Below are 40466 nucleotides of genomic sequence, written 5' to 3' on the forward strand. Positions count from 1 at the left end.
CAGGTCGTAGCCCATCATCAGGTGCTCAGGAGCTATTTCGAGGAGGAAGGCGACACCGTCTTCATCCGGCTGCGCGACGCCTCCGACCTCACGCTGTCGTACATGGAGATTCCCGGCCTGAGCCCCGAGCGCGCCGAGCGGCTTCTCATCGAGCGGATCAACCGGCCCTTCGACCTCGCGACCGGCCCGCTCGTCGAGGCGGCGCTCGTCGCCGCGTCGCCCGACACCCACTACCTGATGCTGTGCATCCATCACATCATCACCGACGGCGCCGCCGAGGCGATCCTCATCGAGGACCTCCAGGAGTGCTACGAGGCGTCCCTGCAAGGCCGCGAGCCGCGCTGGCGCGACGATGGCGCCGCCTTCTTCAGGTACCTCGCCCGGACCGAATGGTCGGGCCCCGAGAGCCTGGACTTCTGGGCGAGGCAGCTGGACGGAGCGCCGATGAGGCACTCCCTGCCGCTTGACGGCGACCGCGCGACCCAGTCCGCTCACGACGGCGAATCCCTGTGTTCGGAGCTGTCCGTCAAGGTCACGGCCGTACTCGCCGGCCTCGCACGGCGCCACCGGACGACGATGTTCGTCGTGCTGAACGCCGTCCTCGGACTCTTCTTCTCCTTCCTGTCCGGCGAGGACGACCTCGTCGTCGGCGCCCCCTACGACTGCCGGGAGACGGAGGCCGACAGCGCGGCGATGGGGATGTACGTCAACACGGTTCCCTTCCGGCACCGTATCGACTGGGCGCAGACGCTCGATTCGCTGATCGTGGCGGAGTGGGAGTACTACCGGGAGGCGTTCGCGCACCGGCACGTGCCCTTCGACCGACTCGTCGAGCATGTCAACCCGGAGCGGGTCTCGGGCATGAACCCGATCCTCCAGATCGTGCTCGCGCTCCACCCGGAAGGGCGCAGCGTGTTCCCCTTCCACGACTGCCAGGCACGTCCGATCAAAGCGGCGGCGGTCGAATCGAAGTTCGATCTCCTGTTCAACTCCAAGGTGATCGACGACCGTCTCACGATCTACTGGGAATACAAGAAGAGCCTGTTCTCGGCGCAGCGCATGCAGACGATGGCGGAGCTCTTCGGATCCTTCGTCGAGACCGCGGTCGGCAATCCGGCCGTGCCGCTCGGCCGGCTGGATTTCGGTGGACGCGCCGGCGGCGAGCCTTCCCTGGCCTTGATGACCGGCCCGGCGGTACCCCTGACGGACCACAGCTATCTCGATGCCTTCGCCCGCGCAGCCGTCGCCACTCCGCAACGGCACGCGGTCCGCGGCACCCCCGGGGGCGCCGTCGACTACCGCAGCCTGGACGCGCGGTCGGACGCCATGGCCGCCCTGCTGCGCGACAAGGGCGTACGCAAGGGCGACCTGGTGGCGGTGTGCCTGAAGCGGTCCGCCGAGTTCCTGGTGACGATGCTCGCGGTGAACAAGGCGGGGGCCGCGTACGTCCCGATGGATTCGGAATATCTGCGGCGGAACCAGTCAGCTCTCCTGAGTGAGCACCGCATCGCCTTCGCCGTCGTCGAGGACGACGATGCGCATGCGCATCCACAGGCCGTCACCGTGATACGGCGGCGGGAGATTCCGTCGACCGGCACCTCTACTCCCACAGCGCGGGCAGAGCTTCAGCACGCGGATCTGTGCTACGTCATCTTCACCTCCGGTTCCACCGGAAAGCCCAAGGGCGTCGCGGTGACCCACGGATCGGTGGTGAACTATCTCGCCCACTGCACCGCCACGTACCTCGACCGCGATCCGCAGGTCGCGGTCCTGTCCAGCCCGCACTCGTTCGACGCGACCGTCACCACCACCCTGTTCGCCCTCACCGCGGGCCTGACACTCCAGGTGGTCGAGGAGGACAACGAAATCAGCGAGCTGCGACAACTGCTCATGCGACACCAAGGCGACCGGCTCCTGCTGAAGCTGACTCCCTCACACCTGGTGGCGTTGTCGAACCTAGGGGTCACGCAGCAGCCGTCGGACGCCAGGCACGTCTTCGTCATCGGCGGCGAAGACCTCAAGGCCGCTGTCGTGGCGCCCTGGTACCGGGCCTTCGCGAAGAGCCAGTTCTTCAACGAGTACGGTCCGACCGAAGCCACGGTCGGATGCGTCGTCCACGAGATCACCGACCCGGACACCCGGACCGGCTCCGTCCCGATCGGGACTCCGATCTGCAACACGACGATAGCCGTGGTGCACCGGGACATGGCCTGCGTCCCCTACCAGCGCGGCGAGATCGTCATCATGGGCGCCGCGCTGGCCCGTGGCTACCTGGACAGCGGCCAGACGGCAGCCGCCTTCCGGGCCGTCCCCTCGATGGACGGCGCCGTCGGCTACCACACCGGCGACCAGGCATCGCTCATCGGGCCGGCGTTCCGCTATCACGGCCGCAGCGACGGCAACATCAAGATCCGGGGGTTCCGAGTCAGCCTGGCCGAGATCGAGGCGGTGATCGGCGGCGTCGAGGGGGTCGTCGACTGCGCCTGCGCGATATCCGAGGACGGCCAACGGCTCTCTGCCTACGTCGTGCCGGCGGCGTCGGCGCCACGGACATGGGAGAACGAAACCGAGCTGCGCAACGCCCTCCGGCAGCTTCTGCCGAGATACATGGTGCCGGACACCATCACGCTGCTCGCGGAACTGCCGCTGACCGCTCACGGAAAGGTCGACCTTCCCAGACTCACCGCTCCCCGGCAGGCACCGGCCCAGCAGGACGACGGCGCGGAGCAGCCAGATGAGATCATGAGCAGACTGAGCGCGATCTGGCGGAAGGTCCTGGGGGTCTCCGGCGAACTGCCGACGGATTCCTCGTTCTTCTCGCTGGGCGGGAATTCGCTCCTGGTGACGTTGCTCTTGATGCGGATGAACGAGGAGTTCGACACCGGCGTGACGCTCGACGTGCTCTATCGCCACGCGACGCTCAGCGAACAGTGCGCGCTCCTCACCCCCGACCCGGCAACCGCGGCCGCACATGACGTTCTTCCGGCGACGGCGCCGAGCGACCACGGCGAGGTCGGACTGACCGCTGCTCAGCGCCGGTTCTACTTCATGGAGAAACTGGGATCCGGGACGGATCACGCGATCTCACTGTGCTTCCACATCGACGAGGGCGTCGATGTCGATCACCTCAGGACTGCCCTGATCGCGCTGATGGACAGGCATCCCATCCTCAAGTCCCGGGTATCGCAACGATCCGGACTCCCGGTGCTCATGGCCGGTGAGGCCACGGCCAGTCAGGACTGCGTCGTGGTCGTCGCGTGCGGCGACCACGAGGAGTCACTGAAACGGATCCTGGCGCGGCGAAGCAGCGCGGTGAATCTCTTCACCGATCCGCTGTGCAAGGCATTCGTCCACGACAGGCAGGACGGCTCCGCCGATCTGCAGATCATCGTGCACCACATCATCTTCGACGACTGGTCGGAGAAGATCCTCCTGGAGGACCTGACGCGCCTGTACGCGGAGATCTCGGCCGGTAAGACACCTGAGGCAGGCCGCCCGGTGCCTTTCCAGCAGTATGCCGCCGGGCCGGCCGGTGACAGCGACACGGTCAAGGCCAACACCCAGTGGTGGATCGAGGCACTGAAAGGCGCTCCGACGACACACAACCTGCCGAGGACAAAGCGTCGAACCGCTGCCGGCGAGCCCGCCGGAGTACTGCAACTGGTCATCGAGGGGGAGACTCTCGACCGCCTGGACGGTGAGTGCCGGCGGCTGGGTGTCACCCGGTTCAACGCCCTGCACAGCGCCCTGGCGCTCGCCATGTGCACGGTGAGTTCCCAGAGGGAAACGGTCATCGGTGTGCCGGTCACCAACAGGGACGATGCGACCTACCGGGACACCATCGGGCTGTTCATGGAGACGCTCCCACTCAGGACGAGCGTCGGCGACGGTGACAACTCGTTCAGCGAGATCGTTCAAGACAGCCACGCGAGGTTCGCGGACGCTCTCGGGCGAACAGACTTCCGCGTCGAAGAGGTGATGAACGCCCGCGCGGCCGAGCAGGCCGGCAACAGCAGGGCTCTTTACGAGATCATGCTGACGCTCCACAACGAGGGCGGCACCACCATCGACTTCGCGGGCATCCAGGCACAGCGCATCCTGATGCCGCGCCAGGAGGCGAAGCTCGACCTGATCGTCGACGTCAAGCTCGTGGGCGAGCGGCTGCACACGTACTGGGAATACGACACCGCGGTGTTGTCGGCGGCGACGGTGCAGGGCCTCCTCGACGAATTCGGCAACTGGCTCATCTGGGGCCTGACACGACCGGACGAGCCTGTCCGGGCACGAGGCACCCTGCGGAAAGAACAGTGACGTGAAAAAATTCCCTGTCCCCGACCCCGGCGTACCGGACAACCGCTCGGCGGCCCGCTATCTGCTGTGGCTTGCCAGACGGCAATGGCAGCCGGTGGCACTGGGCACCGTGTGGGGCGTGATCTGGCTGGTCTCGCTCTCCTTGATGCCCGCGGTGCTCGGCCGGGCCATCGGTTCGGGCATCGCGAGCAAGGACAGCAGCGAACTGGTTCGCTGGAGCCTTGTGGCGTTGCTTCTGACCCTGCTGACCGCAGGCGCGGGCATCGGGCGGCACCGCAGTGCGATGGCCAACCTCTACGCCTCCGAGTTCCGCACGGTCCAGCTGGTCACCCGGCACGTCACGAAACTCGGGGCGACCCTGCCTAAGGTGGTCGCCAACGGCGAGGTCGTGACCATCGGCAGCGCTGACATCGCTTCGATCGGCGGAGTCTTCCAGCACCTCCCGGTCACCATGGGCGCTGCCGGCGCCATCATCGTGGTGGGGGTGCTCATGTTCAGCGCTTCCATCCCGCTCGGCCTGACCGTCTTCGTCGGCACGCCGGTCCTGATGGCCGTCACCGCCTTTCTGACGAAGATCCTGCAACAGCGGCAATCCAGCTTCCGTGCCCTGCAGTCGCAGCTGACCTCCATCGCCGTCGACATCGCGGCGGGCTTGAGGGTGCTTCGTGGCATCGGCGGAGAAAAGGCCTTCGAACAGCGCTACCGGAGAAAGTCGCAGAGCCTGCGCGAGGCGGGGGTCCAGGTGGCCCGCGTCCAGTCGCTGTTCGACGCCATGCAAGTGCTCGCGCCCGGTGTGTTCGCCGTCGGAGTGACGTGGCTCGCGGCCACCCTGGCGATCAAGCAGGAGATCTCCGTGGGCGAGATGATCGCCTTCTACGGCTACGCCACCTTTCTCACCCTGCCGCTGTCGATCATCGCCGCGGCGGCGAGCGCGACGACGAGCGCGTATGTCGCGTCCGGGAGAGTGGCGAGCTTCCTGCGCCTCGAGCCCGAGTTCGGCGTGGCGACACAGCCGTCCGACGGCGACGTCGACCTGCCGTCCGTGGTGCCGCCCGCAGCCATGGCGGCCACGGCTGAGCTCGCCGACGGCGAGTCGAAGCTGTCGGTTCCGCGCACGGGTGTGCTCGGCGTGGTCTGCTCGGACCCGGCCGAACCCGGCCGGCTCGCACTGCGGTTGGCGCGTTTCGCCGATTCCGGAAGCCCGACACTCGGCGGAGTGCCGCTGGCGGAGCTTCCGCTGCCCTGGCTCCGGCAGCGCGTCGTGCTCGTACGGAACGAGGACGCGCTGTTCGGCGGCCCGCTCAGCGGCGAGCTCACTGCTCCGGGACGCGAGATCGACCGGGCCGAGCTGAAGCGGTCCCTCCACGCGGCCTGTGCCGAGGACATCATCAGGGGCCTGGACGGCGGCCTGGACACGGTGCTCCAGCACGGGGCGAAGAACCTTTCCACCGGCCAGCAGCAGCGGCTCAGGCTGGCCAGGGCCCTGGCCGCCGAACCCGAGACCTTGATCTTGATCGACCCGACGAGCGCCGTGGACGCGCTGACCGAGGCACGGATCGGTGAGCGGCTCGTGCGGCATCGGGCGGGCCGCTCCACGGTGGTCTTCACGTCCAGTGCCCTGATGCTGGCCCAGGCCGACTCGGTCTGCATGGTGGAGGACGGCGTGGTCACGGCCGTCGGCAGGCACCGGGAGCTTCTCGCCGACTCCCCTGCCTATGCGGCCGTCGTGAGCCGCGGAGAGGCGTGATCCCTGTGCCCCCCAAGATTCTTCCCGTCTCCGATCCCGCAGCCGCCCGCAGGTACGGGTGGCACACGATGCGCCGTCACCCGAAGCTGCTGGCAGGCACCCTGGGACTGAACGCGGCCGCGGCCGCGGCCGGGCTGGTCGGCCCTCGGCTGCTCGGCGAGTTGGTGCAGGACGTGGCCGGTGGGACGACCGCCGGGCACGTGAGCAGGGTCGTCATCGTGCTGCTGTTCTTCGTCCTGGTGCAGGCATGGCTCATTCGTGGCGCGACGGTGCAGGGCGGCAAGCTCAGCCAGGCCGTCCTGGCCGAAATGCGAGAGAAATTCATCGAACGAGTGCTCGCGTTGCCGCTGTCCACGGCGGAGAGCGCCGGTTCCGGCGATCTGATCTCCCGGGCCTCGCGCGGCGTCGACGAGATGCAACGGACCGCTCAGTACGCGCTGCCGGCGATCCTGACCGCCGGCTTCACGTTCCTGCTGAGCGTCGTCGGCATGCTCGCGGTCTCTCCAGGGCTGACGCTGGTGATCCTGGTCGCGCTGCCGCCGGTCGTACTCGTCACCCGCTGGTATCTGAGCCGGTCGACGGATGCCTACCGCGCGTACAAGACGGCGGCGGCCGGCATGACCGAGGAACTGGCCGCCTCGACGGACGGCGCGGCGACGATCGAGGCCCTGGGACTGGCGAAGCGGCGCGTCGAGGCCGGCGACGCGTCGGTCGCGGCCACCTACGCCGCCGACATCGGCACCCTGCGGCTGCGGACGGTCTTCCTGCCGACCGCGGAGATCGGATACCGGCTGCCGACGGTCGCGGCCCTGCTGCTGGGTGGCTACTTCTACAGCAAGGGCTGGGCCAGCCTCAGCGCCGTCACCGCTGTCGTGCTGTACACGCAGCAGATGTCGGAGCCCATCTCGCAGGCGCGGGACTGGCTCACCGAGGTGCAGACCGCCACGACCTCACTGCAGCGGCTGCTGGGGGTGACGGAGGTCCCGCCGGACCGACAGGTCCGCGAGCACACGGTGGACAGCAGGCAGGGTCTCACCGTCGAGAAGGTCACCTTCGGCTACGGCGACGGCCCGGAGGTTCTGCACGGCATCGACATCACGGTCCGCAAAGGCGAACGGCTGGCGGTAGTGGGACCGTCCGGTGCCGGCAAATCCACCTTGGGCCGCCTGATGGCCGGGATCCACGGCCCCCGTTCGGGCTCGGTCCGGCTTGGCGACGCCCCCCTCGTCGAGCTTCCCCTGGAGCAGCTGCGCAGTGAGGTGGCTCTGGTCAGCCACGAACAGTACGTTCTGGGAGGCACACTCCGGGAAAACCTGGCATTGGCGGTCAGGGCCGGTGACTCCGCCGGCGACGAGGCGATCTGGTCAGCGCTGAAGGCGGTGGAGGCGAGGGAGTGGGTGCAGGCCCTGCCGGACGGACTCGACACGACCATCGGGTCCGGCGGCACAAGCCTGAGCCCGGCTCAGTCCCAGCAACTGGCCATCGCCCGGCTGATCGTCGCCGACCCGAAGGTCCTCGTCCTGGACGAGGCGACCTCGCTGCTGGACCCGAGCTCGGCACGCGACCTGGAGCGGTCGCTGAACGCCCTGCTGGCGGGCCGGACCGTGATCACCATCGCGCACCGCCTGCACACCGCCTACGACGCCGACCGCATCGCGGTCATCGAAGACGGCCGGGTCGTGGAGCTCGGCTCGCATACGGAGCTGCTCGCGAACGACGGCTACTACGCGCGGCTGTGGTCGTCGTGGCACGGCCGGCCGACGGACACGAAGACCGGCATGGAAGGTGAGCGATGCTCATAGTTCCCTACACCGTCGGCCCGGCGAGCCCCCTGCAGATCGCCGAGGCCTGCGACGGGCGGACGGACTTCGTGTTCCTCGTCCATGAACAAGACGCGCAAGCGGCTCCACTCGTGCCGATGCTGGAAGAACTGGCTCCAGTGGTGTCGCACGGCGGGAACCCATCGCGCGTGGTGGAGAGGCTCGCGCCGCTGAAGCCCCGTGGAGTGGTGACGTTCGCCGAATCGACGATGCGGCTCGCGGCGGCCGTCGCCGAAGCCTTCGGCCTTCCGCACAACAGCCAGGCGACCTGCGAGCTGCTCACGAGCAAGCTGAGGCAGCGGGAGCGTCTGAACGCCGCCGGCGTGGGCCGTGTCAGTACCTTCGCCTTCCGCCTCGATGACCCGGAATCAGTGTCCTTGCCGGCCCCGGCCGACTACCCCGCGGTCATCAAGCCGGAGGAAGGTGCGGCGAGCCGGAACACGGTGTTCGTCGAATCGGAGGACGAGCTGCCGGCCCGGCTCCACGAGCTTCCGCCCGGCCAGACCTATGTCTTCGAGGAATACATACGCGGCGCCGACATCTACGGCGCCGACTGGCTCGCCGACTACCTCTCCGTCGAGTCCGCCGTAACCGGGGGAGTGATCAGGCACCTCGGGGTGAGTGCGCGGCTGCCGTTGGCGGCGCCGTTGAGGGAAGGCGGCCTCGTCTTCCCGATGCTCCCGGAGGAGAAGACGGCGGCATCGGTCATCGATCTGGCCGAGCGTGCCATCACAGCCACGGGGATCACGACCGGTCTGGTGCACACCGAGATCAAGATGTCCCCTGACGGGCCGCAGATCATCGAGGTGAACGGGCGGTTGGGCGGCACCATGTCGCGCCTGATCCCGCGTGCTCTGGGGCTGGACCCGGTGCGCCTCGCCGTGGACATCGCCCTGGGAGTCCCGCTGCCGCGGGACTTCGGCGAGCCGAGCCGGCTGGCGATGCTCGTCTATGTGCAGGCGCCCATGGAGGCCACGGTGGTGGAGGCGACTCCCTCCGCAGCTCGTCTCCGCGCGCTTCCCGGTGTCTTCGGGGTGGACTTCTTCGCCAAGCGCGGCCGGCCCGTCGACTGGCGAAGCGGGTCGCTGGGACGCATCTGCGATGTGTGGATCGACGCCGTGTCACCGGAGCAGCTACGGGAGCGGTACCGGGCCGTCCTCGATGTTCTCGACAGCGGCATCACGTGGAGTGGCGCAAAGGTACCGACTCGGGGCGAGAAACGAGTGGAATGAGGAGACGATCATGGTGGACTGTCTGATAATCGGGCACAACGACGGGCACTTCCCGAGCGATGTCGAAATGGTGGAGCGAATGGGCGTCGAGTCGGGAGCCTTTCGCGATCTCGCCCTGAGCTACGTGCAATGGGACGGTACACCGATGCGCGCGCTGGACATCTTCAACCGCCTGAACGTCCCTGACTCCCACGGTGACAGGAGGCGGTACCACAATTTTGAGATGCTGTGGCCGGCCATCGCATATCTCGGCTCCTTCCTGAACCGGCACGGATTTTCGTTCGACTATGTCAACCTCTTCCAGCAGGAGAAGGAGGAGCTTCGGCAGAAACTGGCGGACAAGCCACTCACGGTGGCGGTGACGACGACGCTGTACGTCACGGCCGGCCCGGTCATGGAAGTGGTGAGGACCGTCCGGGAGCACTCGCCGGAGACGACCATCGTGGTCGGCGGGCCGTTCGTCCAGAACTATCGCAAGCAGCTGGAGAAGAAGGACCTCAGCGCCCTCTTCTCCATGATCGGTGCGGACATCTACGTGGACAGCAACGAGGGCGAGCTCACCCTGGCCCGGGTGTTGTCCGAACTGCGCGAGGGCCGGCAGCCGCGGGGCGTGCCGAACGCGATCTACCGCGACGGCGACGAATTCGTCTTCAACGCCACGGAACTCGAGTCGAACCCCCTCGACGAGAACCCGGTCGACTACGGCGCGTTCTCATCGCTCGGGAACTTCGTCTCGCTGCGCACCGCGAAGTCGTGTCCGTATTCGTGCGCGTTCTGCGGCTTCCCCGCGCGCGCCGGCAAGTACGTGTACCTCTCGCCCCAGCAGGTAGAGGCCGACCTGGATCGGATCAAGGAGTCCGGTTCGGTGACGAACCTGACCTTCCTCGACGACACGTTCAACGTCCCCAAAGGCCGCTTCAAGAAGCTCCTGCGCATGATGATCGACAAGCAGTACGGATTCCGATGGAACTGCTTCTACCGGAGCGATCACGGAGACCAGGAGGTCATCGATCTCATGGCGGAGGCCGGGTGCGAGGGGGTCTTCCTCGGCATCGAGTCGGGCTCGGACAAGATGCTGGAGGCGATGAACAAGACCGCGCGGCGGGCCGACTACCTCGCAGCCATCCCCGCCCTGAAGAAGAACGGAATCGTCACCCACGCGAATCTCATCGTGGGCTTCCCCGGCGAGACCGAGGAGACCGTCGCCGAGACGCGAAGCCTGCTGGAGGAAGCACGCCCGGACTTCTTCCGAGCGCAACTCTGGTACGCGGATCCGATCACGCCGGTATGGGAAAAGCGTGACGAACTGGGCATTCAAGGATCCATGTTCACCTGGTCGCACAACACGATGGACGCGAAGACCGCGATCGGCATCGTGGACGATCTCTTCGCGACCGTCCGCGAGCCGCACTGGCTGCCGCAGACGGGCTTCGAGCTGTGGAGCGTCTTCTACCTGATGCGCCGGGGGATGACCCTGGAACAGGTCAAGGGCGCGGTCGGGGCCTTCAACGGCGCGGTCGCCGAGAACATAGGCCGGGGCAAGCCGGCCGAGATCAGCGCCGGCGCACTGGCCAAGCTGCGCGAGGCCTATCAGTTCACTCCGGTGGGGGCGTGACGGGAATCGACGCACCGATGCCGTTGTCCCTGCAGCGGTTCGGCACCCCGTTCGACGGACGTCGTCGCTCGAACGGGGTGTGTCCGCCGTACTCCCACCGGCAGAAGGCCTCTTCATGTTCACCACATTCCGCCGTCCGCTCCGGCACCAGCGCCGCCTGATCTGCTTCCCCTTCGCCGGGGGCGGCGAAAGCCACTTTCGGGACTGGGCCGGGCGGATCCCCGATGCCGACGTCGTCGCAGCCCGCCTCGCCGGCCGGGAAAGCCGCTTCGCGGAGCCGGCCCAGACCGACTTCTCCGCCCTGCTCGACGAGCTCGTCGAGGCGATCGAGCCATTCCTCGGCGGCCGGACCACGCTGTTCGGCCACAGCCTGGGCGGCTTGCTGGCCTTCGAGGTCGCGAGAAGCCTCGAAGCCCGGGGGCACGCGCCGGCACTCGTGATCATCTCTGGATGCGACGCACCGCGGACGATCGTCTCCGCTCCCAAGCCGCAGGACCTCAGCGACGATGTGCTGCTCGCCGGACTGGCCGTGCACGGCGCGGTCCCCAGCGAGATGGTGGAGAACAGAGAACTGATGAACCTGATGCTGCCGGCGTTCCGAGCCGATCTCCAGGTCAAGGCGAGCTATCGCATGGATCCGGCGGCCCAGCCGCTCGGCCGGCCGGTCCGCCTCTACTACGGGACCGAAGAAGCCTTTGAACCGGAGCAGGCGCGGGAGGCGTGGGCTGAGGTGGTGTCAGGCCCGGTCAGCATGTCCGGATTCCCCGGAGGGCACTTCTTCGTGAACAGCGCGCGTCAAGACGTCCTTGACACGATCGGCAAGGACATGGCCCGAGCCCGGCTATGACCTCAATCGCCGGGCCAGGTGGTCGTCCAGTCGGCCCAGGGCCTCGGGGAGCATGGTGCGGCCCAGGCCGATGCGGAAGCGGTTGTCGTCGAGGTCGAAGACGGTGTCCGGGAGCAGCAGGACGCTCTGTTCGAGAGCGAGGTCCCTGACGAAGTCCTCGACCGGGACGGGCAGCAGCAGCTGCGGGAAGCCCATGGGGGTGGCGCGTGGCGGTTCCCAGGCGAGCGCATCAGAGTGCTGTCGGATGAACGAATCGACGAGCGCGAGGTTGTCGAGGATGATCCGCCTGCTGCGGGTGACCAGGTGCTCTCGCGCCCGCAGGGCTATGAGAGCAAGGATCTCCGACGGTGCCGAGGCGCAGACCGTGGTGTAGTCCTTGATGCCCCGGGCCGCCTGTGTCAGGGCTTTGTCGCGGGTGGCCATCCAGCCGACGCGCAGTCCCGCCAGGGCGTAGGCCTTGGACATCACCCCGATGCTGACGGCACTTTCGCTCAGGTCACTGGCCGCAGGCAGGGTGGTGCCGGGTTCGAATTCCAGGTAGCGGTAGACCTCGTCGGAGACGACGGTGACGCCGGCTTCGGTGGCCAGGGCTATCAGGGCTTCGAAGTCGCTGCGGCTGGGCAGGGCGCCGGTCGGGTTGTGGGGGAAGTTGATGAACAGCGCCCGGGTGGTCGGCCGGAGTGCGTCCTTGACGGCGTCGAGGTCAAGGCGCCAGCCGCGGCCGGCATCCAGCCGGACCGTGGTGATGTCGGCGCCGAGAGCGGGGATGACGCGGTGCAGCGCCTCGAACGCCGGCCAGATGACGACGGCGTGATCGCCGGGGCCCAGAAGGGCGTTGGTGACAAGGAACAGCGCTTCCACGGCGCCGCCGCCGCAGACGGTGACGTGGTCGGCCTCGGTCCTGGTGTACTGATCGACGATCGCCTCGCGCAGCAGGGGGTGCCCGCGGGGATCGGTGTAGCCGAGCTCGAGTCCTTCCCACAGGGCCAGGGACTCGGGGTCGGCGAGGTCCAGCAGTTCGCGCATGCGGTAGCTGTCGACGTCCGAGGCGCAGGCCACGTAGTCGACGGCGGACTCCCATTGCCCGAAGAAGTGCTCGATTTTGCAGCTCTGCGGGATCACTGCGCGTGGCCTCCTGCGTCTTTGGTTCCGGCAGGGCTCGAGGTGGAGGCGGTCGGGAGTGCCTGGGCTCTCGCGGGAGGGTCGGCGGGCAGCAACTCGTAGATCTGTCTCATCCCGCCCAGCACACCGTTCAACGGGGGCAGCGCCGCGTACACCGGATCACGGCGCAGAATCGCATCGACCTGACGGAGCCGCCACATGGGCGTCCGCGGGAACAGGTGGTGAACCAGGTGGAAGCCCTCGCCGTCTGCCTCCCCGAGCAGGAAGCGGGACGCGAGGCCGTACACGCGGTTCCAGGTCAGGTAGATGTCCACGCGCGGTGCGGTCTCGATCAGCGGGAAGTGTTCCATGAGCTCGGCAACGGCGCCGATCCAGACCTGCGTCGTGACCAGGGGCACGAACCAGAGCAGCACAAGCCAGGTCCACCAGCCGCCGACCGCCGCCCACACCAGCACCCCGGCCAGCACGGCCACCCGCAGCCACCGCTCGGCCGCTCGCTCGTCCTTGGTCACGATCCGGTGCCGCAGCAGGTAGAGCACGTACGAGGCGGTGGCACGGGGGCCCACGACCGTCCGCAGATACCGGCGCAGCGACGCACGACCGAGATTGTCGCCACACAGTCCGTTGTCCCGGTACTGCCGATAGTCGGGATCGAGCTCCGGATCCCCGAGCCGGCCGTGGTGATCGCCGAGGTGCGAGGCCCGATAGCCGGTGAAGCTCTGGAGTACCGGGTATCCGCCGAACAACGCCCCGACGACGTTGCCGGTGCGGTGGTGCGCCATGAACGCGCGGTGGACGGACATGTGCAACACCCCGGCAATGGCCCGCTGACGGCCGCCGATGAAAAAGACGGCGACGATGTAGACCGGGATGGCCGCCCACAGGGAGAAATGACGGAAGGCCAGTACCGATGCCGCGCACCACGCTGTGATCCAGAGCCAGTGTTCGATCACTTCGAGCGGCCCGTGCCAGTTGTCCAGACGCGACACAGCCCGGACTTCGGCGAGGATCTCCGGCGAGAAACGGAATCGTTCAGTGCGATGAGCTGTGGACACAGTCGTAGTCCTCCCCGGCGTGACCTTTCCACGGTGCCCCGTGCCAGTCAAGGCCTCATGGGGGTCTGAAGTGGTGCTCTGCTTGCGGCAGTTGGCCTCATTGGCGTGGTACGGGGCGCTTCGCCGGACGGATCGGACGGTTGCGGGAGAAGCCGGAGCGGTGACGCCGCGGTGGCAGGGCTGCGGGTGTCTCCACGGGGTGTGGGGTGTGCCCGCGGCGGTCTCGCCGAACGCGATGCGGGCGAGGAGCCGGACGGGCGGGTGCGGCGGCCGCGGAGGTGAGGCTTCGAGCGCCGCGGCAGGGCCCTGGACTTCGCCGCCTTCCCCGCGACTTCCCGCCGTGGGAAGCGTCTACAGATACTTCGCGAAATGGGCGAAGGGAGACGCGTTCCTCGGCGCCGCGGTTCTCGGCCTCGGCCGGGACCTGCAGCCTGCCGAGTCGTCGAAGTTGACAGAGCCTTGCTGAACCACTCTTCGGACTGTAACTTTATGATCGCATGTCGTTTTGTGATCGGCGCCTATATCGGCGCTTACGTTCGGCGCTTGCTTGGGGGGTTTGTTCGCCTTGTCACTGAATTCGCACTAGCCATTATTCCCCACGCCGACATCTTCCGGCAGCAGGCTCCACGGGTGGAGAACCGGAATGCGGCCGGTATGACGTCTCATTGCTCTCCACGTCGACTGAGGATGGTTGCATCGCATGGTCACGGTCATTGAGAACTGGCTGTTGAAATCCGAGTTCGCCGAGCAGGCTCTAGAGCTGATGCAGGACATGGACGACATTGTGGGCCCCAACGCGCATGATGACCCGGGATGGTGTGAACACGGGCGCTTCTACCAGCTGCAGAGCCGGCCTGCGGAAATCTGGATGATGTACACATGGAGCTCCCGGGAGGCGCACGAAGTCTTCATCAAGAAGGAAGAGGAACTTCTTGTCGACTTCTACGAGCGATTCTGCGAGCGGCCGCGCCAGATAATCTACTTCACGGAACTTCCGGTAGATGTGGAGGCAATCGCCGACCAGCACGGCGATGCATCCCATGGCTGACATCATGCATGACTGGTCACCGGACGAGTTCGAGGAGCACGGTACCGAGGTCCTGGCTGCGATACGCGAGCATTTTGAGCAGATTCGGCAGGTGCCCGTCAGCCGACCCTATGACGCCCAGCTCTTGCTCGAACAGTTCGACAGTCCGCTGCCGGATGAAGGTGAAGAATTCAAGGCGATTCTCGCGGAAACGCGCCAGAAGGTCGTGCCGAACCTGGTGCAGTGGAATCACCCGTCCTTCTTCGGCTATTTTCCCACCTGCGCCAGCTTCCCGGGCGTATTGGCCGAGACCGTCACGGCCGCACTGAACGTCAACACCATGCTGTGGAAGACGAGCCCCGCCGGCTCCGCGGTGGAGGCTGTCGTGCTTCGCTGGCTGGCCGATCTTGCCGGGTACGACACCGGCGCGGACGGCTTGCTGCTGGGCGGGGCGTCGTTGGCGAACATGTTCGCTCTGGGCGCCGCACGAGACGCCGCGTTGGGTCCGGGCGTTCGCGAGGACGGCCTCGCCGCCGCCGGCAGGCCGCGTGTCTATGCCAGCGACCAGGCGCATAGCTCGATCGAGAAATCAGTGATCGCTCTCGGATTCGGTTCGCGCAATCTGGTGCGTGTCGAATCGGATGAGCACTACCGCATGCGGCCCGAAGAACTAGAGGCCGCACTGAGGCAAGACCTGACCGCAGGAGCAAAGCCGGTGGCGGTCGTGGCTACCGTGGGCACGACGTCGACAGGTGCCGCCGACGATCTCACAGCGATCGCGCGCATCACCGAGCGCTACGGAGTCTGGCTCCATGTCGATGCCGCCTATGGGGGGTTCTATCGTGCCTGTCCCACCTTGCGTGACCGCGTCGAGGACGTCCGTCTCGGTGACTCGCTGGTTGTGAACCCGCAAAAAACCCTCCTCGTTCCATTGGACTCGACCGCGCTGTTCTGCCGCCGTAAAGGGGCACTCGCAGAATCGTTTCGTATAGTGCCGGACTACCTCACATCCGAGCAGCCTGCCGCATTCGACTACATGGACCTTTCACCGCAACTGGGCCGCGGATTCCGCGCGTTGAAGGCGTGGTGGGTGCTCCGCTCCTTCGGACGTGACGGGTTGACATCCCACCTGGAACGATCCCTCGAGATGGCCGACGAACTGCGAGAGAACGCGATCGGGCACGAGGACTGGACCGTCGTCGGATCGACGCCGTATCCTCTCGTATGCCTGCGCTATACACCGAAGCGAAATGGCAGACCATTGCGCCGGGACGAACGCGACCGGCTGAATACGGCGATCGTCGGCGCCGTCAACAAGAGCGGTCAGGCCTTCGTATCTCACTCGGTTCTGAAAGACGGCTATGTGATCCGCGTCGCTGTCGGAAATATTCGTACGACGTCGGCAGACGTGAAAGCACTGTGGCGGCTGCTCACGTCAACGGCCGAAGCCCTATATGCCGAGCAGCGGTTCTGACGGGAGTACCGGGCACATGATCCAGCACATCGTCCTCCTCAAACTGCGCCCGCCGTACCGCCCGGACGAACCACCACTTCAGGAACTCGAACGGGACACGAACCGCCTCCAGGACGCCATCCCGGCCATCAAGGAGATGCGGTTCGGTAGGAATGTGACGCAGCGGGCCGATGCCCACGACTACGCCCTCGTCGCCATGTTTTCAGACGAGAACGCGCTGGCTGGCTACCTGGATCACCCCGCTCACCGTGAGGTGTCCGCGCGGTGGGCGGCCGTCAGCGACCGCGCGGTCGCCGACCTGTTCGAAGCCCGATCCCCCCACGAGGAAGAGTAGGTCCCCTTGGCCGACCAGTTCTTCGATCTGACAGACGACGACCGCGCGCTGTTGCCTGACGACTCGGATATCGCGTTCTACGCCGAGCACGGTTGGTGGCTCTCGCCGAAGCTGCTCACCGACGATGAAGTCGATACGCTCCGCGAAGCGAGCGAGCGATTTTATGCCGGACACCGCGACCGTCACCTGCCGAGACGGCCGAAGCGTCTTTCCTACTGGGTGCCGGAAATGGGCGACATCCAGCGTCACAACGACTATATCCACTACGAGGACGACACCATCGGGGCCATCCTCCGTAAACCGCTGATCGGCGCGGTGGCAGCGCGACTGGCCGAGACCGACGCAATCCGCATCTTCCAGGCAACGCTCATCTACAAGCCTCCGCGCCGGGAAGAGAAGAGTAACGTGGTTCCTTGGCATTTCGACCGCGACTATTGGGCGACATCGACCAGTGTCGACATGCTCACAGCGTTCGTGCCGCTCCATGACTGCAATGTCGAAATGGGCACGATTGAGATGATCGACGGTTCTCATCGATGGAAGGAATTGGATCGGAGCGCCGTCACCGCCAGACACTTCGCCGAGATCCGGCACGAAGCCGATGCGGCTCTTCAGGCAACTGCCGAGTACAACGGCGCAACGATCAAGAAGGTCCCGGTAGAAATCCCCAAAGGTTGTATGAGCTTCCATCACTGCCGCGTCTATCACGGCAGCGGACCGAATCGTTCCTCGCAGCCGCGACGCGCCATCTCTCTGCACCTGCAGGACAGTGCCAACGAGTACCGAGAATGGAGCCTCGCTGACGGATCGACTGCGGAGTACAACCATGATGTCCTCGTCAGGCGCACCGCAGACGGCCGGCCCGACTATGCCGATCCTGAATTCTGTCCGACGATCTGGCGCGAACGTCGCGACAGCTGATTCATTGAGGTCGATGTCTTCTACGGAAATGGTCCGCCGAGCGCCGGGAATACCGGCTCCGAAAGGATGAACTGCCTTGCACGACATCGCCTACCTGGAGTTCTCTGCGACTGACCACGGATCGGTGGTGGACTACTTCACCCGGTCGTTCGGCTTCACCGAGGCGGCCTTCTGCGAGGAGCCGCACCGGTCGTCGACGCTGTTGCGACAGGGCGACGTCCGGATCGTCGTCACCTCAGGCCCTGCCACCGAGACCTATCTGGCAGCGCACGGCGACGGCGTCTCCGATGTCGCGTTCTTCTGTACCGACATACCGGCCGCCCTGGAACGGGCCGAGGCTGCCGGCGCGCGCCGGCTCGGCCCGACGATGCTGTCCGGATTCGGCGATGTACGGCACACCCTGGTGCAGCGGAGCCCGGAAACGGACGCGAACACCGGGTATCCCGACGACCGCGCCTGGGTCGCCTCGGCGGCCCGACCGGGCCCGGCGACCGAGGGCTTCATCCGGGAGCTGGACCACCTCGCGATCCTGGTCCCGCACGGGACGCTGCAGGACACCGTGCACTTCTACGAAAACGGATTCGACCTCAAGCAGTACAGCAGCGAATACGTGGAGGTCGGCGCCCAGGCGATGGACTCGATCGTGGTGCGCAGCGGCTCCGGCAAGGTGACGTTCACGATCATCGAGCCCGATGCGACGCGCCAGACAGGCCAGGTGGACGGGTTCCTGAGCCGCAACGCCGGCGCCGGCGTCCAGCACCCGGCGTTCCTCGTCGACGATGTCGTCGGCGCGGTCCGCCGCTTCCGCGAACGCGGTGTCAGATTCCTGAGCACGCCCGACGCCTACTATCAGGCACTGACCGAGCGGGTGGGCCATCTGCAGGAGACGATCGAGGACCTGCGCGACACAAACGTCCTGGCCGACCGTGACGAATGGGGCTACCTGCTCCAGCTGTTCACCGAATCCCCCTACGAGCGGAACACGTTGTTCTTCGAGCTCATCCAGCGACACGGAGCGCAGGGCTTCGGGGCCGGCAACATCAAGGCGCTGTACGAGTCGGTCGAGCGCGAACGGGGGAGCGGGGCATGACCGGGAAGGTGCCGGAACCGTCCGTCCTCACGCTCGCCGACTACGAGCGGCTGGCGCGCGGGCGTCTGGCCCCGGATGTATGGGACTGGATCGCGGGCGGGGCGGGGGAGGAGCGGACGCTCGCGGCGAACATCGAGGCCTTCGACCACGTCCGCCTGCTGCCGCGGTTGCTGACCGGGGCGCCGGCGCCCGATCCGGCGACGAAGGTGCTCGGCACGACGTGGAGCGCCCCGGTGGGCGTGGCTCCCATGGCGTACCACACGATCGCTCACCCGGAAGGCGAGCTGGCCACGGTGCGCGCAGCGGGCGACGTCGGGGTACCGGTGGTGGTCGGCACCTTCGCCGGGCGGACGTTCGAGGAGCTGGCCTCGCAGGCCCGGGCGCCGCTCTGGCTGCAGACGTACTGCTTCCGCGACCGGGCCGTGACCCGCGAGCTCGTGGCTCGCGCCGAGGGAGCCGGATTCGAGGCACTGGTGCTGACCGCCGACGCGCCGAGGCTCGGGCGGCGCCTGCGCGATCTGCGCAACGGATTCCGGCTTCCGCCGGGCATCGTTCCGGCGAATCTGCCGGAGGCGGACTACTCCTCGCCCGGCTCTCACGCCCGGACGGAATTCGACCCGGCCATGGACTGGTCGATCGTCGACTGGCTCCGCTCGATCAGCCGACTCCCGGTGCTCATCAAGGGGTTGCTGGCACCCGGCGACGCGATCCGTGCCCTCGAGGCCGGCGCCGACGGGATCGTGGTGTCCAACCACGGTGGTCGGCAACTGGACGGCGTCCCCGCGGCGATCGAGGCGCTGCCCGCGATCGCGGACGCTGTGGCTGGGCGGTGCACGCTGCTCCTCGACGGGGGCGTGCGACGCGCCACCGATGTCCTGGCCGCCCTCGCCTCCGGCGCGGACGCCGTCCTCATGGGACGTCCGGTGCTGTACGGCCTGGCCGTCGACGGCGAAGCGGGAGTGCGGCGCGTACTGGAGAGCGTCTGCGAAGAGTTCTGTGACGCCATGGCGCTGGCCGGGGCGGGTTCAGTGGAAGACCTCGACCCGGGGCTGCTCGGCCCGCCTCGGCCGGTCGCTACGCGCCGACAGTCCCCGCCCCGCGGCATCAGCGCGCCGACGCCCCCCGAAGACGGCCGGATGCGCAAGGAAGACCTGCATGCCAGCCTGGCCGACCCCGTGCTGGACACGATGACCTTCCTCAACGAGATCACGGCGCGATACCCGGACGCGGTGTCGTTCGCGCCCGGCCGCCCCTTCGAGGGGTTCTTCTCCGTCCAGGACATCCACGAGCACCTGGACCGCTACCTGGACCACCTGAGCCGCCAAGGGAAATCACCGGAGGACATTCGCACGTTCCTGTATCAGTACGGCGCCGCAGCGGGCCAGATCCGCGACCTCGTGGCCGACTCCCTTCGCGCCGACGAAGGCATCGACGTCGCTCCGCAAGCCGTCGTGGTCACCGCCGGCTGCCAGGAGGCGATGCTCATCACGCTGCGGGCACTGTTCCGCGGCCCGGACGACGTTCTGCTCGTCTCGATGCCGGCCTACGTGGGCATCACCGGAGCCGCCCGGCTGCTGGACATCCCGGTGACAGGGGTCGAGGAGGACCCGGTCACCGGACTGTCCTGTGCCGCCGTCGAGGCCGCCGTCCACGCCGAACGCGCGCGAGGCAGACGGCCGAAGGCCCTGTACGTGGTCCCCGACCACTCGAACCCGTCAGGGAAGACGATCGATGCGCAGACCCGGCGTGAGCTGCTCGACCTGGCCTCGCGTTTCGACTTCCTCGTACTGGAGGACAGTCCGTATCGCGGGGTGAGCCCGGGCGAGCGGGTCCCGACGCTGAAGGCCCTCGACCGAGACCGCCGGGTCGTGCACCTGGGCTCGTACTCGAAGACCGCGTTCCCCGGGGCCCGGGTCGGCTTCGCGGTGGCGGACCAGACCGTCGTCGACACCGACGGCTCCACCACTTTGCTGGCCGACGAACTCGCCAAGGTGAAGAGCATGGTGACGGTGAACACCTCGTCGCTGAGTCAGGCGGTCGTCGCGGGCATGCTGCTCGCAGCTGACGGCGAGCTGTCCAAGTTCAACGAACCTGCGGCCCGGCACTACGGCCACTCGCTGAAAACTCTGCTCGCCAGTCTGGAAGAGCACTTCCCCGCCGATCGCCGGAATGCCCACCGCGTCCATTGGAATGCTCCGACGGGCGGCTTCTTCCTCGCAGTCCGCGTCCCGTTCCCGGCAGACGAACAGGCTCTCGTACGCTCCGCCGAGGACTTCGGCGTCATCTGGACCCCCATGTCGTACTTCCACCCGAACGGCGGCGGAGAGAACACCCTGCGGCTGTCCTTCAGCCTCCTGACACCGGACCGCATCCGGTCCGGTGTCAGGAGGCTGGCCGAGTTCATCGAGGCCGAGACGGCCAGGACGAGTGTCTGATCGGGCTTCCCTCAAGGCCAGGCAGTCCGCGTTTTCACAGGTCACGCACGGTGTACCGAAGGGCACGCCGAGGTTCAGGACACCTCTGGCACAAGAAGGCAGAGGCAGGCGAGCTTTTGGCAAAGGCCTTCGGGTACCGGCGTCCCTGCAGATGCCGACGCCCCGCAGCCGCTGTACACCTCGTCCTGTTTCGCGAGGCGGGCCTCCGCCTCATGGGCTCGGTCCAGCAACGCGGCATAGGCGGCAGAGCTGGCCGCAGCGGCCGCGGGTGGAGATCCGCCGGGGGGAGACGGTCATCGGCCTCGTGGAAGGTTCTGAGGAGGAGATCGCGCGGGCGGTTCGGGCGCTGCAGGCCGCCGCCGGCGGGGAGGATGGCGATCGGTGAGTGTGCTGCCCGATCCCGGGGCCTCAAGGGCTGTGCTGGTGGGCACGGGCGGGTATGGGCATCTGGAGCAGTTGCCGGCTGTCGCGAACAACGTGCGGGCCTTGGCCGGTCTGTTGTGTGGGCCGTTGTCGCTGCAGTTGCCTGAGCGGCATGTGACGGTCGTGGAGGATCCGGTTGCCGCGCACGTGGTGGTGGGCGTGGTGAGGCAGGCGGCCGCCGAGGCTACCGACACGCTGGTCGTCTACTTTGCCGGGCACGGGCTGGTCGATGGGCAGGATCAGCTGTGTCTGGCTTTGCCGCACACTGAGGTCGGCCGCATCGAGACGGGTCTTCCGTATGACTGGGTGCGTCAGGTTCTTCTTCTGGATTCCAGGGCCGAGTCCTGGTCCGCGGGTACGGCATGACCCGCGAGGGCAAAGCGCCCGGCTGGCGCCAGATCGATCTCGACTGGCTCCGCCATCAACGGGCCGCCGGACGCACCTGCCGAGATCTCGCCGAGGAGACCGGCTTCTCGCTCGGAACGATCAGCTACCTGGGCCGGCAGCATGACATGCCCGGTCGACTGTCCGCTCGGAAGGTCTGACCTGCCGTGTCACGCGGCGGGGTCGTCGTCGAGCGCCAGCCCGGCAACCCAGTTCTGGGCGGCGGCAAGGTCCGGCGCGGTGCCGACCACCTGGTAGGTGAAGTCTGCCCGCGGCGAAGCGCCCATCGGACTGGCCGGCCCAGGTACCCCCGCCGCATGCCGCCGACTCCGAGCCGTCCCAGTGGCGCGAAGTGTCCGATCTGCCGCGGCACTGTCCCCATGCCAGTCACGGCTGCTTCCAGGAGCCGTCACCAACAGCCCTGCGATTGAGGTCATTTGAGAACCTCCAGTAGCAAGCTCATCACGATACTGTGGACCTGCTCGCCCCTTACGGTCACAGAGAGTTGTATGCGATGAAGGTGTACAAGATCATCGTGATTCACAACGGTGAGGCACCCCGGGCCGATGAGGTTCAGGCGATTGCCGACTACGTACAGAACAACTTGGGGCACGACACCGCAGGTGCCGGGCTCACCGTGTCCCGCATTCTTGCTCCGGTCCCGGACAACGACCTGATGATGGCGATCTTGGTCAGGATGGACGCGGAGGGAGAGCTTCCCGGCGGGGACATCTCCAAGGCTTTCCTGCAGGAGCTGAACACCACGAAAGGAAAGGTCGTCCTGGGGATCGTGCCGCAGGCGTAGGCCCCTCCGCTGCATGGGCATCCCGGTCCGCGGTGCGGCAGTGGGCAAGGCGGCGACCTCTCGGCGTGCTCTACGGGTTCCCCGTGTCGAAAGTGGTTGACCGCACGTCAATTACTATTGAAGTTTGTAGTGTTGGGTTTCAGGCTCGCATCGGGGGTTGCATGTCGTTGTCGGAGCGCAAGGAGGGCGACGGGCTTCCGGCCAGCGTTCGCTTCAAGCAGACCGAACGGACAGGCCAGGGCACCTACCACGTCTACGGCGGGCCGAGCCGGCGGGCCGCATTGGAATTTCTTCGTGGGGCCCATGTCAAGGACGAGCTGGTCTACAACATCGTGGAGACCCCGGAGGGCAACTTCGGGCGGGACCTCATCTACTTGTTCCACGAGGCCGACGGCAAGCCGATCGAGTTGGGGCAGCGGCCGCGGAGCCAGAGTCCTTCGCCGTCGGGCACGCGGTGTGCCTGGTGCGGCTTCTTCGTCGTGGCGTACAAGCTGCCGATCAATGACGAGAACGTCGGCTCGGTGTCGTTGTATCTGACCTACGACGAGCTCGCGGTCCTGGTGGAGACGGGCGGCGGGCTGCACTGCGGTGCGTGCTCGATGCTGCAGTGCGCCGTGTGCAGTGGCATCGCCCAGACCGGCGGTACGGCGCTTGCGACCGTCTGCCGGTCCTGCGGTGGAGAGATGGCGGTCCAGACCGTGGTCGGCCCTGTCGGGCGCGCGGCCGCGCCGGGCGGGCCAGATGAGGAGCAGATGGTCACTCTGCCCGCCGATCCGATGGGGGACGAGCTTTGGGGCATGGCACCGCTGCGTCTGCCCTGGAGTATCGATGTGGCACGGTTCTTCGGGCAGAGCACGCTGCCGTATGTGTGGCCGGACAACGGTCGTCACACGGGGTACATCGGCAGTGGGGAGCGGGCCCAGACGCTCCTGCGCGCCAGTTGGACCAAGGTCTTCCTTCATCACCCCAACCCCGAGGTGGCGCTGGGGTGTCTGCGCAGCGCACCTCCCGACGGGATGCTGACCCTGGCGTCGCTCGCCGATCTGCTGGCCTCGCCCACGGCGGAGCCACGGGTCAAGGAGGAGGCATCGAGGGCACTTTGGCGGCTGCGCGATGGGCTGGTCGGTTACACGCTCAACGTCCTTTTGTCGCGTGGCGTGATCGCGTCCGGCTATGACACGCACTCGGTTCACCAGGCGCTGGGGCATCTCCGTACGGCCTGTCCTCAGAGTCGGCGTGCATGGTTCGAGGAGCAGTTGGCGCGGTCCGAGGACGACTGACCTCCGGGGCGCCGGGTGTCAGATGCCGATGTGGACGTAGGACGCCCAGAGGAACGGGTTCTGGAGTGCGTTCGCCGGGCCGTCTGCGGTGCCGTCTCCTCTGCGGGCGCGGAGGGTCGCCCGATGGAGGGCCTGTGCTGCGCGGCTCACGTCCAAGTCGCCCTCCGGCGTGCGGAGTCGGGCGTAGAAGCCGTCGGCGATGCGTACCGAGAGCTGGTCGTCGATCTCCCACAGCGTGCTGATGACATGCGGGAAACCGGCGATCTGGAACGCCGAGGCCAGATGGATTGACTCGTCGAGCAGGCGCACCGGCTGGATCGCCGCGGTGTTGCACGCCGACAGGTAGGCGAGCTGTGCCTGGTCCAGCGCGACTGGGGCCAGGCTTGCGGCGGTCATCGGGTCGTGCTCGTGGTCCCGCAGCAGGAGCCGGCTGCGTGAGGGCTGGTGCGGGTCGGTGGCGCCGTGGCAGGAGAAGTGGGCGATCGGGTGGTGGGCAAGGTGGGCGAGGACGGAGGCTTTTGTCGGCTCCGCCGTGGCGTCCAGCGCGGCCTCTTGGTCGGCGAGCACGGTGAGTTCGGGCAGGTGGCTGCGCAGCACCCCGACCTCTTCCGTGACGTACGGCAGGCGGCCCAGGCTGGGTAGTCCCGGCGTGGCCGGCATCGCCACCACCAGCGCCGGGAGCGTCGGCCCGCGTCGCGCGGGTGACGTGGTCTGCCTGGTGTGGATGAGTGTGCGCAGGGACGGGGCGTAGGAGGAGACCACGCGGTCGATGACCGTGCGCGGGCACCGCTCGCGGGCCGCGGTGGTGTGGTGGCCCGCGGCGTGGATCGGCAGCAGGCTCAGCAGGCCGCAGGGGACCCACCAGACGCGGGGCCAGGGTTCCGTGTCGGCAGAGGGTCTGGTGCGGTGGCCGAGTGCCTCCAGCACCGGGGCCGCGATGGCGTCCCACAGCCACTCCAGTACGGAGAGCATCCGGGCCCCGCCTCGCTTCTCCGCCGCCGCGTCCCCCATCAGGATCGACTGCCGGGCCGCCAGGAACGCCGAGGCCTTGGTGGCCACGCCATCCTCGTCGGCCTGCGGGAGCGGCAGCGCCGTGACCCCGTCCCGGGTGACCAGGAGGGCATGGCTGCCGTACGAGCTGACGTTGAGCACGACCACCGGCCCTGCCTGCGCCGCGCCGAGCAACTCGTCGGCGACGGGCGGCAGACCGAACGAGCCGAAGCCATTGAGCGCCCTGATCCTGGCCTGCGTGGCGGCGAACTCCGCGGCGAGTTCATGCCGTTCGCGGCCGCCGCCGGGCTGTGGTGCGGCCGTGGGAGTGCCGAGCTCTGCACCGCCCGACGACGGGCCGGCTTCCCAGGGCTGGTCGAGCAGATCGCGGAGTTCGACAAAGCGCGCGGCGAGATCCGGGTGTCTGAGGCGCAGGGCGGACAGGTCGTCGCGGCCGTCGAGCGCCTGGCTGATGAGGACCCCGCGTCCCGTCTCCAGCAGGCTCAGGGCCCGCCGCGGCCGGTCCGCCGCGGGCAGCCGCGGATCGGCCAGGACGAGCGAGGCCGCCTCGCCGGCCAGCCCCGCCAGGCCGCCCAGCGCGTACTCCTGGTCGCTGCGGGCCAAGCGGCGGGGGCTGACCTCCGGCAGGAGCCGTACAGCGTTCTGGAGCAAGTCCGTCGCACGCAGCACTTCGGATGCGGCGACCAGGTCGGCGGCGGCTGCCCTCGCGGATCCGAGGCGTTGCCACACCGGCGCCGTGTCCACGGTCGACGCCTCGACGTCCGCCGCCGTCGCGGCGCTCCGGTCGTCCGGGTTGCCCGTGGACGCGTGGCGGGCGCGCAGGGCGGCACTCAGATTGGCGAGGAACCGGGCGCGTTCCGGGTTGCTGCCGGAGATCAGCGACACGCTTCTGCGGCCCGCGGACACCGCCTCTTCCACATCCTCGGGGCGCCCAGTCCGTGTGTGCCTCTGGGTCAGGGCGTGCGTCAGGTTCGCGAGGTACCGGGCCAGATCATCGGCCTCCCGACCGGTCGACGCCGCCACCGCGCGACGCGTCACGTCGATCCCCTCGTCCAGATCCTCGGGCCGGCCGGCGTACTCGAACCGCGCCAACAGGACGTTGCCGAGATTGGACAGGGGCATCGCCCGGTCGGACCTGTGGATCCCGGTCGCCACCGCCTCACGGCAGAGGGCGATCGACGCCTCGATGTCGTCCCGGTCCCGCGTCCGCCGGGACCGGGCCCACAGCAGCAGGCCCAGTGCATTGAGCACCGTGGCACGCCGCCTGCGGTCGAGGGCCGGGTCCTGCAGCTGCGCCCGCTCGTGGCGGATCGCCTCATCCAGGTCCGCGAGCGCCCCGGCCTGCCTGTGGCGCAGGAACAGCAGTTGGGACAGTACGCCCGAGAAATGCGCGTGTCCGGGCCGGTAGTCCTGCCTCCGGGCCAGACCGGTGCGGGCGAGCACGATGGCCTCGTCCAGGTCCGCGACCGTGCCGGTCGCCTGGTACCTGTTCACCAGGGCCGCCACGAGGATCAGTTCGGCGGGCGCCTCGGTGCGTGCGCGGGCGCTCTCAGCGGACGCGCGTGCGAGGCGCACGGCTTCGTCCAGATGCTCGGGGCGCCCCGAGAGACGGGCCTTGAGGCCCAACTGGACCACCAGACTGACCAGATACGTCTGCCGCTCGGGATGGTCCGCGGGAGTCATGTCGAAGGCCGCGAGGCTGCAGGCCAGTGCCTCATTCAGGCCCTCCGGGTCGTGGGCCAGCTCGCAGCGGTCCGCCAGAGTGGCGCCGAGACCGTTCAGGCTCATGGCCTGGGCGCTGCCTTCGCGCGGGCGGGCGTTGACCGTGCGCCGGGCGACGGCGACGGCCTCCTCGAGCGGCTCAGGGCGTCCGGTCTCCATGACGAGCAGACGCAGGCTCTGGACCAGATTGTGCAGCGCGTGCTTGCGCGAGGGGCCCGGCCGACTCAGCGTGACCGCCGTGCGGTTGAGGCCGATCGACTCCTCCAAGTCCTCGACCGATCCGAGGTACTTGAACCGCTCGTTCAGCGCCGAGCCGAGATTCACCAGTGCGGCGGCGCCGTCCGGCGGTCGCGAGGGCGGCAGGCCCGCCGCGGTACGGGCCACCTCGATCGCCTCGTCGAGATCCGCCTTCCGCTCGGCCACCTTGAACCGCTCGAGGAGCAAGGCCGCGAGCGCCGAGAGGCAGACGGTGTCCCTCCGGGCCAGGGAGGTGGCCTCGCGCCCGGCGGCGATCGCGGGTTCCAGGTCCGCCGCATCCCTGGTCTCCTTGAAGCGCAGATGCAGCGCGCTGAGAAGCCGGTAAAGATGCGGTACGCGGCCGGGATCGTCGGCCGGCAGCGCTGCGACGGCGGCGCGGAACGAGGAGATCGCGCTGTTCAGCTCCGCCGGGGAACGGGTTCGCTCGAACCGGTCCCAGGCGGAATCGCCCGCCTCCGCATACGAGTTCGCCTCATCGGAGGGGTACACCCAGGGCAGCCCTTCGCTTCACGGCAGGAGGATCCGCTGGGGTTCCTCGCGGATCAGACTGAGCATCCGGTCCAGTTCGGCCGGTTCGACGCCCGCCGGTACCTCGAGCCTGGCCCCAGACGCGAGCTCAATCACGATGCGCTGCCCCTCTTTGGCCGCGCCGCGCCCCAGGATGCCGGTCACCAAGGCGGTCAGGGCGGAACTCGCAGCAGCGATGGTGGCCACGAGGATCGCAGCGTCCCCCGTCCGGAACCTCGACGCCGGCTGTTCCAACTCCACCGAGATCCCGGAGTCCCAGGAACCGTTACCGCTCAGTTCGCCGTGCACGTCCTCCGCCGCACGCGAATCCGACGCGACGATCACGCGCCACTTGGGCAACTCCAGCACCATCCCCCCGTCCCTTCGCCAACGTGATAAACACAGGCTGCACAAAAGCCAGTTGGTGGTTGAGTATGGCACGCGGGCGGTAATCCCCGATCACAAGACGTTTCCATGACGCAGAGCCAGGCTTGACCCCGGCCCATGCGGGCTGTTCCGTGGAGAAGTCGGGGCGTCACACTCGGGGATGGCCTGCGTGACCATGTCGGTCAGCAGTGTCTGCTGTCTCGCCAACAACCCGCCGTACGGTACGGCGGGGCACCGCCCTCGTCGTCCACGCTTCCGTCGCTCGTGGTGCGGAAGTGGGCCGACACCGAGGTCACCGAGGGGCACGCGGTGCTGGGGATCGGCACCTGGACCAGCTACTCGACCGCTCTCGCCTGCGAACGCCTCTGCTCCGCCGACGTCACCAGCATCGAGGCCGACCAGCACCGGCTGGAGCAGGCGGCGAGTGCGCTGTACGGCTGTGGCTACACACCGACCCTCGCCGTGGCGGACGGCCAGTACGGGTACTGGCCCGAAGCGTCCTTCGGCCGGATCGTGGCCGCCTGCTCCTTCCGCGCCGTCCCGCGCGCGCTCATCGCGCAGGCGCGGCCGGGCGGGAAGATCCTGCTCACCCTGTCGAGCTGGTTGTACGGGTACGCCGGCGTGCTGCTGACGGTCGCCGAGGACGGCGCCGCCCAGGGACAACTGCTGGGCGGCACGGTGTCGTTCAGATCCACAGCCCGGATCCCGCGAATCCCCCGAAGGGGAGTGGTTCCACTCTGTACGCCACTTCCTCGGCCATCCTCTGGTCCACATGAGCTACTCGATGTTCCCGCTCTGTGTCAGAGGTCTTCGTCGTCGACGGGTTCGGGTTCACGCATGTAGGCGAGGTCGAGGACGTAGCGTTCGGTGACGGGGCAGTTGTTCCAGGCTTCGGTGAGCCAGCCGTCGGGGGAGTCGTCGGGGAGTCGGGCGAGGGTGGTGTTGTAGTAGTCGGCGGCGGCTTGGCGGTTGGTCCACCACGCGTGGCCTTCGTAGACGCCGGGGCGGGGCAGGGTGATCTCGTCGGCGGGGCCGCGGTCGAGTTGTCCGATGACGAGGATGCCGGTCTCGGATTCGAGACTGACGGTGATGTGGCCTTCGGCGTCGGTTGGCGGGGTGGGCGGGGTGTCCCAGATGCGGATGGTGATCTGGACGGGGATGTCGGGTTGGAGGCTGAGGAGGTACAGGTGGTAGCCGTTGCCGGCGACCACCTGTACCTCTGCGGCGTCCAGGGCGGCTTCGTCGCCGAGGTAGGCGTCCGCGTCGTAGACCTCCAGCACGCGCCGTCCGGGAGTAGCGGTGACGTTGTGCTCGGCGAGAAGAACCATGGGGGCCAGGGCCTTTTCTGCTAGTCGGTGATCTTCACGTAGAAGGGGTCGCCGTCCAGGATGCGGTTCAGGGTGTACACCTGGTTGAGGCGCTCCCCGCCTTTGCGGTTGTCCTTGCCATCGATCAGCCGGACGGAGAAGCGGTTGTCACCCTTGGTGGATCCTTCCTTGGTGGAGGCGAAGGGGTACTCGTCGCACTCCAGCCCGCTGCCCGTGTAGTCGCCCCAGACCTTCTTGCACTCTCCGATGGACTTCTTACGATTTTCTGCAGGACCGCCTCCAGCCAGTGCGCCGGCATCGTCGCCCGGGTGAAGTGCAAGGTCGCCCGTACCTCCGACGGCAGTTCCGCCGCGAGCCGCTGGTTGATCTCCGCGCTGAACAGGGCCTGCCGACCCAGCGCCGGATCCGACTTGGCCGTGCGCCGGGCCGTGAAGAGCTCGCTCTCGCTCATGCTGTTGCTCCCCATCGGGTCACCAGCGCCTTCCAGTCGGCGGCGGCCCGCATCGCGGTGTCCTCGGTGACATGGGCGTAGGTGGTCATCAGCGTGTGGATGTCCCGGTGCCCCAGGCGCCGCTGGACCACGTGTTCCGGCACCCCGGCCAGAAGCAGCGCGGTCGCGTGCGTGTGCCGGAACCAGTGGGGAGTCCTTGCCATAGTGCGACTTGAACGCGATCCACCGGTCGGCCTCCACCCTGGCCCAGTCTTCTGAGCCCCCTTGCAGGGCACTTGCCCCGACTTGCCCTGCCCGGGCCTTGCGACGCCGAGCACGCCGGCCACGGTGGGGTGCTCGGCCCGCCGTCCGACACCCCGTCCAGCAGGAGCGCAGCGGTCTCGAATCGGCGAGCGCCTCGCTGACCGGTACGCGTACGTGGCAACCGGGCAGCCCGTGTCCCTGGCCACCGCCGGCGGCAGGCCCCATGGGAGGCCGGCTGGTCGACCACGACGAGCACGGTGTCGAGTGCCTTCTTCCCGGCAGGGGTGACGGCGGTGGCGCGGTGTCCCCCCTTGCCGACGTCCAGGCCGAGGAAGCACCCATCCCGCCGACGTCGATCACGTGCGTCCTCCGGTCGTCCCCACCCGGTCGTCCCCACCCGGTCGTCCCGCGCAGTCATGCCGGACCCGGAGGCCGGCCGCCCCATGGCGGGGTCACCAAGAAGGTAGTGGGGGCGGCGGAGGCGAGCCCCGTGCGGGTGCCGCGCGGCGGGAAGCCGTGGGCTCATCCCCGGTCGACCCCGGCCCGGCGGGGGTGGCGGAATACGCGCAGCAGCACGCTGCCGAGCACGCTTGAGTCGGAGAAGTAGCCGATCTGCCGGGAATCCAGGCTCTGATCAGGGTTGTCCCCGAGGAGGACGAGTTTTCCTGAGGGCACTTGCTGCTCCTGGACGTGGGACAGGGCCGCGACGCGGTCTCTCGGTACGGGATCGCCAGGAGTGGCGAGTACCCGCTTGATGAGAAAACCCTCGTCCTCACGCGGGTCGGCGACCACGATCACCCGGTTGCGGAGGGCCGTGGTTCCCCGTACAACCAGGACTTGGTCCCGGTTGTAGTAGGTGGGTTCCATGCTTCTGCCCCGCACGGTGACCAGCACCAGGTGGCGCCCGAGCAGGTGGGCAAGAAAGTCGGTGAGGCGCCCCGGCCGGGTTCCATGCGATGGCGTCACCTTGTGGGAAGGCCATGAGGCCACAAGTGTTTCGAGCTCTTCCCGGGTCGGCATCTCCCCGGCCGCCGGTTCGAAGGATTCCAAGGAAAGGTGGCGACCCGCGTGGGCCGGGCGCGGCGTCACCGGGGTACCGCCACGTCAGAGACACCGGGCGTGGTGTCCAATGGCTGGTCCTGGTAGTCCTTGGCCTGCAGGGTGAACAGCCCGGCGTACGTCCCGTCGGCCGCCAACAGCTCGTCGTGGTCACCTTGTTCCACGATCCTGCCGTCCCGCAGGACAACGATGACGTCCGCCTCCCGCACCGCCCCGAGCCGATGGGAGATCAGAACGCTGGTCTTTCCGGAGCGGAAGCGCCGCAGGGAGGCATGGATCTCGTGTTCGGCCTCTGCGTCGAGGCCGGAGGACGGCTCGTCGAGGATCATCAGTTCCCGTTCCTGACGCATCAGTGCGCGGGCCAGGGCGAGCCGCTGCTGCTGCCCCCCGGACAGGAGCACTCCGACGGCAGGATCGGACTCCTCCGGCGTCATCACGAACTTCCGTGAGAGCAGCGTGTCGTAACCCTGCGGCAGTGCGGCCAAACAGGCGTGGATCCCCGCACCGCGAGCTGCTTCCTGGATACGTGACTGGTCGGTCAGCGCGTCAAGGTCACCCAGTCCGATGTTCTCGGCAGCGGTGAGGTCGTAGTGCAGGGAGTCCTGGAAGACCACGCCGATCCGGGACCGCAGTTCGGCCGGGTCGATCTCCCGGATGTCGACCCCGTCCCACAGGACCGCGCCCCGAGTCGGGTCGTAGAGCCGGCACAGCAGTTTCACCAAGGTCGACTTGCCCGCGCCGTTGAGTCCGACCAGAGCCAGAGCCTGCCCGTGTGGGAGGAAGAGGTTTACCCCGCGCAGCACCCACGGCAACTGGTCGGCGTACCGGAACCAGACGTCGCGGAACTCGATTCCACGCCGCAAGGAAGGCAGCGGCCTGGGCCGGTCGGACACGGGCAGGTCGGATCCCAGAACCGTAACCGCCCGGTAGCGGTCGAAGAGGAGCAGGGCCTGGGCTGTCGCCGCCGTCTGTGTGGCCAGCGCGGCGAGGGCGCCCTGGACCGCCGTGACGGCGGCGGCGAACAACGCGATCCCGCCGACCGACAGGCTGCCCTGACGTGCGGCGACCACCGCCCACAGCAGGCCGGCGCCCGAGACCGCCGCGGCCAGGTTCTCCAGGCAGAACTGCACGGACAGTTCTCGGCGGTCCATACTCCTGCGGGCCGCGTTGTTGGCAAGGCGCTCGCGCCGCATCGAGGTCCTGAAGAACCCCCCCAGGCCGAAGATCCGCACCTCCTTCGCGCCCTCGGCCGTGCTCAACAGTTGGCTGTAGAAGAACTCCTTGCGTTCGATCGGGCTGACGTGCATGACGAGCTGCGCCCGCCGGCGCGCGAGCAGCCCTTCGGCAATCACCGTCGGTATGGCGGCCCCGAGGACGATCAGGGCCATGACCGGGTTGAGCACGAAGAGCGAACCCGCGAAGCCGAAGATCGGAAGTACTTGACCGACGATGTCGAGGCCCCCGCTGACGATCTGGATCGGGGCGCTTCGGCTCGCCGCCTGAGCGAGCCTGAGTTCGTCGAGGAACCGCGGGTCCTCGAAACGAGTGATACCGACGAACCGGTTCACGGCTGCGAACAACCGGTCCATGGCCGCCACCCCCGTCCGGCGGTCCAGTTCGGCATGCAGATACTGCGCCAAGAGCGGGACGACCGCCGTCGCGATGCCGACCGCGGCCAGGGCGGTCGCCAGTCCTGCCAGGACGGACAGCCCGGCTCCTCTTACGAGGTCGTCCAGCAGAATCTTCATCAACCACGCGGAGCCCAGGGGGAGCGCCCCACGGCAGAGCGTTGCCATGGCGAAGGCAGACAGATGCCAGGGTGCCGTCTTGCACACCAGAAGCGATGCCCCTGCCACTAGGCGTACCGTCCGGGAAAGCCCGGCTCGGACCGTCGGGCAGGCCTGCCTCCACGACCGTGCGCGCATACGGTCACCCCCGGTCATACGGCGGCTTCGGCGGGCATGGCCAGCACTCGGTCGGACGTCACCACGGTTCGGCCACGGATGGTGCCGACCCGTAGCACCGTGGGTGTGGCGGACGTACGGAAGGCGGTGCTGACCGTGCCCAACGGCTCCTCGACGACGACGTGGGCCACGGGGCGGAGCATCGCCACCAGTTCACTGCACGCCGATGCGTCGCCGATCACGACCGCCATCCTGCGGTTCCTGCCGTTCTCGTCGGCTTCCGCCCAGCGGATGAAGTCCGGGAGCAGTGCCTCGCACGCCCGGCAGTCGGGCGCGAAGAAGGCGACGACGCTGTCGTGGGTCAGGGATGCGCGGTCCAGCCGCTCTCCATCCACGCCGAGCACGCTGAAGTCGCCCACCTCGTCCCCTGTTCGGATGCCGGCCTGCTGCCGGATGGGAGCGATGATCTCGGCGTGCTCGCGAAGGCGCTTGATCACTCCGATGGTCAGCAACAGGTTGAGCAGACAGAGCGCCGCCACCAGCAGGAGGGCGGCCGTCAGAACGTACATCAGGACTCCTGGGATTCGGTCGGGAAGTGAGCGGAAGAGCCGGACGCGTCAACGTCCGAGAGGGGCCGGAAGAGCGCGAAGATCTCATCGAGAGCTGCCGTCACCAGGCCCATGGCCAGACCCGCGACGGCCGCCACCGCTCCCTCACCGGCACTGGCCGAGCCCGAGACCGGCGCCAGGAGGCAACTGAGCGCCACCGTTGCCAACAGGGCGTTGCGCGCGAGGTGCCGGACACCCAAAGGTGTGGCGGAGGCGCCGAAGCAGCGGCATGCCACAGCGGAGCGACGTCGCATGGTCTGTGCGATTCCGACGGTGAACACAGCGAGCAGCCACGTCGCCAAGAGCTGTCCCAGTCTCCCGGCTTGGGCTGTCGGCACGGCCAGGAGCGCCCACACCGCGAACTCCGCGATCACGACAGCCCGAGTGGTGAGTCCTTCCAGTGCCAGGGGGACTACGCGCATCCGAGCCAAGGAGTGCGCGAAATGCTGGTATGCCTCCCGGCTGCGCGCTTTGCTCAGGGACGAGATCAGGAAGACCGTACCGATGAGGCTCCGTGCCGCGATCTCCAATGAGGACAATTCCGTTCCCTTCGGCAGCGGATCCGACGGCCCACGGGCCGGGGGGGTGCCCCCGCCACCAGAAGCTCCGGTGGCGGGGGCGGTGTTCACGTGGGGCCCGCCGACGGCTCAGCCGCAGATGCCACGCGTGAACTTGGAGCCGTTCCAGTACGCCTCGCAGGGCGCGTTGTAGCCGAAGTGACCCCACGGGCCGTTGTTGCATTGCCAGCACTGGGCGTAGTGGTACCAGCCGGGGGCCGCCGCGGCGTCCGCGGTGACGCTCGGTACAACGCGTTCCAGCAGGGCGGTGCCCAAAGCTTCGATCTTGGCGAGCATGGTTCTCTCCTTCTCGAGTGGCTATGCCAACCCCGCATGGTGCGGGTCGTGGCCTTCGTTTGGAGCTGACTTGCTTTTGCTGTGAGGGATACCGGGCAACCCGCACGGCGTTCCCCCCGTAGCAGTCCCCCCTCACCGCTCGCATCACCGATTTGAGTGGCTGCCGCATTGTTCGGCAGGGCTGTTGTGGCGGCCGAACAATGGCCGGGCGTGATCTTCCGGCCGGGTGGCGGGGTGTGTAGGTTGACGGGCCGGAGCGCAGGCGGCCTCGGAGGGGGTGAGGGTGTGGCGGGGCGTCGTGAGGTTCCAGTCGATCCGGGGGCGGGTCCGGTGCAGCGATTCGCGTTTGAGTTGCGCAAGCTACGCACCGAGGCGGGCGGGATGACCTACCGCGTGTTGACCCAGCGGGCGGGGTATTCGGTGACGACGTTGTCGCAGGCGGCCTCCGGCGAGCAGTTGCCGACGCTGCCGGTTGTCCTGGCCTATGTAGCGGCGTGCGGGGGCGATCCGGCGGATTGGGAGGCGCGCTGGAAGCAAGCGGTGGAAGAGGTCGCATCCGCCGGTTCGGCGGATGCGGAGGAGGGCCGGGTATCGCCGTACCGGGGGTTGGCGCGGTTCGAGACCGGCGACGAGGGCCGGTTCTTCGGCCGCGATCGACTCACCGCCGACCTGCTGGAGCTGCTGCGCCGCCGCCGGTTCGCCGCGATGTTCGGACCGTCCGGCAGCGGCAAGTCCTCCCTGCTGCGCGCTGGCCTCATCCCAGCCCTCCAGCACACCCAGGACGCGGGTCTCCGCCCGGCCGCCATCCGCATCCTCACTCCCGGGGTACGCCCGGCCCACACCCACGGCCGGGTTTTCGAACCCACCGGCATCAGCGCTGGCGGTGCCGGAGCCGACACGTTCGTGATCGTCGACCAGTTTGAGGAGATCTTCACCCTTTGCCGCGATCCGGCCGCTCGCGCCCGCTTCCTCGACCTGCTGCTGGCCGCCTGCCGACCCGAGAGCCGATTACGGGTTCTCATCGCGGTGCGGGCCGACTTCTACGGGCGCTGCGCTGAATACCGCGGCCTGGCCGACGCGCTGCGCGAGGCCAACCTGCTGGTCGGCCCGATGAGTCCGGCGGAGCTGCGATCCGCCATCGTCAAACCGGCCGCAGCCGATGGCCTGACCGTTGAGCGCGCTCTGACCTCCCGCCTGGTCGCGGAGGTCGCCGGGGCCCCGGGCGGGTTGCCACTGCTGTCGCACGTACTGCTGGAGACCTGGCGCCGTCGCCGCGGCAAGACGATGACCTTGGCCGGCTACGAGGCGGCCGGAGGCGTGGAGGGCGCGGTCGCCAAGACCGCCGAGGATGTCTATCGCCGGTTCACCGAAGGACAGGCGGCCGCGGCTCGCCGCCTGCTGCTGCGCCTGGTCGCCCCCGGCGAGGGCACCCCCGATACCCGCAGGCCCGCCGACCGGGAAGAGCTTGAGGCCTCTGGTCGGCAGGAGACCGCCGAGGCGCTGGAGGCTCTGGCCCAGGCGCGACTGCTCACCCTCGACGGCGACACCGTTGAACTGGCTCATGAGGCTCTGCTGACCGCATGGCCCCGCCTGCGCGCATGGATCGACGAAGACCGTGAACACCTGCGCAGTCACCGCAAACTGACTGAGGCCGCCCGCACCTGGGAGGAACTGGGCCGTGATCCGGGGGCTCTGTACCGGGGAAGCCGTCTCGTCACCGCCGAGGAACGCTTCAGCAGCGCCCCTGCTGAAGATCTGACCGCTCTGGAGCATGATTTCCTCACTGCCAGCACGACTGCACGTGATCAGGAAGAGCACGCAGCGGCGCGTACCACCCGACGTCTGCGCACCCTCCTTGCCGCCTTTACCGCCCTGCTCGTCCTCGGACTCGGCGCGAGTGTGATTGCCTGGCAGCAAAGCCGGACCAGCGACCAGCAGCGACAGGCTGCCGATTCTGCCCGGAAGGTCGCCCTGTCCCGGCAACTCGCCGCGCAGTCCGCCGCCCTCCTCGGCACCGATTCCGACCTCGCCTCGCTGCTGGCCGTACAGGCCTACAGGACCAGCCCGACTTCCCAGGCCACGGAAAGCCTCTACGCCGCCGCCGCTGTACCTCTCCGACACAGACTCACCGGACACCCTGGCTCTGTGGTCACGCTTGCGTTCAAGCCGGACGGCCGAACCCTGGCCACCGGCGGCAACGACGGCGCGGTGCGGCTGTGGGACACCCGCACCGGCCGCATCCGCAAGAAACTGCCCGGAGACGACGCCCATTTCGCGGCGGTCTTCGCTCCGGACGGCCGCACCATGGCCGTCGTAGGCCCCGACGCAGTGGAACTGCGGGACACCAGCACTGGCCGAACCCGCAAACGGCTGGCCAAGCAGATCATTGAGGCAGGTCCCATGGCCTTCAGCCGGGACGGACACACTCTGGCCATCAGCTGCGGCGGACAGAAGGTGGAGTTATGGGACACCACCACCGGGCGCATCCGTGCATGGCTGGCCGAGCAGACCAATGATGTGAGCTCGTTGGCATTCGGTCCGGACGGGCGCACTCTGGCCACCGGCGGCTTCGACGGTGCAGCGGAGCTGTGGGACGCAGCCACCGGACGTCTCCGGCGAAGTCTGCCCGGACACCACACCCCAGTCGTCGCGTCAGCGTTCAGCCCGGACGGCCGCACCTTGGCCACCAGTTCCGACAGCGGGGTGAAACTGTGGGACACAAGGACCGGCCGTCTTCGCAGGAACCTTGCTGGGTACACCGCCCCGGTCGTCTCGATGGTGTTCGGTCCGGACGGCCGCTCCCTGGCCACCGCCAGGATCGGCGACGACACTGTCCGGCTGTGGGAGACGGACACCGGCCGTCTCCGAAGGAGCCTTCCCGGACACACCGGCCCAGTCCGCGCGTTGGTGTTCAGCCCGGACGGGCGCACCCTGGCCACCGGGGCCGAGGATCGCAGCGTGCGACTGTGGGACGTGGTAGCCGACCAGCCCCGGATCGCCTTCTCCGATCCCCTCAAGAAAACCGCCTCGGTGGCGTTCAGCCCGGACGGCCGAACAATGGCCACCGGGAGCATCGGCGATCCAGCAGTGCACTTGTGGAATATGATCAACGGCCGTCTCCGCACAGACTTACCCGGGTCCGCCGACGACACCAGGCCCTCCTTGGCGTTCAGCCCGGACGGGCGCACCCTGGCCACCGGAAACCTGGTCGACGGCGGGGTGAAACTGTGGGACGCGGCCACCGGCCAGTACCGCAGGAGCTTGGCCGGATACAGCGCTGACGCCAGAAGGTTGGCCTTCAGTCCGGACGGGCGCACCTTGGCCACCGTCAGTACTGCCCGCGGAGTGGAACTGTGGGATGCCGCCACCGGTCGTAGGCGCAAGAACTTTCCCGGATACCACGGTGCTGTGTTCTCGGTGGCGTTCAGTCCGGACGGCCGCACCCTGGCCACCGGCAGCGACGACAACATCGTGCGGCTGTGGGACTCGGTCACCGGCGTCACACGGGTCACGCTCGTGGGACACACCGGCGCTGTGTTCTTGGTGGCGTTCAGTCCGGACGGTCGCACCCTGGCCACCGGCAGCGAGGATCGCACCGTGCGACTTTGGGACACAGCCACCGGCCGCAGCCGCAGAAGCCTGACTGGCCACACCGACGTGACCGGCGCGTTGGCGTTCAGTCCGGACGGCCGCACCCTGGCCACCGGCAGCGACGACAACACCGTGCGGCTGTGGGACTCGGTCACCGGCGTCACACGGGTCACGCTCGTCGGACACACCGGTGCTGTGTTCTCGGTGGCGTTCAGTCCGGACGGCCGCACCCTGGTCACCGGCAGCACAGACCAGACCGTACGCCGGTGGAACGTGAACCGATCCACACCCACCACAGCGATCAGCAAGATCTGCCGCGCCATTGGCCGCGACATCACCGCACATGAACGCTCGGTGTATATGCCGGATCAGCGGCCCCACGCCGTGTGTCCGGACTGAGCCTGGAGCAGCCGATCGACATTGACATGGCACATCAGAAACGGGCGCTGACCGTCCGTCGGGCACGTCTTGGTCAGCCCTGGCGGCAGGGCCGGATTTCCAGGAAGTCCAAGGCGCGCCGAGCAGCTGGCGGGCGGTCTGGATCAGGTCGCGGTAGTCCTGAGTAGGACCTCCGCATCGGCCCGCGCCCCGCCACCGTCTCGCCGGGCGGGGTGAGTTGCGGCACGTCCACAGCCCCAGCACGCTCCCGGCGGCCAGATCGTAGCGGGCCGCCACCCGGTCGATCAGCGACGGGGTCAGCTCCCCGGCTAACGGCACTGTCCGCAACGCCCCTGCCGGCACCCTTCCCCCTGATGCTCGTCTGCTGCCGCTCCGGGCAGGAACGCCCCGGACCCAGCCACCGGGCCGTGCCTGCTGCGCGGTCCCTGAAGCTTGACCGCAGTAAGGTCACCGATTTTTGTTCGGCATGCTCACAGCAATGATCGCGCCAGCGGCAGCAATGACGACGGCGGAGATCGGGTAGGGCGGAGCGGCGTCCTGGCACCCAGGTCATCGGTGAGAAGCCGCAGAGACCGCCGACCCACATGAACGGGTGACACCATCCACCTCGCTGGTGAAGCGAACGGGAAGTAGGGCGACGATTGCGGCCGCAGCGCCTGTGGCTATGGCGACGACCTTAGCGCGGGTGCGAGGTGGCACTTGTTGTCCCCCAGTGGTGCTCCGGGGCCCCCTGAACGGGCAAACACAGCGATGGTAGGCGAGAGCGCCGGTCAGAGTCGGCGAGACAAGGACACAGGGCAGGACTCCAGCATCGACGTCCACCGGTGGCACTTCGTACGCCACTCGTACGGCAACCGTACGGTCAGCGTGCGTAATTCGTGCGGTTCATGGGGTAGTGTGACGGTCAGGAGGTGTTTCATGTCCGGGTTGTTCGACGCGGTCGACGCGCTGGTCGCATCCCGCTCACCGCTGCCGCCGGCGCAGGAGCGCAAGCGACTGCGTCAGGCGCACGGCCTGACGCTGGACGAGGTGGCCGCCGCACTGAAGGTGCGCCGGGCCACAGTGTCTGGGTGGGAGTCGGCCAAGAAACCGACCGAGCCGCGCGGCCCGGAACGTGAGGCGTACGCGCGGCTGCTCAAGCAACTCACGCAGCTCTACCCCGCGCCCAGCGCGAGGGAGGAGCCGGCCGCCACGGTAGCGGTGCCTGCCCCGTTCACCGGCACGGCCGCTCCGGCGGAAGCGGGGACTTTGTCCATAGGCCCGGCCGCCGAGGCTGCGGCCATGACTGCAGAGGAGAACACCGAGACCGCCCTCGATCCTGCCGCGGCGAAGGCCGCGCCGCGTCCGGCGCGTACCGCCAGGAGCACGTCGGCGTCGCGCCGCCCTGGTGCGCGGAAGGCGGCCCCGGCCGGAACCGGGGCGGGCGGCGCCGATCCGCGCTTTGAGAACGGACCGCTCGCGGTCGTCGACGTCGATGCCGACGGGCAGGTGGTGGCGTACTGCACCGGCGGCTTGGTCTTGGACGTGCCCGCCAAGTCTCTCCCGTCCCTGGTGGAGTGGACGCTGAAGGAGGCGAAGCTGGGGCAGCCGAAGCTGTCCGGCCCGGGCAAGGACGCCGACCCGCTGCTCGTGCTCACCGAGGCCGCGCTGCAGCGCTACGGCCTCCCCGTGATCCTCACGGATGAGGAGCGGCTCGCCGGGCGTATCCCGGAGGGCCACAAGGTCATCAAGCAGCTGGCGCGCGCCGACTGGGAGCTGACGAAGCGTGGGTTCGGGCCGTGGGCGAGGATCTACCGCCCGGCCCAGGGCTCGGAGCGTACCTGTGTGCAGCTGTGCATCCCGTCCTGGCACGCGCTTGACTCCCGTCACTGGGGCAACGCCGCGCAGCTTCCGCCGGCCGAACTCGCCCGGCTGCTGGGCGTGTACGCGTCCCGGGTGATGACGCCACGCGGCTCGACCGCTGTGACCGGCCTGGAGCTGATGACCGCGCTGCACCCGCCGACCCGCGCCTCCGAGCCCGACGAGGCGGGGAAGCGGCACTCCGAGCACAACCCCGGCAGCTTGGGCAAGGACCCGGTGGACTGCGCCCCGTGCGAGGCCCCCGATGGGCACCCGCTGCTGAAGGATCTGCCGCGCTTCCACGTCCGCGGCCCCGGCGAGAAGCTGTTCGAGGAGGCCTACGACTGGGCGCGGCCGATGACGGACGCCGAATGCACCCTGCG

30 protein-coding genes and 2 pseudogenes (1 of these 32 running past the window's edge) are annotated in these 40466 nt (G+C 68.1%); 19 read left to right on the top strand and 13 right to left on the bottom strand.

Annotation, left to right across the window (positions count from 1 at the left end):
- The 6 genes from ABZ823_RS24135 to ABZ823_RS24160 form a co-directional block, all read left to right on the top strand.
- Positions 1–4311: the 3' portion of a condensation domain-containing protein gene (locus tag ABZ823_RS24135; protein WP_361664003.1), read on the top strand. 4755 nt of this gene lie to the left of the window's left edge; the window shows 4311 of its 9066 coding nt (coding positions 4756–9066); its start codon lies beyond the left edge, outside the window; its stop codon occupies positions 4309–4311.
- Position 4312: 1 nt separating this feature from the next.
- A complete protein-coding gene (locus ABZ823_RS24140) occupies positions 4313–6058 on the top strand; it encodes an ABC transporter ATP-binding protein (protein WP_361664006.1) in 1746 nt (581 codons plus the stop codon).
- A complete protein-coding gene (locus ABZ823_RS24145) occupies positions 6055–7860 on the top strand; it encodes an ABC transporter ATP-binding protein (protein ID WP_361664009.1) in 1806 nt (601 codons plus the stop codon). The genes ABZ823_RS24140 and ABZ823_RS24145 overlap by 4 nt, the downstream gene beginning before the upstream one ends.
- The gene (locus tag ABZ823_RS24150) at positions 7851–9110 is read left to right on the top strand and encodes an ATP-grasp domain-containing protein (protein ID WP_361664012.1); all 1260 of its coding nucleotides are present in this window, start codon (positions 7851–7853) and stop codon (positions 9108–9110) included. Before ABZ823_RS24145 ends, ABZ823_RS24150 begins: the two co-directional genes overlap by 10 nt.
- 10 nt (positions 9111–9120) lie before the next feature.
- Positions 9121–10725: a PhpK family radical SAM P-methyltransferase gene (locus ABZ823_RS24155; protein WP_361664015.1), complete on the top strand. Its 1605-nt coding sequence runs from the start codon at positions 9121–9123 to the stop codon at positions 10723–10725.
- 79 nt (positions 10726–10804) lie between these two features.
- Positions 10805–11572, top strand: a complete 768-nt coding sequence (locus ABZ823_RS24160) for an alpha/beta fold hydrolase (RefSeq protein WP_361664018.1) — start codon at positions 10805–10807, stop codon at positions 11570–11572.
- On the opposite strand, the gene ABZ823_RS24165 is transcribed toward ABZ823_RS24160, so the two are convergent.
- Positions 11567–12694 carry an aminotransferase class I/II-fold pyridoxal phosphate-dependent enzyme gene (locus ABZ823_RS24165; RefSeq protein ID WP_361664021.1) on the bottom strand — a complete coding sequence of 376 codons (1128 nt, stop codon included), beginning with the start codon at positions 12692–12694 and terminating at the stop codon, positions 11567–11569. The two genes, ABZ823_RS24160 and ABZ823_RS24165, sit on opposite strands and share 6 nt — an antisense overlap.
- Complete coding sequence (locus tag ABZ823_RS24170) at positions 12691–13749, bottom strand: fatty acid desaturase (RefSeq protein WP_361664024.1); 1059 nt, start codon at positions 13747–13749, stop codon at positions 12691–12693. The genes ABZ823_RS24165 and ABZ823_RS24170 overlap by 4 nt, the downstream gene beginning before the upstream one ends.
- A 700-nt stretch (positions 13750–14449) precedes the next feature.
- On the opposite strand from ABZ823_RS24170, the gene ABZ823_RS24175 reads away from it, so the two are divergent.
- The 10 genes from ABZ823_RS24175 to ABZ823_RS24220 all read left to right on the top strand — a co-directional run bounded on the left by ABZ823_RS24175 (position 14450) and on the right by ABZ823_RS24220 (position 23922).
- Positions 14450–14797, top strand: coding sequence for a hypothetical protein (locus ABZ823_RS24175; protein WP_361664027.1), 348 nt, complete (start codon positions 14450–14452; stop codon positions 14795–14797).
- Positions 14790–16250, top strand: coding sequence for an aminotransferase class I/II-fold pyridoxal phosphate-dependent enzyme (locus ABZ823_RS24180; protein ID WP_361664030.1), 1461 nt, complete (start codon positions 14790–14792; stop codon positions 16248–16250). Before ABZ823_RS24175 ends, ABZ823_RS24180 begins: the two co-directional genes overlap by 8 nt.
- A 16-nt stretch (positions 16251–16266) precedes the next feature.
- Positions 16267–16584, top strand: coding sequence for a Dabb family protein (locus ABZ823_RS24185; RefSeq protein ID WP_361664033.1), 318 nt, complete (start codon positions 16267–16269; stop codon positions 16582–16584).
- Positions 16585–16590: 6 nt separating this feature from the next.
- Entirely contained in the window at positions 16591–17505 is a 915-nt protein-coding gene (locus ABZ823_RS24190) for a phytanoyl-CoA dioxygenase family protein (RefSeq protein WP_361664036.1), read from the top strand.
- Between the two features lie 76 nt (positions 17506–17581).
- Positions 17582–18595, top strand: coding sequence for a 4-hydroxyphenylpyruvate dioxygenase (gene hppD, locus ABZ823_RS24195; RefSeq protein ID WP_361664039.1), 1014 nt, complete (start codon positions 17582–17584; stop codon positions 18593–18595).
- Complete coding sequence (locus ABZ823_RS24200) at positions 18592–21030, top strand: aminotransferase class I/II-fold pyridoxal phosphate-dependent enzyme (protein WP_361664042.1); 2439 nt, start codon at positions 18592–18594, stop codon at positions 21028–21030. Before hppD ends, ABZ823_RS24200 begins: the two co-directional genes overlap by 4 nt.
- A gap of 381 nt (positions 21031–21411) precedes the next feature.
- Positions 21412–21819, top strand: coding sequence for a caspase family protein (locus ABZ823_RS24205; protein ID WP_361664046.1), 408 nt, complete (start codon positions 21412–21414; stop codon positions 21817–21819).
- Entirely contained in the window at positions 21816–21998 is a 183-nt protein-coding gene (locus tag ABZ823_RS24210; RefSeq protein WP_361664049.1) for a hypothetical protein, read from the top strand. The genes ABZ823_RS24205 and ABZ823_RS24210 overlap by 4 nt, the downstream gene beginning before the upstream one ends.
- Positions 21999–22309: 311 nt before the next feature.
- The gene (locus ABZ823_RS24215) at positions 22310–22642 is read left to right on the top strand and encodes a hypothetical protein (protein WP_361664051.1); all 333 of its coding nucleotides are present in this window, start codon (positions 22310–22312) and stop codon (positions 22640–22642) included.
- Between the two features lie 83 nt (positions 22643–22725).
- A complete protein-coding gene (locus ABZ823_RS24220; protein ID WP_361664054.1) occupies positions 22726–23922 on the top strand; it encodes a hypothetical protein in 1197 nt (398 codons plus the stop codon).
- Between the two features lie 18 nt (positions 23923–23940).
- On the opposite strand, the gene ABZ823_RS24225 is transcribed toward ABZ823_RS24220, so the two are convergent.
- Entirely contained in the window at positions 23941–27402 is a 3462-nt protein-coding gene (locus ABZ823_RS24225; RefSeq protein WP_361664057.1) for a CHAT domain-containing protein, read from the bottom strand.
- Between the two features lie 18 nt (positions 27403–27420).
- Positions 27421–27792, bottom strand: a complete 372-nt coding sequence (locus ABZ823_RS24230) for a hypothetical protein (protein ID WP_361664060.1) — start codon at positions 27790–27792, stop codon at positions 27421–27423.
- A 219-nt stretch (positions 27793–28011) separates the two neighbouring features.
- Between ABZ823_RS24230 and ABZ823_RS24235 the strand changes: the two are divergent.
- A pseudogene (locus tag ABZ823_RS24235) lies at positions 28012–28500 on the top strand (SAM-dependent methyltransferase); the annotation flags it as partial.
- Between the two features lie 107 nt (positions 28501–28607).
- Here ABZ823_RS24235 and ABZ823_RS24240 read toward each other — a convergent pair.
- From ABZ823_RS24240 to ABZ823_RS24280, 9 genes and pseudogenes are all read right to left on the bottom strand, one after another.
- Positions 28608–29135 (bottom strand): hypothetical protein, encoded by a 528-nt coding sequence (locus ABZ823_RS24240; RefSeq protein WP_361664062.1) that lies wholly within the window; start codon positions 29133–29135, stop codon positions 28608–28610.
- Positions 29136–29155: 20 nt separating this feature from the next.
- Positions 29156–29422 carry a NucA/NucB deoxyribonuclease domain-containing protein gene (locus tag ABZ823_RS24245; RefSeq protein ID WP_361664095.1) on the bottom strand — a complete coding sequence of 89 codons (267 nt, stop codon included), beginning with the start codon at positions 29420–29422 and terminating at the stop codon, positions 29156–29158.
- A 160-nt stretch (positions 29423–29582) separates the two neighbouring features.
- A complete protein-coding gene (locus tag ABZ823_RS24250; RefSeq protein WP_361664098.1) occupies positions 29583–29789 on the bottom strand; it encodes a tyrosine-type recombinase/integrase in 207 nt (68 codons plus the stop codon).
- Positions 29790–30005: 216 nt separating this feature from the next.
- Positions 30006–30226, bottom strand: a pseudogene (locus ABZ823_RS24255) (hypothetical protein); the annotation flags it as partial.
- Between the two features lie 125 nt (positions 30227–30351).
- Positions 30352–30849: a S26 family signal peptidase gene (locus tag ABZ823_RS24260; RefSeq protein ID WP_361664101.1), complete on the bottom strand. Its 498-nt coding sequence runs from the start codon at positions 30847–30849 to the stop codon at positions 30352–30354.
- 65 nt (positions 30850–30914) lie between these two features.
- Positions 30915–32636 (bottom strand): ABC transporter ATP-binding protein, encoded by a 1722-nt coding sequence (locus ABZ823_RS24265; protein ID WP_361664064.1) that lies wholly within the window; start codon positions 32634–32636, stop codon positions 30915–30917.
- 191 nt (positions 32637–32827) lie between these two features.
- The gene (locus ABZ823_RS24270) at positions 32828–33361 is read right to left on the bottom strand and encodes a hypothetical protein (RefSeq protein ID WP_361664067.1); all 534 of its coding nucleotides are present in this window, start codon (positions 33359–33361) and stop codon (positions 32828–32830) included.
- The gene (locus tag ABZ823_RS24275) at positions 33361–33930 is read right to left on the bottom strand and encodes a MauE/DoxX family redox-associated membrane protein (RefSeq protein ID WP_361664070.1); all 570 of its coding nucleotides are present in this window, start codon (positions 33928–33930) and stop codon (positions 33361–33363) included. Before ABZ823_RS24275 ends, ABZ823_RS24270 begins: the two co-directional genes overlap by 1 nt.
- A 117-nt stretch (positions 33931–34047) precedes the next feature.
- Positions 34048–34254: a hypothetical protein gene (locus ABZ823_RS24280; RefSeq protein ID WP_361664073.1), complete on the bottom strand. Its 207-nt coding sequence runs from the start codon at positions 34252–34254 to the stop codon at positions 34048–34050.
- A 330-nt stretch (positions 34255–34584) separates the two neighbouring features.
- Between ABZ823_RS24280 and ABZ823_RS24285 the strand changes: the two genes are divergently transcribed.
- Complete coding sequence (locus ABZ823_RS24285) at positions 34585–38244, top strand: hypothetical protein (RefSeq protein WP_361664076.1); 3660 nt, start codon at positions 34585–34587, stop codon at positions 38242–38244.
- Between the two features lie 918 nt (positions 38245–39162).
- On the top strand, positions 39163–40466 hold a 1304-nt coding region (locus ABZ823_RS24290; RefSeq protein ID WP_361664079.1), incomplete at its 3' end, for a helix-turn-helix transcriptional regulator.

Source organism: Streptomyces sp. NPDC047079 (genome assembly GCF_040643755.1).
In the GTDB taxonomy this organism is placed as follows: domain Bacteria; phylum Actinomycetota; class Actinomycetes; order Streptomycetales; family Streptomycetaceae; genus Streptomyces.

What these genes read in the sequence shown, in the direction of transcription:
- ABZ823_RS24230 (WP_361664060.1), bottom strand. Translation starts at nt 27,792, where the DNA reads ATGGTGCTGGAGTTGCCCAAGTGGCGCGTGATCGTCGCGTCGGATTCG.
- ABZ823_RS24265 (WP_361664064.1), bottom strand. Translation starts at nt 32,636, where the DNA reads ATGAAGATTCTGCTGGACGACCTCGTAAGAGGAGCCGGGCTGTCCGTC.
- ABZ823_RS24210 (WP_361664049.1), top strand. Translation starts at nt 21,816, where the DNA reads ATGACCCGCGAGGGCAAAGCGCCCGGCTGGCGCCAGATCGATCTCGAC.
- ABZ823_RS24270 (WP_361664067.1), bottom strand. Translation starts at nt 33,361, where the DNA reads ATGTACGTTCTGACGGCCGCCCTCCTGCTGGTGGCGGCGCTCTGTCTG.
- ABZ823_RS24175 (WP_361664027.1), top strand. Translation starts at nt 14,450, where the DNA reads ATGGTCACGGTCATTGAGAACTGGCTGTTGAAATCCGAGTTCGCCGAG.
- ABZ823_RS24280 (WP_361664073.1), bottom strand. Translation starts at nt 34,254, where the DNA reads ATGCTCGCCAAGATCGAAGCTTTGGGCACCGCCCTGCTGGAACGCGTT.
- ABZ823_RS24150 (WP_361664012.1), top strand. Translation starts at nt 7,851, where the DNA reads ATGCTCATAGTTCCCTACACCGTCGGCCCGGCGAGCCCCCTGCAGATC.
- ABZ823_RS24240 (WP_361664062.1), bottom strand. Translation starts at nt 29,135, where the DNA reads ATGGTTCTTCTCGCCGAGCACAACGTCACCGCTACTCCCGGACGGCGC.
- ABZ823_RS24200 (WP_361664042.1), top strand. Translation starts at nt 18,592, where the DNA reads ATGACCGGGAAGGTGCCGGAACCGTCCGTCCTCACGCTCGCCGACTAC.
- ABZ823_RS24250 (WP_361664098.1), bottom strand. Translation starts at nt 29,789, where the DNA reads ATGGCAAGGACTCCCCACTGGTTCCGGCACACGCACGCGACCGCGCTG.
- ABZ823_RS24180 (WP_361664030.1), top strand. Translation starts at nt 14,790, where the DNA reads ATGGCTGACATCATGCATGACTGGTCACCGGACGAGTTCGAGGAGCAC.
- ABZ823_RS24185 (WP_361664033.1), top strand. Translation starts at nt 16,267, where the DNA reads ATGATCCAGCACATCGTCCTCCTCAAACTGCGCCCGCCGTACCGCCCG.
- ABZ823_RS24260 (WP_361664101.1), bottom strand. Translation starts at nt 30,849, where the DNA reads ATGCCGACCCGGGAAGAGCTCGAAACACTTGTGGCCTCATGGCCTTCC.
- ABZ823_RS24155 (WP_361664015.1), top strand. Translation starts at nt 9,121, where the DNA reads ATGGTGGACTGTCTGATAATCGGGCACAACGACGGGCACTTCCCGAGC.